This window comes from uncultured Streptomyces sp. (genome assembly GCF_947488945.1).
In the GTDB taxonomy this organism is placed as follows: Bacteria; Actinomycetota; Actinomycetes; order Streptomycetales; family Streptomycetaceae; genus Streptomyces.
Genome location: NZ_CANLBS010000015.1, coordinates 57,672 through 115,342, shown reverse-complemented (window position 1 = coordinate 115,342; position 57,671 = coordinate 57,672). Strand labels below are relative to the sequence as shown.

Sequence of the window (57,671 nt, the reverse complement as noted above, 5' to 3'; positions counted from 1 at the left end):
GCGGTGGAGTGCGCCGCCCAGACCCACGGGCACGCGAGCGCCCAACTGGCGGCCGGGGCCTTCGCGGTGGTCGTGCACGGGCTGGCCCGGCGGGAGACCCTGGACGGCGCGGTGCAGCGGGCGCTCGGGCTGCTCGACGGGCGGCCGGGGCACGAGCCGGTGTCCGAGGCCATGCGCCAGGCACTGGGCTCCGTGCGGCAGGGCATACCGGGGCCGGCGCTGATCGAGGCGCTCGGGACGTCCGACCGGGCCGAAGAGGTGCTGGCCGTCGGTCTGTACTGCGCGCTGGTCGGAGAGGACGTACGCCACGGGCTCCGGCTGGCGGTGAACCACGGCGGGCCCTCCTCGCCGGCCGCCGCCCTGTGCGGAGCCCTGCTGGGCGCTCTGCACGGCGAGACGGCGCTGCCGCCCGCCTGGCTGGCCGAACTGGAGGGGCGGGCCACCCTTTTGGAGCTCGCCGACGACTTCGCCATGGAGATGACACAGGGCCCCGCCCTGCACAACCCGACCGCCGCGTCGCCCGGCTGGCTCGCCCGCTACCCCCGGAGCTGAAACAACCCCTGCCGTTCCCGGAACTGAAGCGCCGTCCCACCGCCCCCGGCCCCGCGGGTGCGACGAAGGGCGGGCGGGGCGCGGTGCGCCGAGAGTCGAGATCCCGTCCACCGCGTCCCGCCCGCCCCGTACGTACGCGCGGAGTCCGTACGCCGGCCGTCAGTCCTTGCCCGCCCGGTCGGCGGGCGCGCCGTCCACCGGGCCCGACTGGGCGGGCACCGCTGCCGCCGCCATCGCTGCGCGGTCGTCGTCGTCCCCGTCGTTGATGCGGGAGAGCACCGCGTCGCGTTCCGGCGTGGCCTCGGGCTTCACGAAGCCGATCAGGACGTAGAGCACCAACGAGACGGCGAGCGGCACCGACACCTGGTACTGGAGCGGGACCCCGCCCTCCACGGCCCAGTTGATCGGGTAGTTGACCAGCCAGAAGGCCAGCAGGCCCGCGGCCCAGCTGACGAGTGCCGCGGTGGGTCCGGACTTCCGGAACGTGCGCAGCATGCCGAGCATGAACGGGATGGCGATCGGGCCCATCAGTCCCGCCACCCACTTGATGACGACGGTGATGATGTCCTTGAAGGTGGGGGAGTTGACCTGGGTGGCGATGGCCATGGAGAGCGCCAGGAAGGTGATCGTGGTCCAGCGGGCCGCGAGCAGTCCGGCGCGCTCGTTCCAGCCGCGGGCCGCCTTCGACAGGGTGGGAGCGATGTCCCGGGTGAAGACGGCGGCGATGGCGTTGGCGTCGGAGGAGCACATGGCCATCGTGTGCGAGAAGAACCCGACGATGACCAGGCCCAGCAGACCGTGCGGCAGCAGCTGCTCGGTCATCAGCGCGTAGCTGTCGGAGGCGTCCGGCTTCTGCGCCTTCACCAGCAGCGGCGCGCACCACATCGGGAAGAACAGCACCAGCGGCCAGACGAACCACAGGATCGCCGAGAGGCGGGCCGACCGGGTCGCGGAGCGTGCGGAGTCGGTCGCCATGTACCGCTGGGCCTGGTTCCACATGCCGCCGTTGTACTCGAACGTCTTGATGAAGAGGAACGCCAGCAGGAAGGTCACCGTGTACGGGCCGGCGGTCGGGTCCGCGTGGCCCTCGGGCAGCTTGTCCCAGACCGTCCACAGGGTGGAGAAGCCGTCCAGTTTGCCCATCACGGCGATCAGCATCGCGATGCCGGCGAAGAGCTGGATGATGAACTGACCGAGTTCGGTGAGCGCGTCGGCCCACAGCCCGCCGACCGTGCAGTAGATGCCCGTGATGACGCCGGTGATGATGATGCCCTGGGTGAGCGAGAGCCCGGTGAAGACGGAGAGCAGGGTGGCGATGGCGGCCCACTTGGCGCCCACGTCCACGATCTTCAGCAGCAGCCCGGACCAGGCGAGGGCCTGCTGGGTCTGCAGGTTGTAGCGGTTCTTCAGGTATTCCAGCGGCGAGGCGACGTGCAGCCGGGAGCGCAGCCGGTTGAGCCGGGGCGCGAAGAGCTTGGCGCCGATGAAGATGCCGATGGCGATCGGCAGGGACCACGTGACGAAGGACGTGACCCCGTAGGTGTAGGCGATGCCCGCGTAGCCGGTGAACATCACCGCGCTGTAACCGGACATGTGGTGCGAGATGCCCGACAGCCACCACGGCATCTTGCCGCCGGCCGTGAAGAAGTCGCTGACGTTGTCCACGCGCTTGTGCGACCAGAGTCCGATCGCGACCATCACACCGAAGTATCCGATGAGCACGGTCCAGTCGAGACTGTTCATGTGCCCCCTCCAGGGGTCCGCCTTGTGAACGGGAACGCGCTTCGTCAGTACGGCCGTTCAGCGGTATCCCCGTGCGGGAGAGGGGACTTGGGGGATTGAACCGCCTTCACGCCGGGGCGGTCAAGGTTGAATCGGTCATGGATGTGAACACAGGTCAGTACGGCGAACGATTTTACTTGTTCTTGACCTTGTGGGGCGTTGTCGTGAACGTGACCGCGCCCACACGATGGGCGGGCACTTCGTCAGGCTGTGCAGAGAAGAACGGTGAGCCGCGTCGTGGCGCGCGGCACCACGACGGACAGCGTCATGACGGGCGGTGTCGCGGTGGAGCGCCGGTGGATCCGTCCACCGGCGCGCGACCGCGTCCCGCCCGGACGCGGAAACGAGAAGGCCGCCCGGGATGCGGGTCCCGTGCGGCCTGGAAAGGGGTGAGCCGGGGCGGCTCCCTGGGGCGCCGGCCCCGGCGGACGTCCGGCGGTCCGCGCGTGCGCGGCGGCACTGCCGAACCCTCTCGGCCAGGACGGCGAGCCGGTCGAGAGGGCTACCTCGGGCCGCGGTGGCGGCCTGCGGACATCGGGCGTCAGAGCGCGAGCGCGGTCTCCGCGACGTCGCGCACGAAGGCGTTCCACGCGCCGGGGACGAAGGCGATCGAGGGACCCTCGGGGGCCTTCGAGTCGCGTACCGCGATGGACTGGGCCACGGGGGACTTGACCTCGACGCACGCGCCGTTGCCGCCGGAGTACGACGACTTCGTCCACGTGTCCGTAGCGCCCTGAAGAATAGCCATGTTCACTCCGGTTCGATGAGTTGATCGACTGGACCCGCACCAGCCTGTGTTCCGGCTGGCGTGATCGAAGCTACTCGTCAACTCACCTGCACGTCGGGGCCGTTCACTCGACCGGATGGCAAATGACCTTCAAGGGTTACGCGGTGACGCGGCCGCGGTGTATTGTGCCGCCGCCTCCGCGCAAAGCGATCGCAATTCCGGTGAAGCGGGCGTTGCGGATATCCCGGTCTCCGGTGGGAGAACCGGGACGTCCGCCCCGCTCAGCCGGTGTACTTCTTCGCGTGGTCGATGATGAACTGCCGGGACTGCTCCACGTTGAGGGCCTGCGCCCGGAGGTGCTCGTACATGACGCTGTAGCGCTGTACGTCGTTCGCCTTCTCCAGGTAGAGGTCGCTCGTCACTCCCTCGATGTAGACCACGCTGGAGTCGGCCGCGTCGGGGAACTCCAGAATCGCGTACTGGCCGTTCACGCCGGGGTGCGCCCCCATGTCGAACGGCAGCACCTGCACGGTCACGTGCGGCAGCTTCGACTGCTCGACCAGGTGCTCCAACTGCTCGATCATGATCTGCCGGCCGCCCACCACCCGGTGCAGCGCCGCCTCGTCGATGACCACCCACAGGCGCAGCGGCCGTTCGGCGTCGCTGATCCGGTCCTGCCGCCGGGCCCGGACGTTCACCCGCTTCTCGATGTCCGTGGGCGGCGCCTCCGGCAGGGCGCCCGTGATCAGCGCCTCCGCGTAGGCCCTGGTCTGCAGCAGGCCGGGGATGAGCTGGGGCTCGTAACCCCGCAGCGACTCCGCGTCGGTCTCCAGGCCGATGTAGACGCTGTACGGGATGTCCCCGAACGCGTGCCACCAGCCCTGCTGGCGCGAGTCCTTGGCCATCTGCATGAGGGACTCGACGATCCGCTCGTCCTCGACCTCGTAGACGTTGCAGAGATCGCGTACGTCGCGCTGGCTGATGGAGCGGCGACCGTTCTCCAGGCGGCTGATCTTCGACTGCGAGACCAGCAGGCGGTCGGCCACCTCCTCGGCGGTCATGTTCTTCTGCTCGCGCAGGCGGCGCAATTCCTGGCCCAACCGCCGTCGCCTGACGGTGGGATTGACGTTCGACGGCACGGAAACGGCACCTCCGGCTGGGTAGCTGTGCGTATCTACTGTTCAGCAGATTGCCACCCGCGGGCACCGGCGCGCTGGGAAACGGCCACACGCACGCAGGCGGGGCAGCCGGAACGTCCGGCTGCCCCGCGTGTGGTGCGGCTCCCGAACCGGGTCCTGGTGACTTCGGCACGGCGGTCTGAAGGGGCCCGCGCGGTATCCCGTGCGGGTGGTGCCGCCCGGTCTCCCGTACGGCGCGCCCGCGGGCGGCCGGACCGACCGGCCGTGCTCCGGGGCGTGGGCGCACCGCACGGCCTCGCGGCCGTGCGGCACACCTGCCGGGTCAGCCGGCGGCGGAGTGCGCCATGCCGCCGCGTGCTTGCGGCTGCAACGGAACTCCCGCCGACTGCTGACCCCGGCGCGGCTGTGCTCCCGCGCCGTTCTGGACGTCCATGACGGCGTGCGCCACGAGACCGCCCATGGGGTCGTGTCTGATCAGGTCCCGGAGGCGGGAGCGCGATGAACGCCCTTCGTTCCCCGGGTACAGGTGCTTGCCGAGTCCGACCGCGTGGGCCAGGGCGGCGAGCGCCGCGGTCCGCGGGTCCGGCGGTACGCCGGTGCGGATCGCACTGTCCAGCCGGGTCTTGATGTCCCGGCTGACCGCCGTGTCCGTCGCCTGGTAGCGAGTCGTCGGCAGCACTCCGCACATCTGGCCCGCCACGGCATGCACCATGCCGCACCGCTCCAGATGAGCGAGATACATCTGGCGGAGCCCCAGTCGGGGTCCGCCGATCCAGTGGACCGCCCGTACCGGACTGCCACGTCTGCGCAGCAGTTCCAGTGCGGAGTCCAAGGTCGGATCTCCGGTCGGCCGTGGCATCACCACGGCGATACGATCCCCGTCAGGGGCTATCCGTCCTGCCAGAGCCAGCTCCACTAGCTGTGCTCCGGCCAGGCCGAGGTCGAGCGACTGTGGCTGCGCCGTGGTACCCGTGGCCGGGTCCAGAGCGAGCAACAGAAGCTCTTCCGGAATTGTTCTGCGGCTCCTGCCCATCCATGCCTCCCCGCGTGGATGAGTGACAGGGTGACCCCTCTCACAATGGTCTGTCGAGAGTGCCTGACCGCTTTGTACGGGAACCGGAAACTATGTCGTTCTCGTCTAGCAGTCGGGCCCATGGTTCACACAGGACACTGGTACACGGTTCGGACAGCGGGGAACGACCCGCGGCGAGCGTCGGGGGATGCCCCGGCGCGGAAGGAGGCATCGGTGGCGGGCGAGTCCCCCGGCAAGTCGGAGCAGCGGAAGTCGTCGGGGACGGCTCCGGAGGAACGCGACCCGAGGCTCGCCGTGTTCAGGGAACCGGACCGACCGCAGACCGCGCGGGACGAGGCTTCCGGCACGGACGGCGACGAGGGGCCGGAGAGCGACGCGAACGCCACGGAGACGGCCGCCGCCGGGACGGCCGGCCGGCCGGACGCGTCCGAGGGATCCGACGCGCCCGATGCATCCGACGCGTCCGCCGCGGTCGATGCCGCGGAAGCGTCTGATGCGTCCGCCGCGTCCGGTGCTCCGGAAACCCCCGCCGGGACGGAGGCACCGGAGACTCCCGGCAGCGGGGAGGCCGGCGGCCCGGCCGCCGGTTCGGGCGCCGACACCGCCACCGCCGTCTTCCGCGCGCCCCTGGCGACGTCCGAGGGCGACGCGAGCGACGGGGAGGCGTCCGGGGCTTCCGTGGGCCGTGGTGCGGCCTCCGAGGGGGCCTCGGACGCCGCCGAGGCGCCCGCGACCGCCGGAGAGCCGTCCGAGGCCGCTGCCGGGGGCCCGGAGGGCACGCGGGCCGGGGAGACCCCGGCGGAGGCCTCCGGAGCCCCGGCGCGGTCCGCCGCCCCGGAGGAGGCCGCCGGGGCGGGTTCCCCGGCCACGGACGGTGGGAAGCCGGCCGGAGCCGATGCGGGTGACGGCGACGGCACCGGCTCGGGCAACGACGGCCGGTTGCGCGCCGCCGTCGCCGCCTGGGTGGCCACCGCCGACGACAAGCCGGCCGGTGACGCGCAGGCGGACGACGCACCTGCGGACGACGCGCCTGCGGGCGGTGCCCCTGCCGACGACGAACAGGCCGGCGAGGACGCCGCTGCCACGGCCGACGCCGACGCACCGGCCGGCGAGCAGCCCGCCGCCACCCCCAACCCCGCCAAGGTCCCCCGCACACGCGAGGAGACCGCACCGGCGGACGATGGGGCGCGCGACTCGGGCGGTCCGGACGGTTCCGACGCACCCGACGAGCACAACGCCTCCGGCGAGGACGGCGCCCCCGGCGAGGACGACGCGTCCGTCGATCCGCCGACCGCCGTCTTCGCCGCGGTCGGTCGGGGCGCCAAGGCCCCGAAGGGGGCCGCGGGCGGCGCGGCCGTCGCCGCGACCGCGACCGGCGGTGACTCCGAGCCCACCACCGCCCCCGGCACGCCCGACGCCGACCGTGCCGACGCCGACCGTGCCGATCTTGCCGACGCCGACCGGGCCGGGGCGGGTCCGGACGACGCCGACCGGCCGGACCGGCCCACCACCGCCTTCAAGGCCGTCCGCCCGCCGCGGATCGACCAGCCGACCACCGCGCTGAAGCTGCCCCGCAGCGACCCGGGGGCCGGCGGTTCGGCCGCGCCCGAGAGCCCTTCCGAGCGGACCAGCACCTTCGTGCCGCTGCGGTCCGACGACGTGCGCCCGGCGGGCCCGCCGCGCCGCGCCGCTCCGGAGGGGGTCGCGGCCATCGGCCCCACGGTCACCCCCTCGCTGGACCGGCCGGCCGCGAGCGGCGCCCCGACGCCGCCCGCCGAGGCCGAGCGGACCCGGCAGCAGCCGCTGCCGCCCAAGCCCCCGCTCGACCTGCTGGCCGAGCTGACCAACACCCCGCCGCCGCCGGAGACCCCGGTCCGCACCGCCGTGCGCCGGGTCAAGATCTGGACCCCGCTGGTCCTGCTCCTGCTGATCGTCTTTGCACTCGTACAGACATTCCGTCCGCTGCCCGATCCGGAACTCCGGCTGACCGCGCAGTCCTCGTACCGCTTCGACGGCAGCACGCCGGAGCTGCCGTGGCCGAGCCAGGGCCAGGGCTACATGGCGGCCACCGGGCTCGGCAAGGTGGGCGGGTTCGGTGAGCAGAAGCCGGTGCCGATCGCGAGCGTGGCCAAGGCCATGACCGCCTACATCGTCCTCAAGGACCACCCGCTCAAGCGAGGCGAGGACGGTGCGTCGATCCCGGTCGACGCGAAGGGCGAGTCCGACGGGAAGCTGAACTCCGAGGGCGAGTCCACGCTGGACACCGTCGAGGAGGGCGACAAGCTCTCCCAGAAGGACGCGCTCTCCGCGATCATGATCCCGTCGGCCAATAACATCGCGCGGCTCCTCGCGCGCTGGGACGCGGGCTCGGAGAAGGCGTTCGTCGAGAAGATGAACACCACCGCCGAGGAACTCGGCATGAAGAACACCACGTACACCGACCCCTCAGGGCTCAACGCCACGACGGTGAGCACCGCGGAGGACCTGGTGAAGCTGGGGGAGAAGCTGGTCGAGATCCCCGCGCTGATGGACATCACCAAGCTGCCGTCCTGGACCGACCCCTCGGGCAAGGTGTGGACCAACTACAACCGTCTGGTGCCGTATGACGGCGCGCTGGGCATCAAAACCGGCTCGACCACCAAGGCGGGCGGCAACCTGCTCTTCGCCGCCCACAAGATGGTCGACGGGACGGACCAGCTGATCGTCGGCGCGATCCTCGGTCAGTACGACAGCCAGTCGATCATCGACGAGGTCAACCGGGTCTCCAAGGACGTCATGCTGGCCACCCAGGACGAGCTCAAGGGCGCCACCATCGTCAAGAAGGGCCAGGTCGTCGGCGTGGTCGACGACGGGCTGGGGTCCACCACCGAGGTCGTCGCCACCAAGGACGTGAAGGCGGTCGGCTGGGGCGGCCTCACGGTCAGGCTGGAGATCACCGACGACGGCAGGACCGTCCCGCACGAGGCGGCGGCCGGGACCCACGTCGGCACGCTGACGGTCGGTGAGGGCGCCAGCCAGGTGCAGGTGGCGGTCGCGCTGGCCGACGACCTGGGCGAGCCGGGCTTCGGGGCGAAGCTGAAGCGGCTCGGCTGACGGGTACGCGCTGAGGGGGACGGGGCACCCGGAACGGGGTGCCCCGTCCCTCTTGCGTACATGTGTGACGTGTTAGCGTCCCCGGAGGCCGGGCCACGGACCGACACGGCGACCGGACAACCGCGGGACGCCGGAACGCGTCCTGAAGCAGTACCGGCCGAAACGCTGACGGGGCCGGCCGACGACGGGGAGTGCCGTAGTGACCACCGCGGAGCCGAGACCCGGCCGTGAGGCGGACAGCGGCGGACCCGCCGGGGGCGGGCCGGTGCGGGTGCCGCTGCCCCGCCCCCGGACCGCGGGCGACCCCGCCACCACTCCCGCGAAGCCTTCTCCCGCACCGGGCGAATCGGTCCTGCGGCGCCTGCTCCGGCACCCGGTCACGGTGGCCACGCTGGTCGCCGCCGTCACCCACGTGCTGTGGTTCTTCTTCTTCGCGAACAGCGGCGGCGACATCGCGGCCCAGGACGCCTGGGCGGAGTTCGTCGGCCGCCACCCCGGCACCGCGTACAACCTCGCCTGGTACGGCGGGATGCACCCCGTGTCGTACAGCGTGGTCTCTCCGTACCTGATGTCGCTGATCGGCGTGCGCACCACGATGATGCTGGCCGGCACCGTCTCGGCGGGGCTGACGGCGATGATCCTGGTCCGGGTGCGGGCCGTGCGCAATCCGATGGCGTGCGCGCTCGCGGGTGTGTTCGCCTTCCTCTGCAACGCGCTGTCGGGGCGGGTGACCTTCGGCCTCGGCATGATGTTCGCGGTCGGGGCGGTCGCGGCCGTCTTCTGCTGGCCGTACCGCTGGCGCTACAAGCGGTGGGCGAAGGCGGCCGTCGCCGCGCCGCTGGCCGGCCTCGCCACCGCCGCCAGCCCCGTCGCCGGACTCTTCCTCGGCGTGGTCGCCGCCGCGCTGTTCCTGAACAAGCGGCGCCCCGGCGCGTACGCGATCGGGCTCGCCCCGGTCGCCGTGGTCGGGCTGTCCTCGTGGCTGTTCCCGTTCTCCGGGACGCAGCCCATGTCGCTCGGCACGGTGTCGCTGCCGTTCGCCTTCTCCGTGCTGGTCTTCGTCCTCGTCCCGGCCGACTGGAAGACCGTCCGCACCGCGGCGGCCGTCTACGCCGCGGGCACGGTCCTGACGTACTTCGTCGACTCGCAGATCGGGTCCAACGTGACCCGGATGGCGATGCTCTTCGCCGGGGTCACGCTGCTCGCCGCGCTGCCCTACACCGCCCCGCGCACCCGCCGCTGGTACGCGCTGGTGCTGGCCTTCGCCGCGCTGAACTTCTGGATCGGCTTCAAGAGCGTGGACGACATCGTCCGCACCGCCCCCACCGCCTCCTGGGCCCGCGAGCTCGCCCCGCTCGTCAACCAGCTCCAGGTCGTCGGCGCCGAACGCGGCCGGGTCGAAGTGGTGCCCGCCAGCAGCCACCGCGAGGCGTCCGCCCTGGCGCCGTACGTCAACCTCGCGCGCGGCTGGAACCGCCAGGCCGACATGAAGCGGAACCCGCTCTTCTACGACGACACCCTGAACGGCGCCAACTACCGCGAGTGGCTGGACCGCTGGGCCGTGCACTACGTGGTGCTGCCGAAGGGCGAGCCGGACACCGGCGCCGCCCAGGAGGCGGCCCTGGTCGAGCAGGGGCAGCCGTACCTCGAACAGATCTGGGCCGACGCCAACTGGAAGCTCTACCGGGTCGCCGACCCGGTGCCGCTGGCCGATCCGCCGGCGACCGTCGAGAAGGCGGGCGCGGACGAGCTGACCATCCGGGTGCGGCAGTCGGGCCGGGTCCTGATCCGGATCCCGTACTCCCGCTGGCTCGCCCTGGTCGACGAGGAGGGCAAGAGCCTGGAGCGGCCCCAGGAGACCGAGGAGTCGAAGAAGCGCGCCGAGCAGGACGGCGACGCCCCGAAGTCCTTCACCAACACCTACGGCTGTCTGATGAAGGTCGAGGAGGACCCGGACGGCGACGAGTGGACCGAACTCCTCGCCCCGGCCCCCGGCGTCTACCGCCTCGCCGCTCCCTACCAGCTCCAGCCGGGCACGCCCTGCCCGGAGGAGCTGAAGTAACGGCCGGCAGGCTCCGGCCCCCGGCCGGGCGGCCCGCGGTCCGGGAGTGCGCGACGGCGCCCTTCCCGGACCGAGGACCGCCCGGTCCCGTCCGTCAGGTGTCGCTGCTCCTTCCCAGCACGGCGATCTGCTGGTCCGACAGGACACCGGCGTAGGCCCGGACCTCGTCCACGTCGCCGCGCAGCTGCTCGCCCCACCCGCCCCCGACCGTCCCGCGGCCGATCTGCAGGGCGCCCGTACTGGCGGACCCGTTCCGCAACGGGGCGGAGGCGGCGGTGTTCCCGTCCACGTGGAGGGTGATCAGGTCGCTCGCGTCGTCGTGGACCACAGCCAGCCGGTGGGACCGGCCGGCGTCCGCGACGACGTGGGAGACCACGGTCTCCGGGGTGCCCGTGGCGCCGTTCCCGGCCATCACCAACTGCCAGGCGTGCGAGGCGGGGTCGTACCTCACCTTGAAGGCGTCCCCGTGGGCCCCGCGCTGGGAAAGGACGGTCATGGGCCGGTCCGGGGTGCCGGTCAGGCGCACGGTGACGCCCAGGGTGAAGCTGTCGGCGGTGTCCACGACCGCCTCCCGGGTCGTCGCGTGGCCGGTGACGCCGTCCAGTTGGAGATGCCCGGCGCCGGTGAGCGGTTCGGGCACGTAGGGGCACTCCGGGTCGAGCCACGGGTCGCAGGAGCCGTCGCTCCCCGTGTACAGGGTGGCGCCCGGTGCGAGGGTGAAGGGCGCCCTGCCGGTCCGGTCGGGGCTGACGCCGTCCGCCGCGGTGTCCAGCGACCAGCTTCCGAGCAGGGTCGGCTCGCGGCGGGCGAGCGCGGCGGCCTCCGGGGCGACCACGACCCGGTCGTACACGTGGATCTCGCTCAGGCCGCCGCTCCAGGGCGCCCCGGAAAGGGCGCCCTGCCGTATCCGGCCGATCTGGAAGTCGCCCGCACCGCCGGCGGGCACCGCATCGACGGGAGTGCCGACCTCGTGTCCGTCGACGTAGAGCCGTGCCCGGCCGGTGGTGGCGTCGTAGAGACCGACCAGGTGCGCCCATTTGCCGGTCTCGGGGGTCCCGCCGAAGACCCGCGCGCCGCCGACCGTGAACGACCAGACCGCGACGCCGTCCTGCTTCAGCTGGCCGAGGACGAGTCCGGCGGAGCCGCCCTGGCTCGCGACGGTCATGGTCCGGTCCGTCCGGCCGGGACGTGCCCAGGCGCTCACGGCGAAGGTTCTGTCCGGGTCGGCGACGGGGGTGTCCGGGGTGAGGAACGCCCCCGGTCCGCCGTCGAACGCGGCCGCGGTGGCGTTCGGGCGCCCTGCCGGTGCGGCGGCGCCGAACGTCACGCCCGCGCCGGCGCGCGCCGCCGGACCGGTCTGCGGGACTGCGGTGCCGGCGCCGGCGGGGTCGGCCAGGGCCCAGGCGGCGACCGGACCACGGCCCTCGGCGACCGCGAAGTCGTACGTCGTCGTCGGGCTGGACCAGCCCGCCCGGTCGACCGCCCGCACGCTCAGGGTCTCCGGTCCCGCCTTCAGAGGCAGGTGGCGGACGGTCACGGGACCGCCCGGCACCTCGGGGCGGACGGTCACCGGAGTGCCGCCCTTGAAGGAGTAGCTGTATCCCACGACGTCGTCCGACGCGGAGTCCACGGTGAACTCGCCGTACACCCCCACGCCGTCGCTCCAGCCGGTCGTCGGATAGTCCGGCGAGCCGACGGCCGGGGCGGCCGGGATCTCGTCGTCGATCACGAATTCACAGGCAGATCCGCCGTCCTCCGAGCTCCAGGCGGAGACGGCGGTGCCGTCGTCGGCCCGCACGTGCCAGGACACCACCGTGTCCGCGGGTACGTCGGCCGGAGTGGCCCACTGGCCGGCGTGTCCCGACAGCGTCGCGGGCACCGACCGCGAACGGCGCTGCTCCACACCGTCCGCGTCGGTCCACCGGAGCTCGAATTCGCCCCCGACCCAATTGCCCTCGGCTTCCTGGTCGTCCTCGGCCGGGTCGTACAAGGTGGCGCGCAGGGTCGGTGCCCCGCCCACGTACGTCCGCAGGTCGCCCGCCCCGCACGCCGACGTGTCCGTCAGCAGGTCCTGGACGAGTGGCCGGCTCGGCGGCAGGTTCTCGGCGGCATGGGCGGTTCCAGCCGTACCCAGCACCACGGCCGTGGCCGCCCCTGCCGCGGCGAGGCGGAGCAGTACCCTCCGACTCGCCCTGGTCCGTGCTCCGTTCATGGGTCCCCTCCCTGGTGAGCCCGTGCCGCAGCGCACGGGCGGCTGGAGGCTAACAGCGATCGCTGACAAGGCCACCTGGGTTTTCCGGCCCCCGCGCGCGACGTTCCGGGGCACGCGCCCCCCGTCGGGTGCGCCGGAACGCCCCCGGAGACCCCGGCCGGTTCCGGTCGTCCCGCGCACGCCTCTGTCATGTTTCGGACAACGTCCGGTCCGAGTCCGCGCCGGAGCCGTCCCGCGGGGCGGACCCGCCCGGCCGGGCCGTCGGCCCGGATGCTCGGCGGAGGTGGCGGGCGCTCTTCCGTGCGGTCCCGGCGGCGGGCCCGCGGCCTGCGGAAACGACGGACGGCCGGGCGTGCGTGGGGTGCGCCGACGGGGCATCCGGAATGCGGTCGCCGCTCGCCCGGTGCCGGCGACACCGGGCGGCAATACTGCCGAAACGATCGAGGAAAGCGCCACGGTGGCAGGATTTCAACGGCCATTGATCGATGAACGCATTAGCCCCGTTGACGCCTTGTGGGGAGTGTTTTAGCGTTGCGCCTCGTGCGACCAGCCGGTGGCTGAAATCCTGGTCTTATCGCGTCCCTGAGGAGCGGTGAGCATGTCTGCTGCAGAACAGATATCAGCGTTGTCGGCTCGGGAATTCCCCACACTCGTCCACGTGCTCCGGCACCGGGCGGAAAAGCAGCCGGACGACACCGCTTACGTGTTCCTCCTCGACGGCGAGGACGACGAACTGCGCATCGGGTACGGCGATCTCCTGCGCGCCGCCTCAGGGGTGGCCGGCACGCTGGCCGCCCGGCACCGGCCCGGCGAACGGGCGCTGCTCCTCTTCCCGCCGGGGCCGGACTACGTCGTCGCGTTCTACGGCTGCCTGCTGGCCGGTATCGTCGCCGTCCCCGCCTATCCGCCCCAGGACGCCCGCGGCCTCGGGCGGCTGGACGCCATCGTGGCCGATGCGGGCGCGAGCATCGCGCTGACCACGAAGGACCTGCTGCCGGTCGCCCGCACCGCGCTCCGGGCGCCGCTGGCCTGGATCGCCACGGACGCCCCGCCGGAGGAGACCGCCGAAGCGCCCGCCGCCGCGGAGCCCGCCGGACCCGAGCCCGGACAGGTCGCCTTCCTCCAGTACACGTCGGGCTCCACCCGGCTGCCGCGCGGGGTGGTTCTCACCCACGCGAACCTCACGCACAACGCGGAGAGCATTTACCGGGCATTCGCCGGAACACCGCGCGACGTGATGGTGAGCTGGCTCCCTCCTTATCACGACATGGGTCTCATCGGCGCCATTCTCGCGCCGCTGCACGGCGGATTTCCCGCCGTCCTGATGGCGCCACTGCATTTCCTTCAGAATCCTTACCGGTGGCTCCGGGCTATATCCGTGCACCGCGGCACCATCAGCCCGGCCCCCAATTTCGGTTACGAATTGTGTATCCGCAAGATCGACGACGAGCGGCTGGCGTCGCTCGACCTGTCCTCCTGGCGCGCGGCGGTGAACGGGGCCGAGCCGGTGCGGGTGGAGACGGTCGAGCGGTTCGCGCGGCGGTTCGCCCCGGCGGGCTTCGACCCCGCCGCCTGCCGCCCCAGTTACGGCCTCGCCGAGGCGACCCTGCTGGTGACGGGTGATCCGCTGGGCGAGGAGGTCCGGCGCTTCCCGGTGGAGGGGGTGGAGCGGATCGCCTGCGGGACCGCGCGGGGCGGCCAGTCGGTCGTCGTCGTGGACACCGCCACCCTCGCCCCCGCGGCACCGGGCCGGGTCGGCGAGATCTGGGTGGCGGGCCCCAGCGTCGCCACCGGCTACTGGGGCCGCCCCACCGAGAACGAGGCGCTGTTCGGCGCCACCCTGCCCGACGGCCGGGGCCCCTACCTGCGCACCGGCGACCTCGGGGCGCTGGACGAGCACGGCGCCCTGGCCGTCACCGGGCGGCTCAAGGACCTCATCGTGCTGCGCGGCCGCAACCTCTATCCACACGATGTGGAGAACGCCGCCGAGCTGGGGCACCCCGCGGTGCGTCCCGGCTGCGGCGCGGCGTTCACCGTGCCCGTCGACGGCGAGGAACGGCTCGTCCTGGTGGTGGAGACGGCGGACGGCGCGGACCTCGACGACGTCGCTCTGCACGGCCGCCGCGCGGTGTGGGAGGAGTGCGAGGCGGAACTCCACGAACTGGTGCTCCTGCCGCCCCGCACCATCCCCAAGACCTCCAGCGGGAAGATCCAGCGGCGCGCGACGCGCGAGGCGTACCTCGCCGGGGAACTGCCCCGGATCGGGGGACTGCGGCCCGACGCCGCGGCGACGCCCGGAGGGCCCGACCGCACGCCCCCGGGCACCCCCCTGGAATCCCTGATCGCCACGGTCTGGGCCGAACTGCTGGGGCGGCCCGACGTCGGGGTCCACGAAGACTTCTTCGCCTCGGGGGCGCAGTCGCTGCTGCTCGCCCGGCTGGCCGTGCGGATCGAGGCCGAGCTGCCGGTGCGCGTCACCGTCGGCGACCTCTTCCAGGCCTCCACCGTGGCCAAGCTGGCCGCGCTCCTGGAGAGCCGGCCGCTCGCCGTGGACGAGGAGCACGCCGCCGGTCTCCTCGCCCGGAGCGACGACGGCTGAGCCGGCCCGTCCCCGCCCCGAATCCGGCCGCACCGCGGTCCGGCCGCCCGCCCCGCACCTCTCGTACGCACGCCGACCGCCGAACCGGCAGGGGAGACCATGGATACGTCAGACGTGGTGGAGACGCTCGACCACCTGGTCGCCGACGCGACCGATCACCACTACAGCCCGTACACGCGGTTCGACTGGGTCGACGAACTCGCCGAGCAGCAGTGGTGGATGACGCCCGACCTGCTCAGCGTGGCCGGTACCCGGTACGCGCACGAGCTGGACGAGAAGCAGCTGATGCGGCTCAGCAAGTGGGAGAGCGTCAACTTCTTCAGCCTGAACATCCACGGGATCCGTGAACTGCTCATCGAGGTGACCCGGCGCATCCACACCCCCGGGTTCGAGCTGCCCTCGGAGTTCTTCCACCGCTTCCTGGGCGAGGAGAACGGGCACATGTGGTTCTTCGCCCAGTTCTGCCTGCGCTACGGCGGCAAGATCTACCCGGACAAGTCGCTCCCCGTCACGACGGCGGAGGAGGACACCGACGTCGCCCACTTCCTGGTCTTCGCCCGCATCCTGATCTTCGAGGAGCTGGTCGACCACTTCAACCTCCGGATGGGGCGCGACACCACCCTCCACCCCCTGATCAGGGAGGTGAACCAGGTCCACCACGACGACGAGTGGCGCCACATCATCATGGGCCGCAAGCTCGTCGGACTCCTCTACGAGCCGCTGCGCGAGCGCGGCGACCAGGAGCTGCGCGACCGCCTCGACCTGTATCTGCGGCGCTACGTCACCGCGAGCGTCCAGTCGCTCTACAACCCGTCGGTCTACCGCGACGCGGGCATCCCCGAGCCCTTCGCCTTCCGCGAGGGACTGCTGAAGGACCCGGCGCGGACCGCGTACCACGAGACCTTCTTCAAGCGCATCACCCGCTTCCTCACCAGCCAGGAGATCATCAGCGGTTCCCCGTTCGAGGGGGCGGGGGTCTGATGGCGGACGACGCGATCGAGCGGGTGCGCGCCTGGTTGCTGGCACGCAACCCCGAGGTGTCCGCGATCGGCTGGGACGAGGACCTCATCGACAGCCGGCTCATCGACTCCCTCGACTTCCCCCAACTGCTGTTCCTGCTGGAGGACCTGGCCGGACAGGAGCTGGAGCTGACCGCGGAAAACGTCACCGGCTTCCGGACCCTGCGCGGCATCCGCGACAAGGTGCTGGCCGGCGTCACCGGTGGGGTGGGCCATGAGTGACCTTTACACCGCGCGCGGCGGACTCGTCACCCTGGGGCCGGAGCTGGTCCACCTCATGGAGCTGCTGGACGGGCAGTTCCGGCGGTGGGCGGCCGAGACCGGCGCCGCCCCGATGCTCTTCCCGACCGTGATCCCCGCCGCCGACCTGGCCTCCATCGACTACTTCGCCAACTTCCCGCAACTGGCGCTCATGACGGCCCCCTTGAGGCTGCCCGCCGAGGGCGGCGCGGACGGCTCCGGCCCGGTGGACGGCTCGGCGATCGCCGCGGACCGGCTCGGACCGAGCGAGTACGGGCTGGTCTCCGCGGCCTGCTACAACGTCTATCTGCACCACCGTTCCGGCAGCCTCACGGGGCCCACGTTCGTGACCACGGTCGCCAAGTGCTTCCGCAACGAGGACCACTACGACGGGCTGCGCCGGCTGCGCGGCTTCACCATGCGGGAGATCGTCTGCCTCGGCCCCCGGGAGGCGGTGCTGGACCACCTCGCCGCGTTCCGCCCGAAGGTGGTCGAGTTCGCGTCCCGGCTCGGGCTGGGGCTGACGGTCGAGGCGGCCTCGGACCCCTTCTTCGAGAAGGACGGCGGACGGGCGCTGCTGGCCCAGCTCTTCCCGGTGAAGGAGGAGTTCGTGCACGGCTCCACCCTGGCCATCGGCTCGCTCAACTTCCACCGCAACTTCTTCGGCGAGCGCTGCGACATCTCGCTGGCCGACGGAGGTCCCGCCTACACGGGCTGCGTCGCCTTCGGCCTGGAACGGTGGATCGCGGCCCTGCTGGAGACCCACTCGGACCTCGACGACCTCCTCGTACGGGTCGCGGAGGCCACTTCGTGAGCGATCTCCTGGGTCGGCTGGCGGCGCTGCCCGCAGCGGAACGGGCCCGGCTGATGGCCCGGCTGCGGCAGGGGGGTACCGGGTCCGACGCCGGGGCCGCCGCCCAGGTCGCCACCGGCCCCGACGCGGAAGGCGCCGGTTCCGCGGAAGCCGCGGGTCCCGCCGGTCCCGTCGCCTCCGACGCGCAGCGGCGGCTGTGGCTGCTGCAGCGGCTCGACCCCGCGAGCCCGGCCCACCACCTGTCGGCCGCGTTCCGGCTGGCCGGACCGCTCGACACCGGGGCGCTGGGCGCGGCGCTGACCGAGATCAGCGCACGGCACCCCGCCCTGCGCACGGGGTTCCGCGAGCACGACGGGCAGCCGGTGCCGCACGTCCTGGAGCCCGCCGCCGTCCTGCCGCGGACCGTCGACCTCGGCGCACTGCCGCCTCAGGACCGGGAAGCGCGGGCGCACGCGCTGCACCGGGAACACGGCACCCGCCCCTTCGACCTGGAGCGCCCGCCGCTCGTCCGGTTCACCCTCTACCGCTACGCCGACGACCACCACGTACTGACCGTCGTCGCCCACCACCTGGTCTGCGACGGCTGGTCGGTCACCGTCTTCGCGGAGGAACTGGCGGCGCTGTACGGGGCGTTCGCCGAGGGCCGCCCGTCCCCGCTGCCGCCCCCTGCGGCCACCCCGGCCACGGAGCGTCGGCCGGGCGACGCGGAGCACGCCCGCTCGGTGGCGTACTGGCGCGCCGCGCTCGACGGCGACCTGCCGGTCCTCGACCTGCCCGCCGACCGGCCGCGCCCGGTCCGGGAGACGGTACGGGGTGCCCGGCACGGCCTCCGCCTCCCGGCCGCACTGCTGGACGAGGTGCGCGCGGCGGCCGGCCGGGACCGCTCCACCGTCTTCGCCTTCCTGCTCGCCGCGTACGCCGAGACCCTGTACCGCGTCACCGGCGGGCCGGACCTGGTGATCGGCGCGCCCGTGGACCAGCGCCGGGGCGCCGCCGAGGAGCGGCTCATCGGCTTCCACGTCAACACGCTTCCGCTGCGGGTGCGGCTGCGGCCGGACCGGACGCACGCCGCCGCGGCCCGGCACGCGGGCGAGGTGCTCTCCGGGGCGCTGGCCCACGACCTGCCCTTCGGGGACATCGTCAGGGAGGTCAACCCGCCGAGGCCGCCCGGCCGTCCGGTGCTGCGGCAGACGGCCTTCTCCCTCCAGCCCGCCGTCGCCGGCGTCCTGCGGGCGGGCGGGATCACCCTCGCCCCGGTCGCCCCGGACGCCTTCGACCTCGGCGTCTCGCCCCTCGAACTCGCCCTCCACCTGCGCGAGCAGGACGGCGAACTGCTCGGCTGCCTCGAATACCGCACCGACCTCTTCGACGCGGGCACCGTCGCCGGGTGGGCCGAGGAGTTCCGGGAGACCGTCCGCCGGGCCGTCCGCTCCCCCCGGGCCCTGCTCGCACCGCCCACGCGCGAGCCCGCCCCCGCCCAGGCCGCCACCACCGTCAGCCCGTCGGACGGTGCTGCCCCGCCGGCTCCGGACACCAACCTCACCGACAGCCAACTCGCCCTGTACTTCGGCAAGAAGACCTCCGGCGACGTGCGGCTCTACTACGAGAACGTCACCGCTCTCTTCACCCTCACCGGGGCGCTCGACCACCCGCGCTTCCAGCGGGCGTTCCAGAAGCTGGTGGACCACAGCGACGCCCTGCGCTCCACCTTCCACGAGGTGGAGGGCGTCCCGGTGCGGCGGGTGAGCGAGACCGTGCCCGCCCCGGTGGACCTGGTGGACCTGTCCGGCGCGGCCGACCCGCGGACGGCGGCCCTGGCCTGGGCCCGCCGGCGCACGGCGACCGGCCTCGACCCCTCCCGCGCGGTGTTCGACTCCGCCCTGCTCCGGCTCGGCCCGGACGCCTGGGCCTGGTACCTCGACGTCGACCACCTGGTCTGCGACGCCTGGTCCATGGCCCTGATCCTGCGCACCCTGTCCGACTACTACGACCTGGACCGGGAGGGGCGGCTCGGCGAGGCCGAACCGCTGCCGCCGTTCCAGGCGTACGCCGACCACGAGCGGGCGGCCCGCGGCAGCGAGCGCCGCAGGCGGGCCCAGCGCCACTGGGAGGCGCTCGCGGCCCGGCCCGTCGAGCGGCTCGCCTTCCACGGCCGCGAGGAGGACCTCGCCGGGCAGACCCGGACCGCCCGGATCAGCCTCGACCTCGGCCCCGCACGCAGTGCCCGGATCACCGGGTTCGCCCGCGCGGAGGGGTACGCCTCGCCCGCCACCGTCTTCGGCGCGGCGCTCTTCGCCTACCTCCACCGGGTCGGCGGCGGCGAACTCCTTCGCATCGGGACGCCGTTCGCCAGCCGTCCCGCCGAATTCCGCACCACCATCGGCCTCTTCATGAACGTGCTGCCGCTCCAGGTGCGGATCGACGGGGACACCACGCTGCGCACGCTCGCCCGCGAGGTCCAGCGCGCCTTCCTCGACGCGGCCCGCCACCAGGACCACGTCCCCCGGCACCGCGGCGGCACCCGTCTCTACGACGTCTACCTCAACTACCAGAACGCCGTCTTCGAGGGGTTCGGGTCCCCGGCCGGATTCGACCTCGTCGACACCGGCCACTCCCCGGACCGGCTCACCCTCCAGGTGCGCGAGTCGCGCCCGGAGGCCGGCGCGGAACCCCGGTTCGTGCTGGACTTCGACTTCCGCACCGCCTGCTTCGACGAGGCCGAACGCGAGCGCGCCACCGGCCACTACCTCGCCCTGCTGGACGCCCTGACCACCTCTCCCGAGGCGCCGGTGTCCGCCCCGGCGATGCTGTCGGACGCGGAGCTGGCCGTGCTCGACGGCTACAACGACACCGCGCGCCCCTACGACCTCTCCGTCCCGCTGCACGCACGGGCGGAGGAGCAGGCGCGGCGCACCCCCGACGCCCCGGCGGTGGTCTTCGAGGGCAGCACCCTCACGTACGCCGCGCTGGACGCGGCCGCCGACCGGCTGGCCCGGCGCATCCGGCAGGCCGTGCGGCTGACCGGCGGCGGGCGGTTCGAGCCCGGCACCGCGGTGGCGGTCCACCTGGACCGGTCCGCGCACCTGGTCGTCGCCCTGCTCGCGGTCCTCAAGGCGGGCGGCGCGTACCTCCCCGTGGACCCGGCGACCCCGGCCGAGCGGATGGCGTTCATGCTGTCCGACGCCGGAGCGGCCCTCGTCCTCACCGCCCGTCCGCTGCCGCACGGCGGCCTCCCCGACGGCGTCCCCGTCCTGCGGGTGGACGAGGCCGGACCGGCGGGCGCGGACGCACCCGGCCGGCCCGGGGACCCGGCGGACCCGGCGGTCCTTGCCGATCCCGACCGGCCCGCCTACCTCATCTACACCTCCGGCTCCACCGGCGTCCCCAAGTGCGTCGAGATCACGCACCGGGCCATCTGCAACCGGCTGCTGTGGATGCAGGAGACGTACGGACTCGGCCCCGCCGACGGGGTGCTGCAGAAGACCCCGTTCACCTTCGACGTGTCCGTGTGGGAGTTCTTCTGGCCGCTGACGACCGGCGCCCGGCTCGTGGTGGCCCGGCCCGAAGGGCACCGCGACCCGGCTTACCTGGCCGGGCTGATCCGCCGCGAGGCGGTGACGACCGTCCACTTCGTGCCGTCCATGCTGCGCGTCCACCTCGACGACCCGGCGACCGCCGGCGGCGGGAGCCTGCGCCGCGTCTTCGCCAGCGGGGAGGCGCTGCCCCCGGATCTGGTGCGCGCGTTCTTCCAGCGGTACCCGCACCCGGAGGTCGAGCTGCACAACCTCTACGGCCCCACCGAGGCGGCCGTGGACGTGTCGGCGTGGCGGTGCGCGCCCGAGGACGCCGACGGGCCGGTGCCCATCGGCCGCCCGGTCGCCAACACCACCCTCGACGTGCTGGACGACCGGTTGGTCCCGGTGCCCCTCGGCATCGTCGGCGAACTCCACATCGGCGGGGTGCAGCTCGCCACCGGCTACCGCAACCGGGAGGAGCTCACCGCCGAACGGTTCGTCCCAGACCCCCGCCGGCCGGGCGGACGGCTCTACCGCACCGGTGACCTCGTACGCCAACGTCCCGACGGCGCGCTCGAGTTCCTCGGCCGCGCCGACGGGCAGGTCAAACTGCGCGGGTTCCGGATCGAACTCGGCGAGATCGAGACCCGCCTGGCCGCCCACCCCGCCGTCCGCGCCGCCGCGGTCCGCACCTGGCAGGACCGCCTGGTGGCCTACGTGGTGCCGGCCGCCGGAGCCGGAGCGGCACCCGGCCGGGACGAGCTGCGGACCTTCCTGGCCCGCTCGGTGCCCGACCACATGGTGCCGGCCGCCTACGTGCCGCTCGACGCGCTCCCCGTCACCGTCAACGGCAAACTCGACCGCTCCGCCCTCCCCGAACCCGCCCCGCACCCGGCCGCCGCCGGTCCCTCGGCCGACGCGTCCGCGCGGACGCCGGTCCAGCGTGCCGTGGCGGAGCTGTGGGGGGAACTGCTCGGACGCGACCCGGACGCGATCGGCACCGACGAGGACTTCTTCGAACTCGGCGGCCACTCGCTGCTCGCGGCCCGCCTCGTCGCCGCCGTCGGCCGCCGCTTCGGGGTGCGGCTGCCGCTCACCTCCCTCTTCGAGGCGCCGACCGTGGCCCGGTTCGCCGCGCTGCTGTCCGCCGGATCCGCGCACGCCCAAGTCCTGCCGCTACGGGCGCCGGTCACCCCCGCGCCGCTGTTCCTGTTCCACCCCGCGGGCGGCGACGTCATGGCCTACCGGGAACTGGTCAACCTGCTGCCGGGGGGCCGGGAGGTGCTCGGCATCCGGTCCCGCGCCCTGTCCGGCGAACCCGAGGCGGAGAGCTTCGCCGCGATGGCCGCCCAGTACGCCGAACTGGTCCGCGGCCACCGGCCCACCGGCCCCTACCACCTGGCCGGCTGGTCGATGGGCGGCGCCCTCGCCGTCGAGGTGGCGGCGCTGCTGGAGGCGGCGGGCGAGCAGGTCGCCCTGGTCGCGCTGCTCGACTCGTCCGTCCCCGGCGCGGGCGAACCCGACCCGCTGCTGGCTCCCGCCGTCGCCCTCGCCGACACCCTCCCCGACCTCGCCGTGACCCCGCAGGAGGCCGCCGGACTCCGCGAGCGGCTGCGCGGACTCCCGTTGCAGGAACGGCTGAAGCTGCTGGTCGCCCGCGCCGAGGAGCGCGGCCGGCCGGCCGCCCCCACCGAGGCCCTGCTGCACCAGGCGGAACTGGCCGAACACCACGAGCAGGTGGTCCTCAGCCACCGGCCCACCGCCGTCGACGCCCCGCTCACCGTGTGGTGGGCCCGCGACCGGCTGCGCGAACCCCGCACCGACTGGGCTTCTTTGACGCGCGGCGGCATCCGCGAGGAGGCCATCCTCCCCGGCGACCACTTCACCCTGCTGCGCCCGCCGTACGTCACCGAGGTGGCGAGGCGGCTGGCCGCGGCCCTGGACCCGGACCGGCGCCCCGGACCGCCGGGCCGGGACACACCCCCGCAGGAATCCCACGAACCCTCCACCGGTAACGAGCCAGCCCGAGAAGGAAGTGAACAGCTGTGACCTCTGCGCAAGCCAATCAGGGGACCACCCCGCCGCCGGAGAACCCCGCGCCCGCCGCGGGCACGCCCCCGCTGGCGGTGGCGGCGGGGGTGGTCACGGTCGTCCTGTGGGCTTCCGCGTTCATCGGCATCCGGGCGGCCGGCGACGACATCGACCCGGGCGCCCTCACCCTCGCCCGGCTGTTCATCGGAGCCGTACTCCTGGGCGCCGTGGTCCTGATCCGCCGGGTGCCGCTGCCGCCCCGCTCGGACGCACCGCGCCTGATCCTCTGCGGGTTCCTCTGGTTCGGCGTCTACAACGTCGCGCTCAACGCCGCCGAGCAGCGCATCGACGCCGGCACCACCTCGATGATCATCAGTCTCGGCCCGGTGCTCATCGCCGTACTGGCCGGGCTGCTGCTGAAGGAGGGCTTCCCCCGCTCGCTGGTCGTCGGCGGCAGCGTGGCGCTGGCCGGGGTCCTGCTGATCGGCCTGGCCACCTCCAGCAAGGGACTGGACGCCGGGACCGGCAGTCTGCTCGCCCTGCTGGCCGCCGTCGCGTACGCGGGCGGCGTCGTCACGGAAAAGCCGCTGCTCGCCAACAGCTCGGCCCTCGTGGTCACCTGGCTCGCCTGCGTGGTGGGAGCGGTGCTGTGCCTGCCGTTCCTCCCGCAGCTCATCGACAACCTCTCGCACGCGAGCGGCGAGTCGATCGCCTGGACGATCTACCTCGGCGTCTTCCCGACCTCGGTCGCCTTCACCACCTGGGGCTACGCGCTGGCCCGCTCCACCGCCGGGAAGATGGGCGCGCTCACCTACCTCTCGCCGCCGATCGCCGTCACCCTCGCCTGGCTGATCCTCGCCGAGACCCCGCCGTGGCTGGCGATCGTCGGCGGCGCGCTCTCCCTCGGCGGCGTCGTCTTCAGCCAGCGCAAGAAGTGACCGCGGTGCGCGACAGGGCGGCGGAGCCGCACGAGGGCGCAGGAGAGCGCCCGGACGCGGTGTTGGGCGTACGGGTCCCTGCCCCGCGCCCGGTGGCCGGGGCCGGCGCCCCGACCGTCGCGGTCGCGGACACCCGGACCGTACTGGCGCTGCCCGGCGCCCAGGCGTTCGCCCTCACCCCGGCCGAGACGCTCCGCCTCGCGGACGCCCGTACCGAAGCCGCCCGCGCGGACTTCGTCGCGGCGCACTTCCTGGCCCGCCTCTGCACCGCCCGCCGGACGGGGGGCTCGCCGCTCGACGTCGTCCTCCACCAGCGCTGCCCGGACTGCGACGGCCCGCACGGCCGCCCCCGCGTCGCCGTGCGCGGCGGGGGACCGGCGCCGGAGATCAGCCTCTCGTACGCCGGCGGGGTGGTGGCCGCCGCGGCCGCGGACCACCCCGTCGGCATCGACGTCGAACGGCTGCCGCGCCGGGGCGTGCCCGGCCGCGACATCCGCGCACTGCGCCGCTTCCTGACCCCCGGCGAGGCCGGGCGGATCCGCGGGTCCCCCGCCCCCGCGGACGCCCTGCTGCGCACCTGGGTCCGCAAGGAGGCGCTGGTCAAGGCGACCGGCGACGGCCTGCCCGCGATGGCGGGCCTGGACCTCTCGGACGTGCCGTGCGGCCCCTCGGCCCCCGGCCGGCCGTACCGGATCCGCGTGCCCGGCAGCCCCGGACCCCACGATCTGACCGACCTGACCGATGTACCGCCCGGCGTGGTCGGCGCGGTCGCGGTCGCCGTACCCGATGTTCCGTACCGCCCCTGTTCCCCCGCCGCCTCCGGCATGCGGTCGCTGCGGTCGCCCGGCCCCGACGAACCGATCGACACCCCCTCAGACCAGGGAGACACATCATGACCGAGGTACAGAAGCCGTTCACCCCGCACGAGAGCGTCATCCCCGACGCCCTGACCACGGTGCTGCTCGGACACAACGCCTTCCAGTTCATGCGTGCCGGGGTCGAACTCGGCCTCTTCGACCTGCTGGAGCGCAGCCCCGGAGCAGGCCGGCAGCAGCTCCTCGAAGAGCTCGGCCTCCAGGAGCGGGCCCTGGACATCCTGGTGCTGGGCGTCAGCTCGCTGAAGCTGGTGGAGCGCAGGGACGAGGGCTACTTCAACACCCAGTCCGTCTCCGACCTGTTCACCGGCGGCCACTGGGAGCTGGTCAAGGCGGTCGTCGGGTTCGAGGCGTACGTGACCTACCCCGGCCTGGTCGACTTCACCGAGTCGCTGCGGGACAACTCCAACGTCGGCCTGCGCCGCTACCCCGGAGACGGCGCCACCGTCTACCACCGGCTGAGCGAGGACCCCGAACTCCTCCAGGTCTTCTACCACTTCATGGGCACCTGGTCGGCGGTCGCCTCCAAGCACCTCATCAACTACGGGGACTTCAGCACCTCCCGCCGCATCCTCGACGTCGGCGGCGGCGACGCCACCATGGCCATCGCGGTGGCCAAGGCGAACCCCGAGGTCGAGGTCACCGTGCTGGAGATCCCGAAGGTGGTCGAACTGGCCCGCAAGCGGGTCGAGGAGGCCGGTCTCAGCGACCGCGTCAAGGTCGTCGAGGGGGACATCTTCGAGGACGCCTACCCCGAGGGGTACGACACGGTGATGTTCGTGCACCAGCTCCAGATCTGGCCGCAGGACCGCATCCGGGTGCTGCTGGGCCACGCGCACGCGGTGCTGCCGGACGGTGGCCGGGTCATGATCCTCAACTCCATGTCCGAGGACGGTTACGACGGCCCCCTGATGGCCGCCCTCGCCAGCCCCTTCTTCGCGGCGGTCGCCGGCGAGGGCGGGATGCTCTACGCCTGGGAGAAGTACGAGGAGTCCCTGAAGGAGGTCGGGTTCGACTCGGTGCTGCGCACCCGCTGCACCGACGCCATCACCCCGCACGGCATCATCACGGCGACCAAGTGACCGCCCCGCTGCCCGCGTACGGCCCGGTGGAGGACCTCGTACGCCTGCGCGAGGACCTCCACCGCGAGCCGGAAGTCGGTCTCGACCTGCCGCGGACCAGGGCGAAGGTGCTGGCCGCGCTCGACGGACTGCCTTTGGAGATCACGACGGGCAGCGCCCTGTCGTCCGTCACGGCCGTGCTCCGCGGCCGTGGCGGCGGCACGGCGGACGGCCCCCCGCCCGTGGTGCTGCTGCGCGCCGACATGGACGCGCTGCCCCTGACGGAGACGACCGGCGTCCCGTACGCCTCCGCGTACGAGGGCCGGATGCACGCCTGCGGGCACGACCTGCACACCGCCATGTTGGTCGGCGCCGCCCGGCAGCTCGCCGGGCAACGGGACGAGCTGGCCGGTGACGTGATCCTCATGTTCCAGCCGGGGGAGGAGGGACACCACGGCGCACGGCTGATGATCGAGGAAGGGGTCCTGGACGCGGCGGGCCCCGGCCGCCGCCCCGTCGCCGCCTACGCCCTGCACGTGGCGTCCTCGATGCTCCCGGCCGGCGTGGTCCTCACCCGCAAGGGCCCGCTGCTGGCCGGCGGCGACGCGCTGCGGGTGACCGTACGGGGCCGGGGCGGCCACGACTCCCAGCCGCATCTGCTCCGGGACCCGGTCCCGGCGGCCTGCGAGATGGTCCTGGCGCTACAGACGTACGCGAGCCGGGGCTTCGACCCCTTCGACCCGGTGCTGCTCTCCGTCGGCAGCATCCACGCGGGCACGGCCGCCAACATCGTCCCCGACGAGGCCGAGCTGAAGATCGGCGTACGGACCTTCGGGCCGGGCGCCAAGGCGCAGGTGCTGTCCGGGGTGACCCGCGTGCTGGAGGGGGTCGCGGCGGCCCACGGGGTGACGGTGGAGGTGGACCACGTCATGGACTACCCGGTCACCGTCGTCGACCCGGCCGAGGCGGACTTCGCCGCGGCGGTCGTCGACCGGACGCTGGGTCCGGGCCGGCTCGTCTGGTCCCCGACCCCGCTCAGCCCGTCGGAGGACTTCTCCTTCGTGCTGGACCAGGTGCCCGGCGCCATGCTCTTCCTCGGCGCCTGCCCACCGGACCGCGACCCCGCGAAGGCGAGCTTCAACCACAGCCCGGACGCCGTCTTCGGCAATGAGGTCCTCGGCGACGGCGCCCGCCTCCTCGCGGGCCTGGCCGCGGACCGGCTGGCGGCAGCGGCGGGACGGGCACCCGCATGAGCCGGTACGCACAAGTGGCCTTCACCGGGAACGTCCGGCGCGTGCAGGAGGAGAGGGGAAGCGCCCGCGCCATGGACCGGCTGCGGGACGGGCCGGCCCAACCCGACCGGCTCGGTCCCCGCGAGGCGGAGTTCATCGGGGCGCGGGACGGCTTCTACCTGGGGACGGTGGGCGAGGACGGTTGGCCGTACATCCAGCACCGGGGCGGTCCGGCCGGCTTCGTGCACGTCGTGGACGAGGGAACGCTGGCGTTCGCCGAGGTACGGGGCAACCGGCAGTACATCACCGCCGGCAACCTCCGGGGGGACGACCGGGTCTCGCTCTTCTTCATGGACTACGCCCACCAGGCACGGCTGAAGGTGCTCGGCCGCGCGGAGACCAGGAACGCCGAGGACTACACCGGGCTCCCGCAACGGATCGCGGAGGAGATCGGCAGGCTAGCCACCGACGGCCTTCGGGAACGGCTGATGCTCGTCCGGGTCGAAGGGCTGGCGTGGAACTGCGCCAAGCACATCACCCCGCGCTTCTCGCAGGCGGAACTCGCGGACTCGCTGGAAAAGGTCGCCGACCGGATCGCCGAACTGGAGGCGGAGAACCGGGAGTTGCGGGGGCGGCTGCGGGAGCGGGGCTGACGCGGGCTGTCACCTCCTGTCACCGGCCGGCACGGGCCCGCACCGGCTGACACGCGCCCCGGGGTTCGGCTGTGACGGGCTTCGGGGCCCGGGGGCACCGGGGCCCGGGGCTCCGGAGCCCGTCCGGGTTCCGCCGGCCGCGGGTCGCCGCGCTGCGTCTGCGGGTCTGCGGGACTGTGGGGTTACGGGGCCGTGGGTCTGCGGGTCTGCGGGTCTGTGGGGCTACGGGGTTACGGGGCTGTGGGTCTGCGGGTCTGCGGGGCTGTGGGGCTCGGGCCCCCGGTCCCCCGGGCGGGTCAGCGGGCGAGGCCGGACTCCCAGGTCCAGGCGGCTATCTCGACCCGGTTCCGTACCCCCAACTTCGCCTGAATATTGGTCAGATGGGTCTTCACTGTCCCCGTGCCGATGTGTAGGGCGGCCCCGATCTCGGTGTTGGTGTGACCGCGCGAGACGAGGGCCGCCACCTCGGTCTCGCGCTGCGACAGCGGTGAGGGGCGGGGCGCGGCGACGGCGGGACGGGCGAACTGATGGAGCAGCCGGACCGTGATCGACGGGCTGATCAGCGCCTCGCCGGAAGCGGCGGAGCGTACCGCCTCGGCCAGCAGCCGGGGCCCCGCGTCCTTGAGCAGGAAGCCGCAGGCGCCGTGGCGCAGGGCCTGGTGGACGTACTCGTCGTCGTCGAACGTCGTCACCATGACCACCTTCGGGGTGTGCGCGACACCCGGCCGGTGCAGGTGCCGTAGGGCCTCGATGCCGTTCAGGCGCGGCATCCTGATGTCCATGAGCACGACGTCCGGACGGTGCCGCTCGGCCTGCTGGATGGCGTCGACCCCGTCGGCGGCCTGGGCGACCACCTCGATGTCGTCCTCGGCCGCGAGGATCATGGCCATTCCGGTGCGCACGATCGCCTGGTCGTCCGCGAGAAGGACACGGATGGTCATCTGGTGGCCTGTCGTAGGGGGCGGGGGAGTTCGAGTCTGACGACCCAGCCGGTGCCGGCGCCGGAGCCGACATCCGTACCGGAGGCGGTCTCGTCGGCGGTGCCGGGGCCCGCGGTCAGGGTGCCGCCGGCGGCACCGGTGACCTCACGCAGGCCGCGCAGCCCGTAACCGGCGCCGTCCGACGTTCCGGGCCGGCCGTCGTCCGCTATCCGGGCGATCACCCGTCGGCGGGAGACGTCCAGGCTGACCCGTACGACGGTGCAGGACCGGGCGTGTTTGCGGATGTTCGTCAGCGCCTCCATGACGACGCGTTCCACCAGCCGGACGGCGTCGGCGGGAAGGGCGTCCACCGGGCCCGCCTCGACGAGATCGACCTGTACGCCGGGGATCCGGCACTCCGCCACGAGCGCGCGTACGCCGTCCGCACCCGGCGTGCGGGGGTCGGGTGCCGCGTCCTGCCGCAGCGCGCCCACCATCTTGCGCATGGCGCCCAGCGCCTCCGCGCCGGTGGACTCGATCAACTCCAGTGCGTCACCGACCGCTTCGGGCTTCTTCGCGGCCACGGCACGAGCCCCCTGGGCCTGCACCACGATGCCGGAGATGTGGTGGGCGACGAAGTCGTGCAGGTCGCGGGCGAAGGCCAGACGCTGTTCGAGCCGGATCTGCTCCGCGTGCTGCCGGCGCGACGCGACCACCAGGCGGACGGTGAGACCGGAGGCGAGGGCGCCACTGCCCACCAGGGTCAGGATGAGCGCCACGATGCTGCTGCCCTCGTCCACCTCGACCACCAGCGGACGCAGTACGAGGGCGGACAGCAGCAGCGGCAACGCGACGGCCGTCCCCTTGGGCGACCCCCGGCGTGCCGTGAGGTGCAGCAGCACCGTCAGGGCGACCGGCTCGAACAGGGTGTAGGTGTCGGACGCGTCGTCCGGCCCCGAGGCGCCGCCGGCCATCACCCCCAGCGCCGTGGAGCAGGCCAGCGAGACCACGGAGACCGCGCACGCCCCCCAGGCCAGCACCGGTGGCGGCAGCCGGATCCCCACGGCGGGGAAGGCGACCGCCGCCGCGCAGGTCGACAGGAACAGCAGGATCCCGGTGCCCTGGTGGATGAGGGTGCCGGCGTCGATGTCGAGCAGCAGGACCGCCCCGAGGAAGCAGAGGACCAAGGCGCCGACGGCGAACCTGCCGAGAGCGCGTGCTCCGGCGGCGCGGGTGCCTTCGGCGGGCCCACCGAAGGCGACGGCACGAAGTGGTCTGGGCATGGTCAGCACCTTAGCCGCGCCGGGAACCGGGCCCACTCCGCCGAAAGTCATAGGCCGCCGTCCGGGAATGGGCCCTTCGGCAGATCCGCGGCACCGGTGCCGGCACGGAGGCTGAGTGCTGTCAGAACCACCTGTCCCGACCGAAGGACCCCCTCCCCATGGACATCCGCTTCCAGGTGGACTCCGCGCCCGTTCTCGGCCCGCTCCTCGTCCTGTTCGCCGCCGTCACCGTCGTGCAGGTGTGGCGAGGCCGGTGGCGCAAGTACCACGCGCTGCTGCAACTGGCCGCGGGTGTCTACCTCTCGGCCGTGCTGTCCCTGACGATCTTCCCGTTGAACGTGACCTGGGGCGTGTACGCCAACCAGGCGCCCTGGGTCGGCCAGATCAACTTCATCCCGCTGCTCACCGCGGACCTCACCTTCGTCCCCAACGTCCTGATGCTGGTGCCCGCGGGTTTCCTGCTGCCGCTGCTGTTCCGGCACGCCACCTCACCGGGGCGGGCGGCCCTGATCACAGCCACGGTGAGCCTGACCCTCGAAGCCGCGCAGTTGCTCTCCTACATCGTCCTCAACAACGGCCGGTCGGTGGACGTCAACGACGTCCTCGCCAACACGCTCGGAGGGCTGGCGGGTTACGCCCTCGCCCGGCTCGCCCTGAGGGCGCCGAGCCTGCGCGCCCCGCTGCTGGCCGCGGCGCGGCCCGGCTCGGCCGCGCTGCGGGAGGAGCACCGCCGGACCACGGCCGGGGACCCACCCCCGCCCGCCCCGATCGCCGACCCCGTCGTCCGCCCCTGACCGGCCGGCCCGGCACCGCCTCCGCGGCGCCCCAGCCTTCCCGACCCGTACACGTCTCCGCGCACCCACGTATCCACCCGTCCACGTACGTAGAAGGAACCCTCACCATGCTGAACCGTCGCCTGCGCACCGCTCTCCTCGTCGCCGCCGCCGTCACGGCCGGCTTCCTGGCCACCGCCTGCGGGGAGGGCTCGACCGGAGCGGACTCCACCGCCGCCTCCGACGCGGGCACCCCCACCCCGGACGCCCCCACCCCCTCGCCGAGCGGCTCCCCGAAGACGTCCGCCGGGGCCGAGGCCGACGGAGCCGCGAAGCCCGCCGCCTCCGAGGACACGGCCCCCGCCGCAGCATCGGGATCGGGCTCGGGTTCCGGTTCCGGCTCGGGCGGCGGTTCGCGGTCCGGTACCGGCTCGGACACCTCGGAGGCCGCGGACAAGACCGGCTACGGCCAGTCCTGCGGCACCAACGACCTCGTGTGGGGGGCCAAGGAGATGAGCCAGGCCGGTGGCTACTACCGGATCAGCGTCAAGGCCAAGGCCGGCATCACCTGCGCCCTGCCCGGCGGCCTGCCCGTCATCGCCTTCGGCTCGGGCGGCACCCAGGCCGGCCCGGCGGAGCAGGTGGCGGGCGACGAGATCACTCTGTCCGGCACCACCACCGCGTACGCCGGAGTGAGCCCGAAGACCACCCCCGACGACGGCGGCACCGAGTACAGCACCGTCATCGTCTCCGTCACCGACGAGGACCCCAACCCCCTCTCGCTGAAGGTCGGCAGCGTCCTCGTCGACGCCCCCATCGTCACCAACTGGCACACCGACCCGCAAGCCGCGGTGCCGTTCACCTCGTGAGGGTTGGCGGGCGACGGGGCCGCTCGGCGTCGGCGACGCGCACGCCCGGTCATCGAGACACCGTCGTACCGGGTCTCGAACGAACGGACGATCTCGCCGCCCCGTCGAGCCCCGGCTGCGCGGCCGGTCCGCGACCTGTAGACGGCCCCGGACGAGGAGTGCGGGGCCGAAGCGGCACCGCCCCCCGGGGAAAGGCGGCTCGGTAGTTCTCGCGTGTTCGCGAGGCTTCCCGGCCTGGTGTGTGCCCTATCCGTTCCGGACCGACTGGAGGCAGCGGTTTTTCGGGGTTGAGGTGGCAGCACGGCCTGGAGCGGTGCAGCTCCGAGCGCCGTGACGGACTTGCGGAGTACGTCGAGGCGCGGCTGGCCCGCGATCTTGGACAGGCGGTCTACAGCCGGCGGGTCGAACTCAGCCTGTCCCAGGCGGAGCTGGCTGGGCGGGCCGGGATGACTCAGCCCCAGGTCTCCCGGATGGAGGGCGGCGACACCGTACCGACTCTCCCGCTGCTGCGGCGCTTGGCCAAGGCCCTGGACGGCACGCTGAACCTGACCATCGACGAAGGCGACTCGCATGTCACCTTCACCCCGCACGCCGCCTGAGTCTCTGACAAGCGGGCCGTCGGCCACGGATCCCGAAGGGCGCCTACGAAGATCCGTAGGTGCCCTTCTCTCAGTTCCCCCGGCAGGATTCGAGCCTGCGACACCCACTTCCGGAGTGGGATCGAATCCGTGCCGGGTAGTGCTACGCCTTGCCGCAGGGCACTGTTCTGCCTGATCAACGCCCTGCGGCGTCGCGCTCCATCCGGCTTGTGGCGCCCTGTGCTGGCCCGTCTGCTCACGCATCGCGCACGCACGCTAGGCCGGTCGGGAATCCAGTCGCCGAGAGCTCGGCCATGCATCGAACAGCTGAGGCTTGCCGCTGCGGACTCGCTCGTAGCAACACCCGTCATTGGAGCGGATGGCAGCCCGGCACGGCCGGGCGACTCCCAGTCGTCACCTCGATGACAGCTGCTTTCCGCTGGGGCTCCGAACGCGTCGACGCGTGGAGGCCATGGAGCGCATAGCCCCGTTGCGAGGCCCCGCGGCGCGTCACCGACACTGCTCGGCAAGCTCGTCAGTGGCCAGTGCGCCGCCTCCGCTCGGCTCCCTGGGCCACCTTCGAGGAACTGGTCGTTATCGCCATCCCGAGCCTGTTGAGCAGGTTGCAACGTACAGAGATTTACGGCAACATCGCTAGCCGGGTCGGATAGGCGGCCTGTTCCGGCACTGCGCTGCCCCATCTGCAGTGCCAACAGAGGGACGAAGAAGCCAGCGCTGCACCTGTTGTGGTTGAAACCTGCTCTTGCGCGCCCAAACTCGGGCGTACCGATCAGTTTTCGAGTGTTCAGGGGCGGCAGCGCTCGAGGACGGATCGCACTGTGGCCGCTGGTGGTCGCCTCACCCGCCTTGCCCGCACCCGAAGCTGCTACTCCGGGGAGCCGTTCCAATATGCCTCGGAAGCTCTTCGGGTCCATCGCCGTGCTCCATTGCTCCCGGACGCTCACGGCGGACAAGCACTCCTCGAAGCTCAGGTGATGAAGGAGCTTGGCCGCGGAGGGGAGTGGTGGGCACATCCGGTCGGAATCGCTGGCATGCGTCTGACGCCTGGACAATCCGTGGTGGTCCTCGACAGTCACAGTTGGTCCTTTCCTGGCCGGAAGTTCCCGATGGCCGACTATGCGCTGGCGCATCTGCTTCCGTCTGCAGAACCCGGCGTCCAGGTCAGTGGTGTGATGCGGCTGCGTGTCGTTGCAGTACGCGACGCAGATCTTCATCTCGAATTGGCTGGCACCGAAAGTCGGTTGGTCCTGAGGGGAGCCCCGGGTACCCGCTGGCATCTCTTGCTCGCACAACGAAGGCGCGACCTGGAAGAGGATGGCTTCGTGCCCTTGTGGGGTGTGACCGGGCCGTCGCCCTACGAGCTGGAGGACGAGCGTCAGTTCGCCTCACTCATGCAAACGGGTCGGGATCTGGCGTGGCTCGGCTCAGGACTCCTTCGCCGCATCGCGATCTTCCAGAACTTCAGCACTGCTTACTCGACTCGAGCTTGGATCACCGGGGAGGAGTGGATCTTCGAGCTGGATACGCATCGCGACGCACCCCTCAAACATGACGCGTTTCTCGACCGCCTTATGGACGATGTCTGGGGGCTGCCACTGAGGATCGGACGCTGCTACTGCGACTGCAGTCTGCAGGGGACGGCGCGGGGCTATCAGTGCACGTTCTATCTGGAGCACCAGAGCCCCGACGTGCGAGGGGTGATGCAGATCCGCTTCAGGTGGGGGGACACTGCCTACGGCGACGATGTTCGGCAGAGGCTGGAAGACCTCAACGCCAATCGAGACTGGCTCGACAGAGTGCTGCCCCGCCGAACCGATCGGGCTAGTGGCTCGGCTGTCCGGAAGGGCGGAGCCCGATGAACTGGGACAGCCTTGCCCTGTTGATCCTGGCCCTGTCGGGTGCCTTGAGCCTGCTGCTGTCGCAGGCCCGCGATGTCTTGGCGAAGACGGCAGAGGTCATCCATGCCTGGCGTGAAATTCAGCAGAGCCTGCGGGCAGAGGACAGGCCGCCGAGTCGGCAGGACCTGCCGCGTGATTGAGGCGACTAACCTCGCGCTTTCACGTAGCGGCTTGTCCGAGGCTTGATCAAATAGACGGGAAGTGCTCCTGACCTGCAACGATAGGACTTGCTGAGGGTCCTGTTGGCTGCGAGGAAACAAGCACTTCCCAGGTGAAGAAGCGTATCGGGTCGTACCCGCATGTCCGTGCGAGGCCGGCGGCCGCGGGATGGTCTCCCAGGCAGGGGCCGTGCTGCTGGTGGAGACGATCCACAAGACCGGCCTTGACCAGGCGATGTCAGCCGCGCTCGCCCCGTGGCGTAAGCACCGGACCGTCCACGACCCGGGGAAGGTTCTCCTGGACGTCGCTCTCGCGGTCGCCCTGGACGGGGACTGCCTCGCCGATGTGGGAATGCTGCGGGCGGAGCCGTCCGTGTTCGGGCCGGTGGTCTCCGATCCGACGGTCTCCCGCCTGATCGGCCGACTGGCCGCAGGAGGAAGCAGGCCCTGGCCGCGCTTCGCATGGCCCGGGCCGAAGTATGCGCACATATACGGAAGTTGGCCGGTGACGCGGCGCCGGACGCGGGCGGGCAGGTGATCGTGGACATCGACGGGGTCCTCGTTCTGGCGCACTCCGAGAAGCAGGACGCTGCCGCGACCTGGAAGAAGATGTTCGGGCACCACCCCCTGATGGGGTTCGTCGACCATGGCCGTGGCGGGTCCCGCGAGCCGGTCGTGGGTCTGCTGCGGCCCGGAAACGCGGGCTCCAACACCGCCGCCGACCACATCGAAGCCACGACGCTGGCCCTGGCGCAGCTGCCGAAACGGTTGCGGCGGGGACGACAGACGCTGATCCGTACCGACTCCGGCGGCGGCACCCACGAGTTCGTCGCCTGGCTCGCCCGGCGCGGGCGGTGGCTGTCGTACTCGGTCGGCATGACCATCACCGACGCCATCCACCAGGGCGTTCTCAAGGTGCCGGCCTCGGCCTGGACACCAGCCGTCGAACCCGACGGCGACGTCCGCGACGGCGCCTGGATCGCCGAACTCGCCGGCGACTGCCTGACCGGCTGGCCGAAGGGGCTGCGGCTGATCGTGCGGAAGGAACGGCCGCACCCCGGAGCCCACTTGCGCTTCACCGTCGCCGACGGAATGCGCTTGACCTGCTTCGCCACCAACACCCCCCCACGCGCCGATCGCCGAACTGGAACTGCGCCACCGCCAGCGGGCACGGGCCGAGGACCGTATCCGCGCCGCCCGCGCCACCGGTCTGCGCAACCTCCCCCTCCACGAGACCGCACAGAACCAGATCTGGCTGGAGATCGTCCAGCTCGCGCTCGACCTGCTTGCCTGGATGCCCCTGCTCGCTCTGACGGGCAGGGCCCGGCTCTGGGAGCCCCGCCGCCTGCCTCGGTTGTTCTCCATCGCCGCGCAGCTGGTGACCACCGGCCGCCGCCGCTATCTCCGCCTCTCGGAGCACTGGCCCTGGACCGACGTGATCACGAATGCCCTGGACCGGCTCCACGTTCTCCCGAACCCCGCCTGACGGGCACCTCCCCACCCCCGCGAACAGCAATACCAAGCCGGAGCTGTGGAACCCGGCGCACCCCGACGCGACAGACGAGCCGTCGGCCTGTCCGCCATCGGGCACAGAGCGCGAAACGGTCTGCCGACACCATCGGCGGACCGTCACGAAAGATCGAGGCTAACGCACCGCGTACGCGAACGGCCCCCGACGAGGTATCCGCTGGATGCGGGTAGACGCACCACAAGACGCGGAGCTGGGCTGCCCAGTGGTGGTGGCGATGCGCTTGCCTGGGATCTGCCGGTAGAAGGACAGTTTCAACTGGGGCCGCTGGGGCCTACGCGGCCGGTGCCGCCTTGAAGGGGCATCCAGGAGATACTCGGCCACTCCCCGATCACATCACGGCGGACACGTACACGAGCCTGCTCCCCGAGGCGGATCTTGCGATCACCGAGGCTGCGGCCCGTCTCATACCGCGTGCATGCGCCCCTCGCGACGTGCCGGATGGTGCTGATCGGTTGGGGGAAATTTCGGGGGCTGCCACCCCGTCCGCTCACGCAGCGCGCACGCAAACGGCCCCGGACGGGACGTCCGAGGCCGAGTGAGACCCTCCCTGGGGGTTAAACCCCAGGTCAAGGCGATGCCTGTTGTGCCCCCGGCAGGATTCGAACCTGCGACACCCGCTTTAGGAGAGCGGTGCTCTATCCCCTGAGCTACGAAGGCGAAGGCGGGGATCTGTACAAAAATGTGTCTAAAACGGCGCAATGCACGGAGCCGATTCTTGACATGTTTTGGACAGGTTGGTGATCGACCTGTGAGGGTCTGCTCGCCGCCGCCATTGTAGCGGGTGGCGTGCTCGATGTACGGGGCGTGTGGCGGGCTGGGGATCTTGTCCTGGGGCTGGGTGCTGGGGTGGGGTGGCCTGCGGAGGGTGTCAGGAGTGGAGTGGGCTTGATCCGCTTTGACGGACATTCGAGATCTGGGGTTCAGCCCCGGGAGGATGTCCATCATGGAGAGCATGGGGAAGAAGAAGCCTCGCCGCCCTTGTCGTTCGTTCACGCCGGAGTTCAAGGCCGAGATCGTCGATCTGTGCCGACGAGGTGACCGCTCGGTCGGGCAGGTCGCTAGAGACTTCGAACTGACCGAGACCGGGGTGCGCCACTGGGTGAAGCAGGCCGAGGTCGACGCGGGCGAGCGCAACGGCGGGCTGACCAGCAGTGAGCGCGAGGAACTGGTCGCGTTGCGGCGGCAGAACCGCCGGCTGCGTGAGGATGTCGACGTCCTCAAACGGGCCACAGCTTTCTTCGCGAAGGAGACCCGGTGACGGTGCACCCGTTCATCGAGGCGGAGAAGTGTGCAGGTCACAGCGTCAAGCGGGCGTGTGAGCTGATGAAGGTCTCCCGGACCGCCTTCTATGCCCGTCGCTCCGGTCTGCCCGGCCCTCGCGCGGTGCGTGATGCCGAGCTGACCAAGCAGATCAGCCAGGTTCATGCGAGATCACGCGGAACCTACGGGGCCCCACGCGTGCATGCTCATGCGCGAGGGTGCCGGGTGCGGCCGTCGTCGTGTCGCTCGACTGATGCGGGCCGTCGGGCTGCAAGGCCGGCACCGCCGACGACGGCACGTGACCACGACCCCGATCCCAGGGCTGCCTTCCGTCCCGACCTCATCGTCCGCGCCTTCCAGCCCGACCGCACCGCGCTCGATGCCCGCTGGTGCGGCGACATCACGTATGTCCCGACGGAGGAGGGCTGGCTCTATCTGGCCACGGTCATCGACATCGCCTCCCGGCGCGTAGTCGGCTGGGCAACCGCCGATCACCTGCGGACCGAGCTGGTTGTTGAGGCGCTGACAGCCGCCTGCCGGCAGCGTCGCCCACCCATCCCGTGATCTTCCATTCGGATCGCGGCTGCCAATACACCAGCCAGCAATTCGCCGCCCTGGCAGCCCGGTTCGGGGCCCGGCTGTCGGTCGGCCGCACCGGCCAGTGCTGGGACAACGCGCTCGCAGAGTCGTTCTTCTCAACCATCAAACGCGAACTGCTCGGCACCTCCGCCTGGCCAAGCCGAGCCGCAGCCCGCACCGCGATCTTCGACTTCATCGAAGGCTGGTACAACTTGCACCGACTGCACAGCAGCCTCGGCTACCTCAGCCCCGCCGAGTACGAGACCGCACTCGCAGCCTGACCACCACACCAATGGTGTCCGTCAAAGCGGAGCAAGCTCAGCCGAAGACTCCACCGCCGCTACGAACGCAAGGCCGACCACTTCCTGGCGTTCACCAGCATCGCCTGCACCCTCATCTGCTACCGCAGGCTAGCCAAATGAGATGACTTCCTAGTCGGAGCGATTTATATAGCGCAAGTACTCGCGGCCTCTCGGGGCCACGCCGCGAGACGGCGACGAGGGCCGGGTGCGCTACGGGCGCTGCAGTCCCGACCGGAGTCGTGCACGGTGGTTGGCCCTGGTGGCAGGCGTGACCGTTGGTCGGCGTCACTCGGCTAGGAATCGCCCACTGATCGTTCCGTGATGGTGGCCGGAGTCGCCCTTGGTGGGTCAGGAGTGGTTGTAGGTGAGGGTTGCGATGGCGTCGTGGCTGTGGATGCTTTCCAGGTTCTTCGCCGTGACGGTGTGGGTGAGTCCTCTGTCCCGGCAGGTGAGGCTTATGTCCCGGATGATGTCTTCGACAAAGACGGGGTGGTCGTAGGCCTGCATGGTGACTACGCGTTCGTCAGGCCGCTTGATAAGCGGGATGACGGGAGCGGAGCCACTGGCGCGCAACAAGTGGATGATCTCGTGGACGGGCAGGGGATAAGGGGTGTCGTCGGTGCCGGTGATCTCCAAAGTGATCTCGCTGCGCTGGTTGTGGGCGCCGTAATCCGAGATGGCTTTGGAGCAGGGGCACAGGCTGGTGACGTGCGTGGTCACCGAGGTGGTGACAGTGCATCCAGAAGCGGTGATGCGTCCGGTGACGGTGACGTCGTGGGCCTGCCAGGATTCTCGCTGGCTGGCGGGGGCGGTGACCGTCGTGGCGATGGGCAGGCTCAGAGTGAGGGTGAGAGCCGGTGTATCGAGCAGGGCGAGGCCACGCTTGAGGGCGATGGGGAACTCCTGCGGGGTCAACGTGGCGACTTCCTCGTGCACGAGCGCGACCATGCGGCTCATGTGGGTGCCGCGCCGGTCGGCTTGAAGGCCGACGGTGGCGCTGATCTCAGCAATGCCCTGCTGTCGTGTGTAGCCGTCGTCGAAGGTGAGGGGGTAACGCAGGCCGCTGATGCCCACCTCGTCGATGGCAATGCCGCGGCGGTCGTGTTCGTTTTGGATGTCGTGCATGCCTTACACGCCTCGATAGGTGCATCCGGAGGTGCAGGTTTCCCGCACGGTGATCTCGGACAGTGCGGGAAGTTCGCCGATCAGCCGGTCCCAGATCCAGCGGGCCAGGTTCTCGCTGGTGGGGTTGTCCAGGCCTTCGATGTCGTTCAGGTAGTAGTGGTCGAGTTGAGCATCGATGGGTTTGAAGGCCCGCTTGATGTCGCCGAAGTCCATCACCCAGCCCAGTTCTGCATCGACGGGGGCTTCGACGTGCACGATCACCTTGTAGGAGTGGCCGTGGAGGCGGGCACACTTGTGGCCCTCAGGTACGCGCGGCAGGCGGTGCGCTGCTTCGAAGGTGAACTCGCGAAAGATTTCCATTACTGAATTCCCAGATACTTGTGCGTCTGGAGGGAGAGAGTCCAGCGCGGGTTCTTCATGCAGTATTCGACGGTGGCACGGGTATGGGCTTCACGGTGAGCGTCATCCAGCGGTTGCAGCCTGAAGTGCCGGAAGTCCAGTTCTTCGAACTGGGCGGGGTCGCCGCCGGCCTGCGGGTAGACCAGTTTCAGCTCGTCACCCTGGGTGAGGGCCAGGGTGGAGCCGATCTTGGGGCTAACGCACAACCAGTCGATTCCTCGTGGGGCCGGGCGAGTGCCGTTTGTTTCCACTGCGATTTCGAAGCCGCGCTCGTGCAGAGCATCGATGGCTTCTTCATCCAGTTGCAGCAGAGGCTCTCCGCCGGTGCAGACCACGAACCGTTGGGCTCGATCGGTCGTGGGCCAGGCGGCCTCCACGGCATCGGCCAGTTCCTGCGGGGTGCGAAAGCGGCCGCCACCTTCACCGTCGGTGCCGACGAAGTCGGTGTCGCAGAACTGGCAGATGGCGCGGGTCCTGTCCTGTTCCCGGCCCGTCCAGAGGTTGCAGCGGGAGAAGCGGCAGAAGACCGCCGGACGCCCTGCGTGGCTGCCTTCTCCCTGCAGGGTGTAGAAGATTTCCTTGATCAGGTAGGTCATGCTCAGGCGCTCTGATACCGGACGGGGTCCTTCACGCCGGCTTCAGCGAAGCCCTTCAGGCGCAGCAGGCAGGTGTCGCACTTACCGCAGGCGCGCCCCTGCTCGTCGGGGTCGTAGCAGGAGGAAGTCAGGGAGTAGTCCACGCCCAGTCGCAGGCCCTCGCGCACGATGTCGGCCTTGGACAGCGCGATCAGGGGGGAATGCAGGGTGATCTTGGAGGTTCCTTCCACACCGGCTCGGGTGGCCAGGTTGGCCATGGTGGCGAAGGCCTCCATGTACTCGGGGCGGCAGTCAGGGTAGCCGCTGTAGTCCACGGCTGTGACCCCGGTGAAGATGTCGCTGGCACCGACCGTCTCGGCGAACGCCAGCGCAAATGAGAGGAAAATCGTGTTGCGGGCCGGCACATACGTGATCGGCACCCCACCCTCCTCGACGTCCTCCAGGGTCTCGTGCTTGGGCACCTCAATGTCAGATGTCAGGGCAGAGCCGCCGAAGACCCGCAGATCGATGTCGGCAATGACGTGCCGGGCCACGCCCTGGGTCTGCGCCACGCGCTGAGCCGCCTCCAACTCGATGCTGTGCCGCTGGCCGTAGCGGAAGCTGAGCGCGTAGGGAGTGAATCCCTGGTCCTTGGCGATGGCCAGCACCGTGGTCGAGTCCAGGCCGCCGCTCAGCAACACGATCGCGGGACGGTCCATGCTGTCACTCCCCTATCTGCAGTCCAGTTTCCTCAGTTGAGGCAGGTGCAGCCTACCCCCCTAACTACCGGCTACAGTAATCACAACAAGAATCGAGTTACGGAAGCCAGGGGTCGAGCCGCAGTGAACGAGTTGCCCATCGTCGTCACGTGCACGGACCGGAAGGCCTCACCACCCCCCGCGGACCTGCAAGCCCGCACCCTGCCCACCGGCGATTTGCCGCAGCGAGCCGCGGAATGGGCACGTCGCCTGCAGGTAGTCCAGGGCCGGCGGGCGAAACTGCAGGACCTCTACCAGGGGGATCAGTGGCGGCGTGCGCTCGCTCTCACCGACGCCGCAGTTCGAGCAGGGTTTGTCCCTCGCCTCTATGTAGCCTCGGCCGGCCTGGGCCTCCGGCAAGTCTCCAGCCTGGCGCCGTCGTATGCAGCGACTTTCGTACCACGACACGCAGATTCCGTGGCTTTCTCCAGTCCTGAAGCATCCCGGTGGTGGGATCACCTGCAGCACCTGGACGGCACCAGCGATCTGTCTAAGATCGCCACGGCCACCGGACGGGCACTGGTGGTGCTGTCGGAGACCTACGCCCGGGCCATGCAGCGGGACTTGCGTGGGCTCGCGGCCGCCGACGCCGAGGTGGTGCTGATCGGGGGCGCCTGCGATCTGGACGGGGTGCTGCGTGTGCCGGCCAATGCCGCCCTGCGGCAGGCCCTCGGCGGAACCCTCACCAGCTTGAACGCCCGCATGGCGGCCGCCTGGCTCGAGCACTGCACGCCGGGCCGCCTTATCAGCCCTGAGGCACAGGCGCGTTGGGATGCCTGGGCCTCTCAGGCGGCCCGGCCCGAACGTTACGCCCGCACGCCTATGTCGGACGAGCTGGTGACCGCCTTCATCAAAGAGATGAAGGCCCTCCACCCCGACTCCTCCCGCACTCGACTGCTGCGTCTCTTCAGAGACAAGGGGATGGCCTGTGAACAGAAGCGCTTCGCAGACCTGTACACATCAACGATTGGCCGCGGATGACTTTCACTGTGCTTAAGCGTCGGGCCCTGCGGATCGAGCAGCACCCCACGATCCCGCTTTATGTGTTCACGTTGGCGGCAGAAGAGGTGCACCAGGTCGCCGACGTCGCGCGGATCTCCCGGGACGAGGCCGGCAGGCTCATCGGCTACCAGCGCCCCGAGAAAAAGCAGCACGTCAAGCAGATCCTGGAGTATCTCGACAGTGACGAGGTCCTCTTTCCCAACGGACTGATCCTCGCCTTGCCCTCCAGTGTGCGGTTCAAGTCCAGCCCCGGCCCCAGCAGCAGCGACGGCCTGTGTACCTCCGGGACGCTGGAGATCCCTCTCCCCGATTCCGCCGATGCCCCCCGGCCGGCCTGGATCGTCGACGGCCAGCAGCGCAGCCTCGCTCTGGCACGTACCCGCAACACCCGCCTGGCCGTGACCATTGCCGGGTTCGTCGCCGAAGACCTGGAAACCCAACGAGACCAGTTCCTGCGCGTGAACACGGTCTCTCCGCTGCCGACCAACCTCGTCACCGAACTGCTTCCCGAAGTCGGCACGGTACTGCCGACCAAACTGTCCGCCAGGAAACTTCCTTCGGTCCTGGTCGAAGCCCTCAATCAGGACAAGGATTCGCCCTTCCATGGGTTGGTGCGCCGCCCTTCCACCACTGCCGAGCAGAAAGCGGAGGCTGTTGTCACCGACAACAGCCTCACCACGGCCATACAAGAATCCCTCAACTCCCCTTCGGGTGTTTTCTTCCCCTACAAAAATCTGTCCAATGGCACCGTCGACACTGCCACCATCCGGCAGATTCTTGTCATCTATTGGAATGCTGTCCGCGACACCTTCCCGGAAGCGTGGGGCCTGCCGGCGACTCGGAGTCGGCTGATGCACGGAGTGGGCATCCGGTCCATGGGGCGTCTCATGGACCGCGTAATGATGGCCATCCCCCCTGCATCCCCCCATGCGCTTGAGCAGGCACGGGCAGAACTCGCACTAGTCGCACCGCACTGCCGTTGGACCGACGGGCGCTGGCCGGATCTGAACATTCCTTGGAACGAACTCCAGAACAACCCGCGCCACATCAGTACCCTGTCGAACTACCTCCTCCGTATCTATGTGCAGGAAAAGGCAAAAGCCGCGTGAAATTCTATTTTCCTGACAGTCAGGACCTGGTGAGCCCCACCTACGACTTCGTCAACGACGAGTACTCCCCCTATCGAGTGCGCCAACGGGACGACGTCTACGCTCACCAGGTTGTGACGCCGATCCCATACGACGGGATCCTCGTCAGCAAGGCGGTTGTCGACGGATCCGTGAAAGGCTCGGGGAAATACTCCTCCCCGCAGCGCGAGCGTTTCTACCGGCTGGGCGTGAGAAATTTTTTCCGTCTCCCCGAAGTCTGTGCCACGATCGGTGACTGTGGTGCCTTCAACTATATAGACGAAGAGCGTCCGCCTTACGAGGTGGATGAAGTCATGGACTTCTACGGCCGTTGTGGATTCGATGCGGGAATTAGTATCGACCACATTATCTTCGGATATATTCCCGAAGAGTCTGATAAGCAGCCCGAAGATGCCTGGATCGCCCGGCAGCAAATCTCCCTGGAACTTGCCGAAGAATTCATTACCGCAACACGAAAATCAGGCGCGCGCTTCGAACCGGTCGGTGCAGCACAGGGCTGGGGCCCGCAAAGCTACGCGCACAGTGTGAACCAATTGCAGAAGATGGGTTACCGGCGCATCGCACTGGGTGGCATGGTACCCCTCAAATCGCACGAAATCCTCTCCTGTCTGCGCGCCATCGACGACATTCGCTCCCCGGGAACAGGACTGCATCTCCTCGGCATCAACCGGGTGGACAGCATGGAACAGTTCGCCCACCACGGCGTGACCAGTTTCGACAGTACCTCCGTTTTCCGTCAGGCCTTCATGGATGACCGCAATAACTACCACTCGGCCACCGACTCCTACACGGCCATCAGGGTCCCCCAAGTCGACGGAAACCCCGCACTCAAGCGGCTCATCCTGTCCGGGAACGTGTCGCAGGCAGAAGCAATCACTGCCGAGCGAGCCAGCCTGCGCGCCCTACGCGAATTTGATCGCGAGGAAACATCCATAGAGGAGGTCCTGATTGCCCTCGGAACCTACGAATCCCTGGTACTCGGGCCGAAAAAGAAAAGCTACCTCGAAGTGTACGAGCGCACCCTGAGCGATGCGCCCTGGCGCATCTGCCCCTGCGCCCTGTGCGAGAAACACGGAATTGAGATCGTGATATTCCGGGGGAGTGAGCGAAACAAGCGTCGCGGATTTCATAATTTGACCGTACTCGAAGCGAAAATGCGATCACTCACCTTCGGGTAAGATCCGCCCTCTACTTTTTACCCATGTCAGGAGATGCGATGGCCGACCGCTATGAACTCAGGCTCCCTGCACTTGAAGTGCGTCAGGGAGAGCGAAAAATCTACTGCTTCGCTGTCGACGGCAAGAAGATCCACAGCTTCGCCGCCGTCTCCCGCGTCCGGCGGGACGACAGCAGCAGCCTGCAGGGCTATCAGCGGCCCGAAGTCCTCAGCCACGTCCGGGGCATCCGCCGCTACCTCGAGTCCGACAACGCCATGCTCCCCAACGCCCTGGTCCTGGCGTTCGACGAGTCCGTCAGGTTCGAGACCGGAGCACGCCGGGCTGCCGGCGTCGACTACTCCGTCCCGGGAGAATTGGTCATCCCCGTCGACGAATCCCTTCCCGATGAGGAAAAGCCCGCCCTGATCGTGGACGGACAGCAGCGCAGCGCCGCCATCCGCGACGCGGACCTGGCCGAATTCCCCGTAGCTGCCGTCGGCTTCATCGCCGACGATCAACAAGACCAGCGCTCCCAGTTCATCCTGGTCAACTCCACCAAGCCGCTACCCAAGGGCCTCATCCACGAACTGCTGCCCGAAACCAGCGGACACCTCCCTCCCTCTTACGCCCGCAAGCGCCTGCCAGCGCAGTTGATGACCCGCCTCAACACCGACGGCAAGGGCCCCTTCTACGGCCGCGTCGCCAGCCCCACCTCCCCCCACGGCAACATCAAAGACACCAGTCTGCTGCGCATGCTGGAGCACAGCCTCTTCGAAGGGGCCCTCTACCAGTACCGCAACCCCGAAGACGGCTCCGGCGACGTCGAACGTATGCTGCTGCACCTGCGCTCCTTTTGGGCCATCGTGCAGGAAACCTTCAGCGACGCCTGGAAGCTCCCGCCCCGCCAGTCCCGCCTCAGCCACGGAGCAGGCATCCAAGCCATGGGCTTCGTCATGGATAGCCTCACCGACGGCATGGCTGCCGAAGACGTCGACTGCGACCGAGTCCGCAACGCCATCCTGAGCCTGATGCCGGTCACCGCCTGGACCTCCGGCATGTGGCGCTTCCCTGACGGCGAACAGCGCCGCTGGAACGGCCTGCAAAACACCCCCAACGACATCCGCCTGCTCACCGACCTGCTGGTGCGCACCGTGCGGGGCTGACCGGCCGACTGGGTTCACCGTTCCTGGATCGGACACGGTGAATGCCCCTCATCTGCCGCGCTTACGCCCATCCTCGGCGGCTGCCAGTTGGGCAGAGCGATCCTGCAGCGCATCCACGATGGCACGAACCACCGACACCGACCCGGCCCCCCTCGGATACACCACCGCCTGCGCATGCTGGCTGATGAAATTGGTGGCGGCATGGGTGGCGCACTGTGTGATCAGTACGCTGAAGTCCGCATGGCGCGCCACCTCCCGCAGTCGGCTGGAGCCCACCTTGTCCCCGGACAGCGACATCTTTACTTGAGGGTAGTGATCCGCCATCCACTGCTGCACGCGCTCCAGCACGCCTGCATCCATGCCGTACACCAGCACATGAGCCGGCAAGATGGTGACGGCGCTCTCGCTGCTGGACTCCGCCTGCCAGGCGGGCCAGACAAGGCCCAACTCCAACTCGTCGGACAGGGAATGCGCCGAGGCCAGGCACGCTTCGTCGAGTCGCTGGGCGTGCCGATTCAGCGGGGCAAGCAACTCCAGTGCGGCCTGCGCGCGGATTTGCGGATCCGGGGTGGCGAAGGCGGCCAACCGGTCGACGAAGTCCAGTGTCTGGCTGGCGGTCTCCGAGGCAACCCACTCCTGCACCCGCATGGTCAGATACTCAAGGAACTCGTCGTAGTCGTCCGCGGACGGCGACGTACGCAAGAACAATTCCAGCAGCAGATCAAGCACAGCCAAATTCGCTGGATCGCGCCGCTGGCCGATACTGCTGGCGGTGATCTGCGACAGAGTCAACGGTAGGGACGTAGCGCTGCGGGCGACCTCCTGCAAGAACGGGGACAGGGCGCACCGCCACACGTTCTCGTAGCCCGCATCACTCAAACCGGACAGCAGGTCGGCCAAAGTCGCATCCACGCTGGCATCTGTAGCCAAGGGCAACTGGGTGCTGCCGCCGGCCTCCATGTCCCGGCAGACCTGCAGCGCAGCCTTGTCTGCGTCGGCAACAGCTGCGAGCAGTTCTTCCCACGATGCCGGCAGACACGCCGCGCCACCGGCGTGGGGTGCTTCTGCTGTGCGGGCGGAGCGTGCGGCGCTGACATCCGCTGCCGAGTCTGCCTCTTCTGCAGTGGTGCCAGAAGCAGTCGCGCGATAGGAGTCCATGCCGGCTGGCACTGCCGACGACCGCTGCACCGCATCCAAGGCCGAAGTGGCACGGGCCAACTCTGTTACCTGCCCGCGCGCCAGCAAACCGACCAGTAGGGCCGCTGCGGCTGCATCACTGAAGTGCACCGGATTTTCTTCGGCCAGCAACGCTATCGGCACCTGCGGTTGCGCCAGCGCCGCGCAGGCATCCTCCAAAGATCCCTCGGCCAACGCAGGCTCGATGCAGGTGGAATAGATAGCGCTGAGGACCATGTCCTTCACAGCCCGGGGAGGGTCCTGCAAAAGGATCTCTCGCAACCCCGGCAGGTTAAGCAACTCCTGAGCCCGGCCCAGCACCGCCAGCCGCTTGATCTGAAGATGTTTGAGGTTGGCCACAGATAGGCCGCCCTGCCGGCCTATCTGTTCCAAAATCTCCGCGACCACCTGTGGAGCACCGCCCACCAGCGCTGATTCAAAATCCGTCAGCAACCGGCCCAACGGCTTGGGCGCCGACCACGCGCGCTGCGGACTGTGCTCCACCAACGCCAGCATCCGCGTCAGCGCCCCGTGCAACTCCTTGCGCTTGTCGCGCGGAGCCCGCAGCTTGAACGTGCTGGCAAGCCCGTAACGGGCGGCAATAGCCGCCTCGATCACATCAGCGTCATCCAGGTCTACGGGAACGTCATAGCCGACCTTCACAATGGACGGGCCGGCGAAAGCCACCAGAAGATCACGTACCACGGCCGCCTCGTTCGGCCGTCGGGCGATCACGTAATAGGCGGACTCAGTTGTCGCATCCCACAGGCGCGGCAGCACCAGGGGTGCCCGCTGGGCTTGGAGGGCACTGTCCCGGAACACTGCGCACCATTCCGGATGCTTGCCTGCGGCGTTGTGCACCGGATTGAGAAACAGATCGACGAACGCCTTCAGCGTCCCGTCCTGGCCTGTCTGGGTCTCCTCAGCGCTCTTCACGCCCGCTCCCACTCGTGCTGAAACTCGACCAGAGCCTGCGCAGCGGCGCGCTCGTCCACGGCATATGTGATCTGTTCCTTGTTACGGGCCAGGCCGTTGCGAGTGAAGTTCATCGAGCCCTGGAAGATCCATCCCGGACCCACCAAACACTTTTCATGAACGTCGTCGTCTTCGACCACTCGCAGGTCACAGGTCGAGTCTGCACCCGCGTGCAAGCGTTGCACGAAGGCCTCATTGGCCACGGTCGGCCGAGTCACTACACGCACGGTCATTCCGGCCCGTGCCAGCAGCACCAGCAGATCCGACAAACGGCAGCGCTCCGGTGGGTCCTCGCCGAGCACATAGTCGAAGGAGCCATCGGAGTTGTCTACCAACTCCACATCGCTGATCCACGCCGACACCAGCCACAACTCGCCCTGCCCACCGGCCAACTGCGCCAACAGCGCCGTGCGGATCAGCGAGTCCGCGCGCAACGCGCTGCGTGCGTTGGTGCGCAGAGTGCGCGGCGTGATCACTGCTCCGATTCCTTGATGACGCATCGCACTAGCACGTGCTCGGGATCGCGGCTCACTTGAGTTACTTCTCCAAACAGGCTCATCACGTCGCGGTCCACCTTTACGAGCGGCACCTGCAGCATCACCGTACGCAGCGCCTCCGGCCGGTTCAGAGGCAGCACCACATCTACTTCCCTGACCTGGGCCAGCATCTTCTGATACTGCTCAACCCAGTCCTTGGCCGTGCCGTCGATCCGCGGCACATCCTGCGCATGCACCGCCGCAACCAGCAGCCGATCCAGTACGGTCGGCCGCTCACCGTCCCGGTAGGGCTGATACGACTCCAGGTGATGGTTGCGGGCCTGATCACCACGCGGCCACAGCATGCTGAACGCCTGATCCGACGTCAAAGGCCGAGGCAGCGGCAACCCACCGGCCCCAGCCGCATACGCCACCACCCGGGCATCGACCTCGATACCGAGGGCCTCTTCCAGACCATCCCAGGCTTGAATCAGCGCCCATGCGGAGGCATCCGTCATCCGATCCGAGCCTGGACGCAGCAACCGCGTCGCCAACGCCGCCACATCAGCATGCCGAGGCGCGCCATCCAACCCCGACCATGCCGCGCGGACCTGCTCTAGGGCCTTCGTCGCTTTGCCTGCCGACTGCGCAGCCCGCACCTGTCCCATTGCGTGGGCCAACTCCCCGCCCGGCTCCTCATCCATGACATGCCGCAGCAGGTCCGTCAGCCGCCGATCGGTGCACTCATAGGCGTTGGGCCGCAACGCAGACGCAACCAGTGCCCAAAAGCGGGCCGGATCTTCGCCGTAGCGGTAGGCCAGAGCCTCAATGATGCCCAGGCCACCTTCCGACGTCTCACTGATCCAGATCGTGTCGATCTCGTCACTGCCGGTCACCACATCGAGGGTCACGTCACCGTCCTGGGCATCGGGACATATACGCAACACAGCCTCCAGAATGGCCGCGGCCAGCGTGTCACGGTAGGTGCGACGGGCCAGATCGGCGGTGACCGACGCAATCTCCGCAGAAAACAGCAGTGCACCCGCCTCATCCATGGCCTGCGTCACATCTGGCTGCTGGCTGAGCGCTTCCAGATCTGCTGTCACCCTGTCGGCAGCTCCGCCACCCGTTGCTTGTGGACCACCGGCTATCGGGTCTTGCCGGTACAGCATCTGGATGATCTGCTCCACCTGCTCGCGCCACGCCCCACCGGTCAAAGCCGCGTGGATTGCCTCTGGTGTCTCCTTGTGTAGCCCCCGTACAGCGAATGCGGCCAGGTAGACCAGCGCCAGCCAGCCCCGCTGGAACACATTGGCGTGCGCGCTGATACGCGGATCCTCAGCGACGATGCGGGTGAACGCCTTCGTACGCCACTGTCGTGAGTGAAGATGCTCCACGATCCGTGGCGCGGTGACATCCAAAGCCGAAACCCCGACCTGGAGCGCATCGACAATGGAGGCAAACCCCATAGCGGCGGCTTCGCCGTCCAGGGTGTAACGGACCGACACCCGTTCCCGTTTCACCGGCGTGCCACGCGCGACATCGCATTCGGCGCCGTAGGTCATGCGCCGCACTTCGATGGGGTTGCCCGCCGCGTGCGTGGCAAAGCCAACCCGCGCAATGCGGCCTTGCCAGGCCGCCAACTCCGGCACGGCGGCCTCGATGGGGCCGCCCGACCAGTTGCGTACAAACTCGCTCGCCCACACTGGACGCCCTTGGGAATGGCTGGCCACATCTTCATCAGGTGCGGCAAGGATCAATGTTTGGGGACGCGTGACTAGCAGCGTCCCCACATCTCCGCGGCCGCTGTTCCACCGGCCTTGCGGAAATCCCAGCTTGACGATCTTCTTCAAATCGATGGTGACGTCACTCGTGCCAACTGGGACCGGCAGCCAGGTGCGGTGACGGTCGCTTTGGTAGCCGTAGCGGCGGCTGACCCGGCCGGGGACTGCTTCCGCCAGCGCCCGCCCCACCGGCAACCGTTCCTCGCCGTCAGCGTGGAACGGAAGTTCGAGCTCCACCTCGGGCAGATTCAACGGATCGAACAGCGAGCGGGTGATGAACTCCGGCAAGAATGCGGACGAAGCTGCTCCGGCATCGTTGTGCACAGCATTGTCGCCCACCTGAAGGCGCCGCAGGATGGTCGGCGCGACCGCGAGCATCAGCGACCGCGGCTGTTCCCACAGCAGCGCCAGCACACCGTCGTCATCCAGTGCAAAAGACCGCTGCAGGTGCACGGTCAGATCGGCTAGCAACCGATCGTCGCCGTCCAGCAAAGCAGCAAGATCAACCCGCATCTGGTGCCGTGCCCGCGAATACTTCTCACCTGGCGTCGGAGTAGCCATCCCGGTCAGAAGATGGCGCGCGTCCGCCTCGATCCTGCGCTGACGCAACCGGATGCCCAGCCAGTCCACCAGTGCTTGGGCGCCCTGAATTTTGACGATGTGGCGGTTACCCAACGGCAGAGACCGCGCGGCAACCTCGGGGGAGAACAGCGCGTCGTAGCCCTGGTAGGCCAACCGGTCCCGCCCGAAGTCGGTCAGCGTCACCACCGTCAACGGCCGCGTGCCACGCTCACGCCCGGCACGCCCACGTCGTTGAAGGAAGGAGGCAGCGTCATGGGGGGCCTTGTGCTGCAGTACCAATCCGACGCGGGGATCGTTGAAGCCCACCTCGAGTGACGCCGTCGCCACGACCAGATGGGCCTCTGCATCCACACCGGCATCCTGCGATGAGGTCCGCCCGATCGTTAGCGGCCTCTGAGTCAGGTCTTGGCTGAGGTGGTGCCCGATCCGTTCGGGAAGGTTCCACGACTGGCCCAACGCATACCGGATATCTTGTGCGGGCAGGTCCGGACTGCGTAGCGCCGCCAACACCGGCTTGAGGGGCTTGCGCTGCGCTTGCCGACCTCTCTGGCCGCCTTCGGCATCCCGCAAGTCGTCGTACAACCGATTGGTGACGTCCAGGTCATCGGTGAACAGAAAGCCCCGGCTGCCGTGAAGGGACTGCTGCAAAGGGGTGTTGTGGTCAAGGAGTCGACCCTGCAGCATGGCGGTCTGGATCGCCACCGACAGCAAACTCACGCCCGAGACGGGATCGCCCCGCAGCGCCAGCGCGTACTCGCGTCCCTCGCTCTCCATATCGGCCGGATGCGGCTGGATCAAGGTGACCTTCTCCGGCGCCAGACCGGTCAGTTGGGCCATGAACTGATCGGCATGGCGCAGCGTGGCACTCAGCCCCACAAACGTCACCGGGGTGCGCCGGGCATAGCGCCATCGCCGCAACAACAAGGCGGTCTGCGCGCCGGTCGAGCCGGAGTGCGTGTGTACCTCGTCCAGCAGCACCACCCGCGGCCCCGCCCCCGGCACCCAGCCCAGTACCCGCCCCAGCGCCGACCCCGAACTAGCCCGGTTGAGCATCTCGGTGGTGGTGAAGAGCAACTTGGGAGCGTCCTGGCGCAGCGACTGCCGCGTCAGTGCCACCATCCCCGCCGGCAACTGGCGGCGACACTTCGCGCACTGCAGCACTTCCCGCTGCTGCTCGATGTCGCGACGCGACCACACCAACTGGCCGCCATCACACGAGGGGCACCCCAGGTAGGGGCAGACGAAACCATTCCCCAACACCGGCCAGGCTGCACCCCCGCGTTTGGCGTCAGGCTGAGTAAGATTTGCTGCCTCCCACGGGGTCTTGGCATACAGCACGCCGATTCGCGGCGCGCTCAAGCCCTGCTGCATCAGCCGAAGATTTCCTGCCACTGCGTCTTGCAACTGGTCCCGCAGCAACTCCACCCGCGGATACAACGCCAGGGTATGCACCGCGTTGCGGCGCTGATCGTGCGCCAGGGCCGCAAAGTCGGGCAGATAAAACGCCAGCGTTTTGCCACTGCCGGTGCCGGCGCTGACCACGATGCCGCGTGAGTCGGCCGCTTGCAGGCCCTGCAGCACCGCTTTGGTGGCGTCGACTTGAAACCGGGACAGGGAGTAGTTGCCGATCTGGCTGCGCGCCACCTCAGCGTGCAGGTTCGTCCACCCGGTCACCTGGGCCATCTCGGCTATCGCGTCGGCGGCGTGTATGTTCCGCTTCGGATAACGGCGTTCGGCTACGTGCAGGCGGTAGTCCGCCACCAAACGCCGGCCCTGCTCCCACCACCGCTCCGGGAGTTGCGACGACCCGGGCCGAAAACCCCGCGGGGCAAAAGACTGGCGCAAGGTCGCGGTCAGCCGCACACCCTCTGCCAGACGTGTGCGGTAGCGTTCGGGACCGTTGGGCAAACGGAATAGCAGATGCCGCTGCACCAGGCTTTCCAGCAGTCCCTCGCCCCCCATATGAGCAGCCTCGGGGTCCTGTTCAGCCAGCCTCCACAGCGCGCGCACCACCTCATCGTGCGTCAAGGCTCCCTCCGTCACCCCCCAGGACAGCAACGGCAACTCAAGATCTTCAAGCACCGTGAGTGCACGTCCAAGCAGAGCGCGACTGGGAACCGTTTGCGAAGCCACCGACCGTCAATCCGCCTTCCGAGTGACAGAGATCCAAGCATCCTGATCGTATTCACGCAGCAACGCAATGTCACCCGTACTCAGGTCGCGTAGCGTCAGCCCACCTGCATCGATCCGCTCAATCAACTGGGCGAGTTTCGCCGGCACATCGCTGGGCGCGTGCTCCAAAAGACGCGCCAAATCCGCGTAAGCGGTACAAAAGGCGCGGATCACAGTGCCGTCGACGGTCTTGCGCTCGGCATGCCGGCGCATGTCCTGTAGCAATGTCTCCGCCTCACGGCGTTCCGCCGGAGCCAGGGCCGCGAAACGCACCGATGACACCTCGCTCACACGTGCCCGCGCCCATACCACCCAGGCCTCCCAAATCGCGGAAGCGAACTCCTTGGCGCAGGCCTCGAGCGCTTTTTGGGCTTCCGTGAACACCCGGTCGGCCGGAAGGCCACCACGAGATTTGTTCTCAAAACGCTCATACGCGCTAACCAGGGACGCCAGGTTTACCGACTGCCCCGTGCGCTCCTTGAGGAGCGCAGCAACCTCCATCTGCCCGGTGGCCTTCTCCAGTGCGCTGCGTACCTCTTCGATGCGCCGCACCACGCGCTCCTGCTGGGCGGCGTCCTTCTGCGCTTCGGCAATGTGCCGCGCCTGATTTTGAAGAGCGCGCGCCTTGTCCAGAACCGATGTGCTCATGCCTCGCCCTCCGAAGCCATCTGGGCGTCCTGAGCGATTTGCTGCCAGGCGTCCATCAACCCTCCCATTTGCTGACTGGCGGTGCTAGCGGCTGTCTGCCCGCGCGCTTTGGCCGCCTGCAACGCATCACTAAGGAACGCATCCGCCTGCTGAAGCAGTTGATGCATGTCTGCCAGGTGGGGATCCCTGATCGGGACGACGCCTTGCAGCGCGGCGGTTATCGTGGCAGGCACCTCAAGGTCGAGGGTGAGCTTGGCCAGGTCCCGTTCCAGGGCCGTCAAACTGGCCCAATCAGCGTCCTCGATCGTCTTAGACAGTTGGCGAATTGCTGGAACCTGGTTGCCGCCTTCCAGGCCCAACTCTGCTGCCACTCGCAGCGAGGCATCCAGTTGGCTCAGCAGGTCAGTCGAGCGCTCTCCCCGCGGGAACCACTGTCGTACTTCCTGCAAGAGAGAAACCAACTGAGCATGCTGAGCGGGCACCAGTACGCGCCACCCTGTCAGCGGCTGCGCAGCCTCCTGCGCCCACCTGGGCAACTCGAGTTCATCCAACACCCATTGCTCGGCGGCACGCCGCAGCAGGGGCCGTGCCCGGGCCGCGTCGATGACCTGCACTGCGCCCGTTCCCTGCCCCACACCGAGCGCTCCGCGCAACCTGTCCACCAGAGTGCCTCGCTTGCCCAGATGACTAGCCAGACTCGTCTGCCACAGCGGTGTACGGGACGAAGCATCGGATCGCGACCAAGATTGGCCGGGATGGAAGGCGGCGGCATACAACTGCGCCAGAGGCGCGCCAGGATGGGCGTGGCCGGCGAGCGCGGCGCCCATCAGCGACACACGTAGACCCGCTACCAGGTCATCATCGCCGACCTGGGACTGCTCAGTGACGCGTTCACGCAAGACGCGGGCGTAGCGGTCAGCCATGCTCGACAGGCGCACTACGTCCTGAGGCCGCACCCCAACTGCGGACTCAGCACTCAGGGAGATCAGGCTTTTGAAGAATTCTGCATTGGTGGGGGTGCGCTTGAAGATGACCGGCGAGTCACCTCGGGACAGCGCTTCAGCCGCGGCTTGCTCGATGGAGACGGTGTTCGCCTTGTTGGTCCAGCCTGCCTTTTCAGCATCATTCACGCCAAGCGGCTTCACCGGCGGGTGCAGCCAATCCTGACGGTAGAAAGCAGCTCGCGAGATCATCGAACGCACGGCGGAGGCTTCCGTCGTCGGCAGGCCGGCATCACCGGTGCTCCAACTCTCCACCAGTTCCAGACGCTTTTGCAGGCCCCGTGGCAGAAGCGAGTCACCGTCGACTGGCGGGTCGACCCCAGGACGCTTCACGGACGTCGATCGAGATGCCGGCGCGAGTGGCTTCGCGCGACTGGAGTCGACGGGAAGGTCAGGCAGAGAGAAGGCGGTAGCGACACCCGAGTCGAGATTGGCGAGTTCGGTGGGGCTGTCGGCCCAAAACTCCAGAAGTTTCTCACGGCGTGCGCCATCAACCTGGTCGAGATCCTCGATCTGTTCCCGCACTCGGCTGGCCAATGGAAGGTCGTTGGCGTCGCGGTTGCTCTTGAAGCGACTGCGGAACTGTTCGTCGGGGAACGAGCCCGCTTGGATGCTGTCGTAACCTTCGGTCAGGACAGGAATCAGGGCCCGACTGAGAACCCTCCGCGGCACAAAGGCGAGCGGCTGCCCGGTCGGAGCGATTGCGTGAACGGTCCGCCGCAGGGCAGAAGGGTTGAACGGATATAGCCCGTAACCTTCGGTTGACTTGCCGAACGCGTCATGACACGCCGTCTGGACTGGGCAGCTTGCGCACCGGTTGGGTACCGACTCCCCGGCATGCGCCTCCAACTCCTTGCGCCCCACCCGAGCTGCGTTGAGGTAGCGGCCGGCGAAGGAAGCGATTGCTTCCTCGCTGTCGTGCTCGTTCAGGACGAGGTCCAGGTTATAGACGTGGCCGCCTGTGGATGCCTCTATGCGGGTGCCGGCTGTCTCCGGTAGATCGTGGAAGTAACCGCTGGTGATGGCCATGAGTGTGCGCATCGGGGCGAGCACGGTGCGGCCCTCGCGCTGCGACGTCTCGGTGATCGCATCCAGCAGATCGCCCTGGACCCCCTGAATCAAAGCAAAGTCCTCGACCAGCAGGACGATCTCCTTGCCCTGCTGTGCGTAAATTTCACGTACCTTCTTCATCGCATCCAGGACGCGACCGCCGCCGAGGGAAGAAGTGGCCTGGACCGACTTCTCCCAATATTCGTTGAGCAGGTCCACGGCCGCGTCGCGCATCTCGGGCTTCGACAGCAGCAGTCTGAGCATGACCCTGGTGGGTGCGGCAACCCCGTCCATGGACGAGGCGACGCTGAGTGGCAGGTCGTCAACGCTGAAGTGAGGAGGGCGCTCAGCATCCGAACCGCGGTCGCTGAGCATGTGCTCGGCGAAGCGTGGAACGAACTTCCCTTTCTCCAACATCTGCTCCTGGAGGACCGGGTCCTGCAGGACCAGCGCCAGGCCCTTCGGGCCGGCCAGTTGCCGCTGCCGGCCCCGCAGCCCGGCAGAAGTGGTCCCCGCAAGTGCGAGCATCAACTCATTGATGAGTCGCAGAGTCAACGCGGGTGCATCCATGCTGCTGGTGGAGCTGCGTACATCCGCGCGGATCTTCGAGATCTCCTCGTCTTCGACACCCTCCAGCAGTGACTCGATCACGTGCCGCAGGCTGGTCTTGGACTTCTCGAGGTAGATCACCTTGCGTTTGCTCGACGCCGGGAGGTTCTCTCGCACCCAGCGGACCAGATGTGACTTTCCGGACCCGGACTCGCCGACGATGGGTAGGAGCACGGTCCCCGTTGCCGTCTTACGTCCCAGGAAATCCTTCAGGACATCCTTCTCGCTGACCATCTGGCCGGTGTTGTTGAACGTCCTTCCGCTGATCTCGGCGCGTTGGATCTGGAGGGGAGTATGGGTCGCCAAGAACACGGCGGAGGAGGCCACCACTGCCTCGGTCTGGATCGTCGAGACGACCCGTTCGATGTCCCAGCAGACGTAGTCGCGCAGCTTAGGCATCGTCGCCCTCCAGCAGGGTGATGGATGAACAAATGCGGACAGAAGTCCGTTCCGGGTCGTGGAGGTTGATGACCACGGACGCGTCCGAGTCCTGGCCCAAGAGCAGCCAACCTTCGTGTTCGCCGCGCGCCAGGGCAAAGGAAAGGGCGGCACCTGCGACCTTCGGAGCATCAAGTGCATAACCCAGTGACGTAGCCAGTGCACCCCCTGGCAGCACTGGCAGTTGGCTGCGCAGCAACTGCAAGGCGCTCATGGAATCGGAGGGGCGGCCAAGTTCCAGTCCATCGCTAAGCACCTGACGCACGGCACGCGTGCAATCCGGCACATGCCGGCTGGCCGTGTGAGATGCAGGCGCAAGCAGGCCCAGTGCGGTGCCCCAAGCGGCCAAGGAGGGCCACCGAGTGTCGTTCGCCAGCACCAGTTGACCATCGGGTGCTGAGCGGTTGTACAACTGATCGATTGACGCCCAGTTGAAAGACTCTGTAAACGGATCTCTCGTCAAGATCCAGACAAGGGCGCGGCGGATGTCATCGGGCGGATCCGGCACTTCCCCCTTAACGCCCAAAACAGCCGTGCGTGCCACCCTTTGGAACCGCGCATAGTCATCCACTTCCATGGCTTCCAGCCCACCGGCGAGCGACCAGTCGTCATCTTCGGACCGGACCGCCAGGCCCAGATCTTTGAGCGTGCTCAAGGAGTGATGCACGGGGCCGGTGTTTTTTGCTTCTGCTTCCCCGGGCTCCAGGTACATGGTGATCGTCTTTTTGGGCGTGGGTTTTCCCTCTGCCGCCATGAAACGCACCAAGGCCCAAACGATTCCCGGGGGGGTGGGGACGTTCAGCAACTGCATAGTCAGAGACCTTTTCTCGCATGCGGAAGGGGAAGCGTGGCCGCATGGGTGTCGAGGAGGAGGCGGCCGAGTCTGTCAGGATCTTCCGCCTTCTCCGGATGCAGCAGATACACAGGTTCGTCGTCCGACATGCGCGACCATACGTCGGCATCCACGACGGATGCGTCTTCCTTCTCCACCCACACCATCAGTCCATGAACCTCGTGGACAAGACTGTCGTCGTAGTCGAATACCACAGCAGTCGAGCCGGCCTCTTCCTGAATCTGGAACGCCTGGGTGGCGTCCAGACCAGGGCCGCCGAAATAGGACACCCCGGCCCGTGCCAGGCGTATCAATAGGGGCATCAACTCCGTGCGGCGTTCTTCGCTGCTGCGCCAGTACAGGCACAGACTGGGGCTGTGGGGGTGAAAAGGGGTGAGCGGCGCGGTGTCGCGTGGCCATTCGGCAATGTCCGGGTCCGGGGACAAAGGAGTGCGATACAGCGTTCCGGGGCCGGCGGGCGGCAGGCCGTGCCGACGGCAGGCAGGACATCCGCGGCATGCCGGCATCGTGTAGTAACCGTTGACGGTGTAGTACGGCGCCAGGTCATCGGCCAGGCAACGCTCACGCAGTAGCAGTTGCTCCATCCGCATCAGGGCACGGTCCTGGGCCGCCTTGATGTCTACGCGCACACGGTCGATGGCGGCAGCGAAGTACTCGGGATTATTTGTCTGTCCGTCCCTGAGGTCGACATCGACCAGGTCGGGAGCCTGCTCGTAGAACGACGTCAGCCGTTGCTCCCATGCACGGTCGTCCTCGCCGTGTGCGCGTTGTGGGGCCTGGGGCGGGGAGATCTCGATCAGCCCGGCACGAACCATGAAGTTGAGGATCTGT

At 69.4% G+C, this 57,671-nt stretch carries 42 protein-coding genes, 1 tRNA gene and 2 pseudogenes (2 of these 45 cut by a window edge); 26 read left to right on the top strand and 19 right to left on the bottom strand.

The features are described from left to right. Window positions 1-552, top strand: partial view of an ADP-ribosylglycohydrolase family protein gene (locus Q0994_RS22735; RefSeq protein ID WP_299537853.1) — the end only. Its footprint begins 564 nt before the window's first position; only the last 552 of its 1,116 coding nucleotides appear in the window; its start codon lies beyond the left edge, outside the window; it ends in the stop codon at window positions 550-552. A 159-nt stretch (window positions 553-711) separates the two neighbouring features. Here Q0994_RS22735 and Q0994_RS22730 read toward each other — a convergent pair whose 3' ends face one another. The 4 genes from Q0994_RS22730 to Q0994_RS22715 all read right to left on the bottom strand — a co-directional run bounded on the left by Q0994_RS22730 (window position 712) and on the right by Q0994_RS22715 (window position 5,233). Beyond that, window positions 712-2,295, bottom strand: coding sequence for a sodium:solute symporter family protein (locus Q0994_RS22730; RefSeq protein WP_299537852.1), 1,584 nt, complete (start codon window positions 2,293-2,295; stop codon window positions 712-714). A 580-nt stretch (window positions 2,296-2,875) separates the two neighbouring features. Beyond that, window positions 2,876-3,082 (bottom strand): DUF397 domain-containing protein, encoded by a 207-nt coding sequence (locus tag Q0994_RS22725; RefSeq protein WP_299537851.1) that lies wholly within the window; start codon window positions 3,080-3,082, stop codon window positions 2,876-2,878. 260 nt (window positions 3,083-3,342) lie between these two features. Beyond that, entirely contained in the window at window positions 3,343-4,200 is an 858-nt protein-coding gene (locus Q0994_RS22720; RefSeq protein WP_299537850.1) for a helix-turn-helix transcriptional regulator, read from the bottom strand. Window positions 4,201-4,522: 322 nt separating this feature from the next. Next, window positions 4,523-5,233: a GPP34 family phosphoprotein gene (locus Q0994_RS22715; RefSeq protein WP_299537849.1), complete on the bottom strand. Its 711-nt coding sequence runs from the start codon at window positions 5,231-5,233 to the stop codon at window positions 4,523-4,525. 213 nt (window positions 5,234-5,446) lie between these two features. Here Q0994_RS22715 and Q0994_RS22710 point away from each other — a divergent pair, with 213 nt between their 5' ends. Next, complete coding sequence (locus Q0994_RS22710; protein WP_299537847.1) at window positions 5,447-8,326, top strand: D-alanyl-D-alanine carboxypeptidase family protein; 2,880 nt, start codon at window positions 5,447-5,449, stop codon at window positions 8,324-8,326. Window positions 8,327-8,525: 199 nt separating this feature from the next. Further along, entirely contained in the window at window positions 8,526-10,388 is a 1,863-nt protein-coding gene (locus Q0994_RS22705) for an MFS transporter (protein WP_299537845.1), read from the top strand. Between the two features lie 94 nt (window positions 10,389-10,482). Here the strand turns inward: Q0994_RS22705 and Q0994_RS22700 are convergent, their stop codons facing one another. Next, complete coding sequence (locus Q0994_RS22700) at window positions 10,483-12,600, bottom strand: LamG domain-containing protein (protein WP_299537844.1); 2,118 nt, start codon at window positions 12,598-12,600, stop codon at window positions 10,483-10,485. Between the two features lie 598 nt (window positions 12,601-13,198). Here Q0994_RS22700 and Q0994_RS22695 point away from each other — a divergent pair. The 10 genes from Q0994_RS22695 (at window position 13,199) to Q0994_RS22650 (ending at window position 27,577) form a co-directional block, all read left to right on the top strand. Then, a complete protein-coding gene (locus Q0994_RS22695) occupies window positions 13,199-15,199 on the top strand; it encodes an AMP-binding protein (protein ID WP_299537843.1) in 2,001 nt (666 codons plus the stop codon). Between the two features lie 99 nt (window positions 15,200-15,298). After that, window positions 15,299-16,180 (top strand): diiron oxygenase, encoded by an 882-nt coding sequence (locus tag Q0994_RS22690; protein ID WP_299537842.1) that lies wholly within the window; start codon window positions 15,299-15,301, stop codon window positions 16,178-16,180. Further along, window positions 16,180-16,440, top strand: a complete 261-nt coding sequence (locus Q0994_RS22685) for an acyl carrier protein (RefSeq protein ID WP_299537841.1) — start codon at window positions 16,180-16,182, stop codon at window positions 16,438-16,440. Before Q0994_RS22690 ends, Q0994_RS22685 begins: the two co-directional genes overlap by 1 nt. Next, entirely contained in the window at window positions 16,433-17,272 is an 840-nt protein-coding gene (locus Q0994_RS22680) for an aminoacyl--tRNA ligase-related protein (RefSeq protein WP_299537840.1), read from the top strand. Before Q0994_RS22685 ends, Q0994_RS22680 begins: the two co-directional genes overlap by 8 nt. Then, window positions 17,269-22,836, top strand: coding sequence for a non-ribosomal peptide synthetase (locus Q0994_RS22675; RefSeq protein WP_299537839.1), 5,568 nt, complete (start codon window positions 17,269-17,271; stop codon window positions 22,834-22,836). Before Q0994_RS22680 ends, Q0994_RS22675 begins: the two co-directional genes overlap by 4 nt. Next, window positions 22,833-23,756, top strand: coding sequence for a DMT family transporter (locus Q0994_RS22670; protein ID WP_299537838.1), 924 nt, complete (start codon window positions 22,833-22,835; stop codon window positions 23,754-23,756). Before Q0994_RS22675 ends, Q0994_RS22670 begins: the two co-directional genes overlap by 4 nt. 5 nt (window positions 23,757-23,761) lie before the next feature. Beyond that, window positions 23,762-24,652 (top strand): 4'-phosphopantetheinyl transferase superfamily protein, encoded by an 891-nt coding sequence (locus Q0994_RS22665; RefSeq protein ID WP_299537835.1) that lies wholly within the window; start codon window positions 23,762-23,764, stop codon window positions 24,650-24,652. Beyond that, window positions 24,649-25,713, top strand: a complete 1,065-nt coding sequence (locus tag Q0994_RS22660; protein WP_299537834.1) for a methyltransferase — start codon at window positions 24,649-24,651, stop codon at window positions 25,711-25,713. Before Q0994_RS22665 ends, Q0994_RS22660 begins: the two co-directional genes overlap by 4 nt. Continuing rightward, window positions 25,710-26,945: a M20 family metallopeptidase gene (locus Q0994_RS22655; protein WP_299537833.1), complete on the top strand. Its 1,236-nt coding sequence runs from the start codon at window positions 25,710-25,712 to the stop codon at window positions 26,943-26,945. The genes Q0994_RS22660 and Q0994_RS22655 overlap by 4 nt, the downstream gene beginning before the upstream one ends. Next, entirely contained in the window at window positions 26,942-27,577 is a 636-nt protein-coding gene (locus tag Q0994_RS22650; RefSeq protein ID WP_299537831.1) for a pyridoxamine 5'-phosphate oxidase family protein, read from the top strand. Before Q0994_RS22655 ends, Q0994_RS22650 begins: the two co-directional genes overlap by 4 nt. 296 nt (window positions 27,578-27,873) lie before the next feature. Here Q0994_RS22650 and Q0994_RS22645 read toward each other — a convergent pair whose 3' ends face one another. Then, window positions 27,874-28,518, bottom strand: a complete 645-nt coding sequence (locus Q0994_RS22645) for a response regulator transcription factor (RefSeq protein WP_299537830.1) — start codon at window positions 28,516-28,518, stop codon at window positions 27,874-27,876. Further along, window positions 28,515-29,780, bottom strand: a complete 1,266-nt coding sequence (locus Q0994_RS22640; RefSeq protein ID WP_299537829.1) for a sensor histidine kinase — start codon at window positions 29,778-29,780, stop codon at window positions 28,515-28,517. The genes Q0994_RS22645 and Q0994_RS22640 overlap by 4 nt, the downstream gene beginning before the upstream one ends. Before the next feature lie 158 nt (window positions 29,781-29,938). Between Q0994_RS22640 and Q0994_RS22635 the strand changes: the two genes are divergently transcribed. From Q0994_RS22635 to Q0994_RS22610, 6 genes and pseudogenes are all read left to right on the top strand, one after another. Beyond that, window positions 29,939-30,574 carry a VanZ family protein gene (locus Q0994_RS22635; RefSeq protein WP_299537828.1) on the top strand — a complete coding sequence of 212 codons (636 nt, stop codon included), beginning with the start codon at window positions 29,939-29,941 and terminating at the stop codon, window positions 30,572-30,574. 107 nt (window positions 30,575-30,681) lie between these two features. Next, window positions 30,682-31,422 (top strand): DUF4232 domain-containing protein, encoded by a 741-nt coding sequence (locus Q0994_RS22630; protein WP_299537826.1) that lies wholly within the window; start codon window positions 30,682-30,684, stop codon window positions 31,420-31,422. Between the two features lie 287 nt (window positions 31,423-31,709). Beyond that, a complete protein-coding gene (locus tag Q0994_RS22625; RefSeq protein ID WP_299537825.1) occupies window positions 31,710-32,021 on the top strand; it encodes a helix-turn-helix domain-containing protein in 312 nt (103 codons plus the stop codon). 1,106 nt (window positions 32,022-33,127) lie between these two features. Further along, window positions 33,128-33,880, top strand: a complete 753-nt coding sequence (locus tag Q0994_RS22620) for a hypothetical protein (protein ID WP_299537824.1) — start codon at window positions 33,128-33,130, stop codon at window positions 33,878-33,880. Continuing rightward, window positions 33,877-34,059, top strand: a complete 183-nt coding sequence (locus Q0994_RS22615) for a hypothetical protein (protein ID WP_030623264.1) — start codon at window positions 33,877-33,879, stop codon at window positions 34,057-34,059. The genes Q0994_RS22620 and Q0994_RS22615 overlap by 4 nt, the downstream gene beginning before the upstream one ends. 131 nt (window positions 34,060-34,190) lie before the next feature. Then, window positions 34,191-35,563 (top strand): annotated as a pseudogene (locus Q0994_RS22610) (IS1380 family transposase). Window positions 35,564-36,192: 629 nt separating this feature from the next. On the opposite strand, the gene Q0994_RS22605 reads toward Q0994_RS22610, so the two are convergent. Next, window positions 36,193-36,265 (bottom strand) — tRNA-Arg (locus tag Q0994_RS22605). Between the two features lie 277 nt (window positions 36,266-36,542). On the opposite strand from Q0994_RS22605, the pseudogene Q0994_RS22600 reads away from it, so the two are divergent. The 3 genes and pseudogenes from Q0994_RS22600 to Q0994_RS22590 form a co-directional block, all read left to right on the top strand. Next, a pseudogene (locus Q0994_RS22600) lies at window positions 36,543-36,845 on the top strand (transposase); the annotation flags it as partial. A 17-nt stretch (window positions 36,846-36,862) separates the two neighbouring features. Beyond that, window positions 36,863-37,432, top strand: a complete 570-nt coding sequence (locus Q0994_RS22595; protein ID WP_299537823.1) for a DDE-type integrase/transposase/recombinase — start codon at window positions 36,863-36,865, stop codon at window positions 37,430-37,432. Next, complete coding sequence (locus tag Q0994_RS22590; RefSeq protein ID WP_299537821.1) at window positions 37,429-37,728, top strand: integrase core domain-containing protein; 300 nt, start codon at window positions 37,429-37,431, stop codon at window positions 37,726-37,728. Before Q0994_RS22595 ends, Q0994_RS22590 begins: the two co-directional genes overlap by 4 nt. Before the next feature lie 369 nt (window positions 37,729-38,097). Here Q0994_RS22590 and Q0994_RS22585 read toward each other — a convergent pair whose 3' ends face one another. Genes Q0994_RS22585 through queC form a run of 4 tightly spaced genes read right to left on the bottom strand, consistent with a single transcriptional unit; the run spans window position 38,098 to window position 40,567 of the window. Further along, a complete protein-coding gene (locus Q0994_RS22585) occupies window positions 38,098-38,874 on the bottom strand; it encodes a GTP cyclohydrolase I FolE2 (protein ID WP_299537820.1) in 777 nt (258 codons plus the stop codon). Window positions 38,875-38,877: 3 nt separating this feature from the next. Continuing rightward, the gene (gene queD / locus Q0994_RS22580) at window positions 38,878-39,234 is read right to left on the bottom strand and encodes a 6-carboxytetrahydropterin synthase QueD (protein WP_018551858.1); all 357 of its coding nucleotides are present in this window, start codon (window positions 39,232-39,234) and stop codon (window positions 38,878-38,880) included. After that, window positions 39,234-39,869, bottom strand: a complete 636-nt coding sequence (gene queE, locus Q0994_RS22575; protein ID WP_299537816.1) for a 7-carboxy-7-deazaguanine synthase — start codon at window positions 39,867-39,869, stop codon at window positions 39,234-39,236. Before queE ends, queD begins: the two co-directional genes overlap by 1 nt. Window positions 39,870-39,871: 2 nt before the next feature. Further along, on the bottom strand, window positions 39,872-40,567 hold the full coding sequence (gene queC / locus Q0994_RS22570) for a 7-cyano-7-deazaguanine synthase QueC (RefSeq protein WP_071339525.1): 696 nt from the start codon (window positions 40,565-40,567) through the stop codon (window positions 39,872-39,874). Window positions 40,568-41,023: 456 nt separating this feature from the next. Between queC and Q0994_RS22565 the strand changes: the two genes are divergently transcribed. The 4 genes from Q0994_RS22565 to dbpB (Q0994_RS22550) are packed head-to-tail and all read left to right on the top strand — an operon-like array spanning window position 41,024 to window position 45,076. Next, complete coding sequence (locus tag Q0994_RS22565; RefSeq protein ID WP_299537813.1) at window positions 41,024-41,587, top strand: hypothetical protein; 564 nt, start codon at window positions 41,024-41,026, stop codon at window positions 41,585-41,587. Beyond that, entirely contained in the window at window positions 41,584-42,717 is a 1,134-nt protein-coding gene (gene dbpB, locus Q0994_RS22560) for a DGQHR domain-containing protein DpdB (protein ID WP_299537812.1), read from the top strand. The genes Q0994_RS22565 and dbpB (Q0994_RS22560) overlap by 4 nt, the downstream gene beginning before the upstream one ends. Next, a complete protein-coding gene (dpdA, locus tag Q0994_RS22555; RefSeq protein WP_299537811.1) occupies window positions 42,714-43,934 on the top strand; it encodes a tRNA-guanine transglycosylase DpdA in 1,221 nt (406 codons plus the stop codon). Before dbpB (Q0994_RS22560) ends, dpdA begins: the two co-directional genes overlap by 4 nt. Window positions 43,935-43,972: 38 nt before the next feature. Then, a complete protein-coding gene (gene dbpB / locus Q0994_RS22550) occupies window positions 43,973-45,076 on the top strand; it encodes a DGQHR domain-containing protein DpdB (RefSeq protein ID WP_299537809.1) in 1,104 nt (367 codons plus the stop codon). A gap of 48 nt (window positions 45,077-45,124) precedes the next feature. On the opposite strand, the gene dpdD is transcribed toward dbpB (Q0994_RS22550), so the two are convergent. The 7 genes in view from dpdD to dpdF are tightly spaced (at most 57 nt apart) and all read right to left on the bottom strand, a layout consistent with a single transcriptional unit that may run on beyond the window. Beyond that, window positions 45,125-47,188 (bottom strand): protein DpdD, encoded by a 2,064-nt coding sequence (dpdD, locus tag Q0994_RS22545; RefSeq protein ID WP_299537808.1) that lies wholly within the window; start codon window positions 47,186-47,188, stop codon window positions 45,125-45,127. Next, on the bottom strand, window positions 47,185-47,703 hold the full coding sequence (dpdK, locus tag Q0994_RS22540) for a phospholipase D-like domain-containing protein DpdK (protein ID WP_299537807.1): 519 nt from the start codon (window positions 47,701-47,703) through the stop codon (window positions 47,185-47,187). Before dpdK ends, dpdD begins: the two co-directional genes overlap by 4 nt. After that, window positions 47,700-52,151, bottom strand: coding sequence for a protein DpdJ (gene dpdJ / locus Q0994_RS22535; protein WP_299537805.1), 4,452 nt, complete (start codon window positions 52,149-52,151; stop codon window positions 47,700-47,702). Before dpdJ ends, dpdK begins: the two co-directional genes overlap by 4 nt. Before the next feature lie 57 nt (window positions 52,152-52,208). Next, on the bottom strand, window positions 52,209-52,889 hold the full coding sequence (locus tag Q0994_RS22530) for a hypothetical protein (RefSeq protein WP_299537804.1): 681 nt from the start codon (window positions 52,887-52,889) through the stop codon (window positions 52,209-52,211). Continuing rightward, complete coding sequence (gene dpdH, locus Q0994_RS22525; protein ID WP_299537803.1) at window positions 52,886-55,948, bottom strand: protein DpdH; 3,063 nt, start codon at window positions 55,946-55,948, stop codon at window positions 52,886-52,888. Before dpdH ends, Q0994_RS22530 begins: the two co-directional genes overlap by 4 nt. Further along, window positions 55,941-56,798 carry a protein DpdG gene (gene dpdG, locus Q0994_RS22520; protein WP_299537802.1) on the bottom strand — a complete coding sequence of 286 codons (858 nt, stop codon included), beginning with the start codon at window positions 56,796-56,798 and terminating at the stop codon, window positions 55,941-55,943. The genes dpdH and dpdG overlap by 8 nt, the downstream gene beginning before the upstream one ends. Window positions 56,799-56,800: 2 nt before the next feature. After that, window positions 56,801-57,671, bottom strand: the final stretch of a protein-coding gene (dpdF, locus tag Q0994_RS22515) for a protein DpdF (protein WP_299537801.1). 1,709 nt of this gene lie beyond the right edge of the window; the window shows 871 of its 2,580 coding nt (coding positions 1,710-2,580); its start codon lies off the right edge, out of view; the stop codon is at window positions 56,801-56,803.

Excerpts from the sequence above, each read along its gene's own strand:
- Q0994_RS22660 (WP_299537834.1), top strand. The coding sequence starts at position 24,649 with ATGACCGAGGTACAGAAGCCGTTCACCCCGCACGAGAGCGTCATCCCC.
- Q0994_RS22715 (WP_299537849.1), bottom strand. The coding sequence starts at position 5,233 with ATGGGCAGGAGCCGCAGAACAATTCCGGAAGAGCTTCTGTTGCTCGCT.
- Q0994_RS22640 (WP_299537829.1), bottom strand. The coding sequence starts at position 29,780 with ATGCCCAGACCACTTCGTGCCGTCGCCTTCGGTGGGCCCGCCGAAGGC.
- Q0994_RS22680 (WP_299537840.1), top strand. The coding sequence starts at position 16,433 with ATGAGTGACCTTTACACCGCGCGCGGCGGACTCGTCACCCTGGGGCCG.
- dbpB (WP_299537809.1), top strand. The coding sequence starts at position 43,973 with ATGGCCGACCGCTATGAACTCAGGCTCCCTGCACTTGAAGTGCGTCAG.
- Q0994_RS22690 (WP_299537842.1), top strand. The coding sequence starts at position 15,299 with ATGGATACGTCAGACGTGGTGGAGACGCTCGACCACCTGGTCGCCGAC.
- Q0994_RS22585 (WP_299537820.1), bottom strand. The coding sequence starts at position 38,874 with ATGCACGACATCCAAAACGAACACGACCGCCGCGGCATTGCCATCGAC.
- dpdG (WP_299537802.1), bottom strand. The coding sequence starts at position 56,798 with ATGCAGTTGCTGAACGTCCCCACCCCCCCGGGAATCGTTTGGGCCTTG.
- queE (WP_299537816.1), bottom strand. The coding sequence starts at position 39,869 with ATGACCTACCTGATCAAGGAAATCTTCTACACCCTGCAGGGAGAAGGC.
- Q0994_RS22700 (WP_299537844.1), bottom strand. The coding sequence starts at position 12,600 with ATGAACGGAGCACGGACCAGGGCGAGTCGGAGGGTACTGCTCCGCCTC.
- dbpB (WP_299537812.1), top strand. The coding sequence starts at position 41,584 with ATGACTTTCACTGTGCTTAAGCGTCGGGCCCTGCGGATCGAGCAGCAC.
- Q0994_RS22530 (WP_299537804.1), bottom strand. The coding sequence starts at position 52,889 with ATGAGCACATCGGTTCTGGACAAGGCGCGCGCTCTTCAAAATCAGGCG.
- Q0994_RS22615 (WP_030623264.1), top strand. The coding sequence starts at position 33,877 with ATGAACTGGGACAGCCTTGCCCTGTTGATCCTGGCCCTGTCGGGTGCC.
- queD (WP_018551858.1), bottom strand. The coding sequence starts at position 39,234 with ATGGAAATCTTTCGCGAGTTCACCTTCGAAGCAGCGCACCGCCTGCCG.
- Q0994_RS22630 (WP_299537826.1), top strand. The coding sequence starts at position 30,682 with ATGCTGAACCGTCGCCTGCGCACCGCTCTCCTCGTCGCCGCCGCCGTC.
- Q0994_RS22650 (WP_299537831.1), top strand. The coding sequence starts at position 26,942 with ATGAGCCGGTACGCACAAGTGGCCTTCACCGGGAACGTCCGGCGCGTG.
- Q0994_RS22730 (WP_299537852.1), bottom strand. The coding sequence starts at position 2,295 with ATGAACAGTCTCGACTGGACCGTGCTCATCGGATACTTCGGTGTGATG.
- Q0994_RS22635 (WP_299537828.1), top strand. The coding sequence starts at position 29,939 with ATGGACATCCGCTTCCAGGTGGACTCCGCGCCCGTTCTCGGCCCGCTC.
- Q0994_RS22645 (WP_299537830.1), bottom strand. The coding sequence starts at position 28,518 with ATGACCATCCGTGTCCTTCTCGCGGACGACCAGGCGATCGTGCGCACC.
- Q0994_RS22620 (WP_299537824.1), top strand. The coding sequence starts at position 33,128 with ATGGCCGACTATGCGCTGGCGCATCTGCTTCCGTCTGCAGAACCCGGC.
- Q0994_RS22695 (WP_299537843.1), top strand. The coding sequence starts at position 13,199 with ATGTCTGCTGCAGAACAGATATCAGCGTTGTCGGCTCGGGAATTCCCC.
- Q0994_RS22725 (WP_299537851.1), bottom strand. The coding sequence starts at position 3,082 with ATGGCTATTCTTCAGGGCGCTACGGACACGTGGACGAAGTCGTCGTAC.
- queC (WP_071339525.1), bottom strand. The coding sequence starts at position 40,567 with ATGGACCGTCCCGCGATCGTGTTGCTGAGCGGCGGCCTGGACTCGACC.
- dpdH (WP_299537803.1), bottom strand. The coding sequence starts at position 55,948 with ATGCCTAAGCTGCGCGACTACGTCTGCTGGGACATCGAACGGGTCGTC.
- Q0994_RS22685 (WP_299537841.1), top strand. The coding sequence starts at position 16,180 with ATGGCGGACGACGCGATCGAGCGGGTGCGCGCCTGGTTGCTGGCACGC.